The organism is Phytohabitans sp. LJ34 (genome assembly GCF_052068095.1).
Classification (GTDB): Bacteria; Actinomycetota; Actinomycetes; order Mycobacteriales; family Micromonosporaceae; genus Phytohabitans.
Genome location: NZ_JBQHDG010000019.1, coordinates 169348 through 224743, shown reverse-complemented (window position 1 = coordinate 224743; position 55396 = coordinate 169348). Strand labels below are relative to the sequence as shown.

General features: G+C 70.0%; 57 protein-coding genes (1 of these 57 cut by a window edge). 21 read left to right on the top strand and 36 right to left on the bottom strand.

Translation table 11 applies throughout. The annotated features are described in order from the left end of the window. Positions 1–59 precede the first annotated feature (59 nt). From ACTMTJ_RS31330 to ACTMTJ_RS31305, 6 genes are all read right to left on the bottom strand, one after another. The gene (locus ACTMTJ_RS31330; RefSeq protein WP_441222236.1) at positions 60–695 is read right to left on the bottom strand and encodes a rhomboid family intramembrane serine protease; all 636 of its coding nucleotides are present in this window, start codon (positions 693–695) and stop codon (positions 60–62) included. Between the two features lie 49 nt (positions 696–744). After that, on the bottom strand, positions 745–1551 hold the full coding sequence (locus ACTMTJ_RS31325; RefSeq protein ID WP_441222235.1) for a S1 family peptidase: 807 nt from the start codon (positions 1549–1551) through the stop codon (positions 745–747). 124 nt (positions 1552–1675) lie between these two features. After that, on the bottom strand, positions 1676–2368 hold the full coding sequence (locus ACTMTJ_RS31320) for a lytic transglycosylase domain-containing protein (RefSeq protein WP_441222234.1): 693 nt from the start codon (positions 2366–2368) through the stop codon (positions 1676–1678). Between the two features lie 222 nt (positions 2369–2590). Continuing rightward, positions 2591–3997 carry a PhoH family protein gene (locus ACTMTJ_RS31315; RefSeq protein ID WP_441222233.1) on the bottom strand — a complete coding sequence of 469 codons (1407 nt, stop codon included), beginning with the start codon at positions 3995–3997 and terminating at the stop codon, positions 2591–2593. 441 nt (positions 3998–4438) lie between these two features. After that, complete coding sequence (locus ACTMTJ_RS31310; RefSeq protein WP_441222232.1) at positions 4439–4744, bottom strand: hypothetical protein; 306 nt, start codon at positions 4742–4744, stop codon at positions 4439–4441. After that, positions 4741–5067, bottom strand: coding sequence for a hypothetical protein (locus ACTMTJ_RS31305; RefSeq protein ID WP_441222231.1), 327 nt, complete (start codon positions 5065–5067; stop codon positions 4741–4743). Before ACTMTJ_RS31305 ends, ACTMTJ_RS31310 begins: the two co-directional genes overlap by 4 nt. Before the next feature lie 280 nt (positions 5068–5347). On the opposite strand from ACTMTJ_RS31305, the gene ACTMTJ_RS31300 reads away from it, so the two are divergent. The 3 genes from ACTMTJ_RS31300 (at position 5348) to otsB (ending at position 7230) form a co-directional block, all read left to right on the top strand. Continuing rightward, a complete protein-coding gene (locus ACTMTJ_RS31300; RefSeq protein ID WP_441222230.1) occupies positions 5348–5788 on the top strand; it encodes a helix-turn-helix domain-containing protein in 441 nt (146 codons plus the stop codon). 169 nt (positions 5789–5957) lie between these two features. Further along, positions 5958–6350, top strand: a complete 393-nt coding sequence (locus ACTMTJ_RS31295; protein ID WP_441222229.1) for a hypothetical protein — start codon at positions 5958–5960, stop codon at positions 6348–6350. A 52-nt stretch (positions 6351–6402) separates the two neighbouring features. Next, complete coding sequence (gene otsB / locus ACTMTJ_RS31290; RefSeq protein WP_441222228.1) at positions 6403–7230, top strand: trehalose-phosphatase; 828 nt, start codon at positions 6403–6405, stop codon at positions 7228–7230. 36 nt (positions 7231–7266) lie between these two features. On the opposite strand, the gene ACTMTJ_RS31285 is transcribed toward otsB, so the two are convergent. The 4 genes from ACTMTJ_RS31285 to ACTMTJ_RS31270 form a co-directional block, all read right to left on the bottom strand. Beyond that, positions 7267–8037: an isoprenyl transferase gene (locus tag ACTMTJ_RS31285; RefSeq protein WP_441222227.1), complete on the bottom strand. Its 771-nt coding sequence runs from the start codon at positions 8035–8037 to the stop codon at positions 7267–7269. A 33-nt stretch (positions 8038–8070) separates the two neighbouring features. Beyond that, on the bottom strand, positions 8071–9180 hold the full coding sequence (locus ACTMTJ_RS31280) for a geranylgeranyl reductase family protein (RefSeq protein WP_441222226.1): 1110 nt from the start codon (positions 9178–9180) through the stop codon (positions 8071–8073). A gap of 76 nt (positions 9181–9256) precedes the next feature. Next, the gene (locus tag ACTMTJ_RS31275; RefSeq protein ID WP_441222225.1) at positions 9257–10096 is read right to left on the bottom strand and encodes a hypothetical protein; all 840 of its coding nucleotides are present in this window, start codon (positions 10094–10096) and stop codon (positions 9257–9259) included. Between the two features lie 19 nt (positions 10097–10115). Next, positions 10116–11963 carry a phosphoenolpyruvate carboxykinase (GTP) gene (locus ACTMTJ_RS31270; RefSeq protein ID WP_441222224.1) on the bottom strand — a complete coding sequence of 616 codons (1848 nt, stop codon included), beginning with the start codon at positions 11961–11963 and terminating at the stop codon, positions 10116–10118. 332 nt (positions 11964–12295) lie between these two features. On the opposite strand from ACTMTJ_RS31270, the gene ACTMTJ_RS31265 reads away from it, so the two are divergent. From ACTMTJ_RS31265 to ACTMTJ_RS31255, 3 genes are all read left to right on the top strand, one after another. After that, positions 12296–12838 (top strand): RNA polymerase sigma factor, encoded by a 543-nt coding sequence (locus ACTMTJ_RS31265; protein ID WP_441222223.1) that lies wholly within the window; start codon positions 12296–12298, stop codon positions 12836–12838. 23 nt (positions 12839–12861) lie between these two features. Further along, a complete protein-coding gene (locus tag ACTMTJ_RS31260) occupies positions 12862–13398 on the top strand; it encodes a GtrA family protein (protein ID WP_441222222.1) in 537 nt (178 codons plus the stop codon). A gap of 71 nt (positions 13399–13469) precedes the next feature. Continuing rightward, positions 13470–14132: a GtrA family protein gene (locus ACTMTJ_RS31255; protein ID WP_441222221.1), complete on the top strand. Its 663-nt coding sequence runs from the start codon at positions 13470–13472 to the stop codon at positions 14130–14132. A gap of 45 nt (positions 14133–14177) precedes the next feature. Here ACTMTJ_RS31255 and ACTMTJ_RS31250 read toward each other — a convergent pair whose 3' ends face one another. From ACTMTJ_RS31250 to ACTMTJ_RS31240, 3 genes are read right to left on the bottom strand one after another with little or no spacing between them, the layout of a single operon-like run. Beyond that, the gene (locus ACTMTJ_RS31250) at positions 14178–14747 is read right to left on the bottom strand and encodes a PH domain-containing protein (RefSeq protein WP_441222220.1); all 570 of its coding nucleotides are present in this window, start codon (positions 14745–14747) and stop codon (positions 14178–14180) included. Between the two features lie 44 nt (positions 14748–14791). Next, positions 14792–15652, bottom strand: a complete 861-nt coding sequence (locus ACTMTJ_RS31245; protein WP_441222219.1) for a biotin--[acetyl-CoA-carboxylase] ligase — start codon at positions 15650–15652, stop codon at positions 14792–14794. Positions 15653–15661: 9 nt separating this feature from the next. Next, on the bottom strand, positions 15662–15916 hold the full coding sequence (locus ACTMTJ_RS31240; protein WP_441222218.1) for a hypothetical protein: 255 nt from the start codon (positions 15914–15916) through the stop codon (positions 15662–15664). Positions 15917–15997: 81 nt separating this feature from the next. Between ACTMTJ_RS31240 and ACTMTJ_RS31235 the strand changes: the two genes are divergently transcribed. Next, entirely contained in the window at positions 15998–17590 is a 1593-nt protein-coding gene (locus ACTMTJ_RS31235) for an acyl-CoA carboxylase subunit beta (RefSeq protein ID WP_441222217.1), read from the top strand. Positions 17591–18245: 655 nt separating this feature from the next. Here ACTMTJ_RS31235 and ACTMTJ_RS31230 read toward each other — a convergent pair. From ACTMTJ_RS31230 to ACTMTJ_RS31205, 6 genes are all read right to left on the bottom strand, one after another. Next, positions 18246–18980, bottom strand: coding sequence for a M50 family metallopeptidase (locus tag ACTMTJ_RS31230; protein WP_441222216.1), 735 nt, complete (start codon positions 18978–18980; stop codon positions 18246–18248). Between the two features lie 68 nt (positions 18981–19048). Continuing rightward, positions 19049–19801 (bottom strand): GH25 family lysozyme, encoded by a 753-nt coding sequence (locus tag ACTMTJ_RS31225; protein WP_441222215.1) that lies wholly within the window; start codon positions 19799–19801, stop codon positions 19049–19051. Positions 19802–19932: 131 nt separating this feature from the next. Beyond that, the gene (locus ACTMTJ_RS31220; protein WP_441222214.1) at positions 19933–20571 is read right to left on the bottom strand and encodes a peptidoglycan recognition protein family protein; all 639 of its coding nucleotides are present in this window, start codon (positions 20569–20571) and stop codon (positions 19933–19935) included. Between the two features lie 132 nt (positions 20572–20703). Next, positions 20704–21615, bottom strand: a complete 912-nt coding sequence (locus tag ACTMTJ_RS31215; RefSeq protein ID WP_441222213.1) for a tetratricopeptide repeat protein — start codon at positions 21613–21615, stop codon at positions 20704–20706. Positions 21616–21686: 71 nt separating this feature from the next. Beyond that, entirely contained in the window at positions 21687–21905 is a 219-nt protein-coding gene (locus ACTMTJ_RS31210; protein ID WP_441222212.1) for a hypothetical protein, read from the bottom strand. A 40-nt stretch (positions 21906–21945) separates the two neighbouring features. Further along, complete coding sequence (locus ACTMTJ_RS31205) at positions 21946–23892, bottom strand: serine/threonine-protein kinase (protein ID WP_441222211.1); 1947 nt, start codon at positions 23890–23892, stop codon at positions 21946–21948. Between the two features lie 84 nt (positions 23893–23976). Here ACTMTJ_RS31205 and ACTMTJ_RS31200 point away from each other — a divergent pair, with 84 nt between their 5' ends. The 4 genes from ACTMTJ_RS31200 (at position 23977) to mycP (ending at position 27224) form a co-directional block, all read left to right on the top strand. Further along, a complete protein-coding gene (locus tag ACTMTJ_RS31200) occupies positions 23977–24177 on the top strand; it encodes an acyl-CoA carboxylase subunit epsilon (RefSeq protein ID WP_441222210.1) in 201 nt (66 codons plus the stop codon). Between the two features lie 343 nt (positions 24178–24520). Beyond that, complete coding sequence (locus tag ACTMTJ_RS31195) at positions 24521–24934, top strand: hypothetical protein (protein ID WP_441222209.1); 414 nt, start codon at positions 24521–24523, stop codon at positions 24932–24934. Positions 24935–24936: 2 nt separating this feature from the next. Then, positions 24937–26130, top strand: a complete 1194-nt coding sequence (locus ACTMTJ_RS31190; protein ID WP_441222208.1) for a hypothetical protein — start codon at positions 24937–24939, stop codon at positions 26128–26130. A 50-nt stretch (positions 26131–26180) separates the two neighbouring features. Then, positions 26181–27224, top strand: a complete 1044-nt coding sequence (mycP, locus tag ACTMTJ_RS31185; RefSeq protein ID WP_441222207.1) for a type VII secretion-associated serine protease mycosin — start codon at positions 26181–26183, stop codon at positions 27222–27224. Positions 27225–27246: 22 nt separating this feature from the next. On the opposite strand, the gene ACTMTJ_RS31180 is transcribed toward mycP, so the two are convergent. Both ACTMTJ_RS31180 and ACTMTJ_RS31175 read right to left on the bottom strand, forming a co-directional pair. Continuing rightward, positions 27247–28032, bottom strand: a complete 786-nt coding sequence (locus ACTMTJ_RS31180; protein ID WP_441222206.1) for a hypothetical protein — start codon at positions 28030–28032, stop codon at positions 27247–27249. Further along, complete coding sequence (locus ACTMTJ_RS31175) at positions 28025–28522, bottom strand: SigE family RNA polymerase sigma factor (protein ID WP_441222205.1); 498 nt, start codon at positions 28520–28522, stop codon at positions 28025–28027. Before ACTMTJ_RS31175 ends, ACTMTJ_RS31180 begins: the two co-directional genes overlap by 8 nt. A 107-nt stretch (positions 28523–28629) precedes the next feature. On the opposite strand from ACTMTJ_RS31175, the gene ACTMTJ_RS31170 reads away from it, so the two are divergent. Together ACTMTJ_RS31170 and ACTMTJ_RS31165 are read left to right on the top strand one after the other, a co-directional pair. Continuing rightward, positions 28630–29295, top strand: coding sequence for a Maf family protein (locus ACTMTJ_RS31170; RefSeq protein ID WP_441222204.1), 666 nt, complete (start codon positions 28630–28632; stop codon positions 29293–29295). A gap of 42 nt (positions 29296–29337) precedes the next feature. Then, positions 29338–29991, top strand: a complete 654-nt coding sequence (locus ACTMTJ_RS31165) for an O-methyltransferase (protein WP_441222203.1) — start codon at positions 29338–29340, stop codon at positions 29989–29991. Here ACTMTJ_RS31165 and ACTMTJ_RS31160 read toward each other — a convergent pair. From ACTMTJ_RS31160 to ACTMTJ_RS31145, 4 genes are all read right to left on the bottom strand, one after another. Next, positions 29969–31123: an MFS transporter gene (locus ACTMTJ_RS31160; RefSeq protein ID WP_441222202.1), complete on the bottom strand. Its 1155-nt coding sequence runs from the start codon at positions 31121–31123 to the stop codon at positions 29969–29971. The genes ACTMTJ_RS31165 and ACTMTJ_RS31160 overlap by 23 nt on opposite strands. Before the next feature lie 83 nt (positions 31124–31206). Then, positions 31207–31953, bottom strand: coding sequence for an ABC transporter permease (locus tag ACTMTJ_RS31155; RefSeq protein ID WP_441222201.1), 747 nt, complete (start codon positions 31951–31953; stop codon positions 31207–31209). A 3-nt stretch (positions 31954–31956) separates the two neighbouring features. Beyond that, positions 31957–32910: an ATP-binding cassette domain-containing protein gene (locus ACTMTJ_RS31150; RefSeq protein WP_441222200.1), complete on the bottom strand. Its 954-nt coding sequence runs from the start codon at positions 32908–32910 to the stop codon at positions 31957–31959. 78 nt (positions 32911–32988) lie between these two features. After that, positions 32989–33594 (bottom strand): PadR family transcriptional regulator, encoded by a 606-nt coding sequence (locus ACTMTJ_RS31145; RefSeq protein ID WP_441222199.1) that lies wholly within the window; start codon positions 33592–33594, stop codon positions 32989–32991. A 75-nt stretch (positions 33595–33669) separates the two neighbouring features. Between ACTMTJ_RS31145 and ACTMTJ_RS31140 the strand changes: the two genes are divergently transcribed. Then, positions 33670–35400 (top strand): acetyl/propionyl/methylcrotonyl-CoA carboxylase subunit alpha, encoded by a 1731-nt coding sequence (locus tag ACTMTJ_RS31140; RefSeq protein WP_441222198.1) that lies wholly within the window; start codon positions 33670–33672, stop codon positions 35398–35400. 10 nt (positions 35401–35410) lie between these two features. Continuing rightward, positions 35411–36850, top strand: coding sequence for a GuaB1 family IMP dehydrogenase-related protein (locus ACTMTJ_RS31135; RefSeq protein WP_441222197.1), 1440 nt, complete (start codon positions 35411–35413; stop codon positions 36848–36850). A gap of 62 nt (positions 36851–36912) precedes the next feature. On the opposite strand, the gene ACTMTJ_RS31130 is transcribed toward ACTMTJ_RS31135, so the two are convergent. Then, positions 36913–37482: a TetR/AcrR family transcriptional regulator gene (locus ACTMTJ_RS31130; protein WP_441222196.1), complete on the bottom strand. Its 570-nt coding sequence runs from the start codon at positions 37480–37482 to the stop codon at positions 36913–36915. Between the two features lie 86 nt (positions 37483–37568). Between ACTMTJ_RS31130 and ACTMTJ_RS31125 the strand changes: the two genes are divergently transcribed. From ACTMTJ_RS31125 to ACTMTJ_RS31115, 3 genes are read left to right on the top strand one after another with little or no spacing between them, the layout of a single operon-like run. Continuing rightward, positions 37569–38051, top strand: coding sequence for a MarR family winged helix-turn-helix transcriptional regulator (locus ACTMTJ_RS31125; RefSeq protein WP_441222195.1), 483 nt, complete (start codon positions 37569–37571; stop codon positions 38049–38051). Further along, positions 38048–39007, top strand: coding sequence for an ABC transporter ATP-binding protein (locus ACTMTJ_RS31120; protein WP_441222194.1), 960 nt, complete (start codon positions 38048–38050; stop codon positions 39005–39007). The genes ACTMTJ_RS31125 and ACTMTJ_RS31120 overlap by 4 nt, the downstream gene beginning before the upstream one ends. Beyond that, positions 39004–39801 carry an ABC transporter permease gene (locus ACTMTJ_RS31115; protein ID WP_441222193.1) on the top strand — a complete coding sequence of 266 codons (798 nt, stop codon included), beginning with the start codon at positions 39004–39006 and terminating at the stop codon, positions 39799–39801. Before ACTMTJ_RS31120 ends, ACTMTJ_RS31115 begins: the two co-directional genes overlap by 4 nt. A 345-nt stretch (positions 39802–40146) precedes the next feature. On the opposite strand, the gene thrS is transcribed toward ACTMTJ_RS31115, so the two are convergent. From thrS to ACTMTJ_RS31095, 4 genes are all read right to left on the bottom strand, one after another. Continuing rightward, positions 40147–41364, bottom strand: coding sequence for a threonine--tRNA ligase (gene thrS, locus ACTMTJ_RS31110; protein WP_441222192.1), 1218 nt, complete (start codon positions 41362–41364; stop codon positions 40147–40149). 127 nt (positions 41365–41491) lie between these two features. Next, positions 41492–42355 carry a transglutaminase family protein gene (locus tag ACTMTJ_RS31105; protein WP_441222191.1) on the bottom strand — a complete coding sequence of 288 codons (864 nt, stop codon included), beginning with the start codon at positions 42353–42355 and terminating at the stop codon, positions 41492–41494. Beyond that, complete coding sequence (locus ACTMTJ_RS31100) at positions 42352–43380, bottom strand: alpha-E domain-containing protein (RefSeq protein ID WP_441222190.1); 1029 nt, start codon at positions 43378–43380, stop codon at positions 42352–42354. Before ACTMTJ_RS31100 ends, ACTMTJ_RS31105 begins: the two co-directional genes overlap by 4 nt. Continuing rightward, positions 43374–44954 carry a circularly permuted type 2 ATP-grasp protein gene (locus ACTMTJ_RS31095; protein ID WP_441222189.1) on the bottom strand — a complete coding sequence of 527 codons (1581 nt, stop codon included), beginning with the start codon at positions 44952–44954 and terminating at the stop codon, positions 43374–43376. The genes ACTMTJ_RS31100 and ACTMTJ_RS31095 overlap by 7 nt, the downstream gene beginning before the upstream one ends. Positions 44955–45252: 298 nt before the next feature. On the opposite strand from ACTMTJ_RS31095, the gene ACTMTJ_RS31090 reads away from it, so the two are divergent. After that, on the top strand, positions 45253–45873 hold the full coding sequence (locus tag ACTMTJ_RS31090) for a DedA family protein (protein ID WP_441222188.1): 621 nt from the start codon (positions 45253–45255) through the stop codon (positions 45871–45873). 241 nt (positions 45874–46114) lie between these two features. Here the strand turns inward: ACTMTJ_RS31090 and ACTMTJ_RS31085 are convergent, their stop codons facing one another. Then, the gene (locus tag ACTMTJ_RS31085) at positions 46115–47518 is read right to left on the bottom strand and encodes an NAD(P)H-quinone dehydrogenase (protein ID WP_441222187.1); all 1404 of its coding nucleotides are present in this window, start codon (positions 47516–47518) and stop codon (positions 46115–46117) included. A gap of 72 nt (positions 47519–47590) precedes the next feature. On the opposite strand from ACTMTJ_RS31085, the gene ACTMTJ_RS31080 reads away from it, so the two are divergent. Beyond that, positions 47591–48046 (top strand): gamma-glutamylcyclotransferase, encoded by a 456-nt coding sequence (locus tag ACTMTJ_RS31080; protein ID WP_441222186.1) that lies wholly within the window; start codon positions 47591–47593, stop codon positions 48044–48046. Between the two features lie 93 nt (positions 48047–48139). On the opposite strand, the gene ACTMTJ_RS31075 is transcribed toward ACTMTJ_RS31080, so the two are convergent. Genes ACTMTJ_RS31075 through ACTMTJ_RS31065 form a run of 3 tightly spaced genes read right to left on the bottom strand, consistent with a single transcriptional unit; the run spans position 48140 to position 50393 of the window. Then, positions 48140–48907, bottom strand: a complete 768-nt coding sequence (locus ACTMTJ_RS31075) for an SCO6745 family protein (RefSeq protein ID WP_441222185.1) — start codon at positions 48905–48907, stop codon at positions 48140–48142. Continuing rightward, on the bottom strand, positions 48904–49764 hold the full coding sequence (locus tag ACTMTJ_RS31070) for a hypothetical protein (protein WP_441222184.1): 861 nt from the start codon (positions 49762–49764) through the stop codon (positions 48904–48906). Before ACTMTJ_RS31070 ends, ACTMTJ_RS31075 begins: the two co-directional genes overlap by 4 nt. After that, positions 49764–50393: an MBL fold metallo-hydrolase gene (locus ACTMTJ_RS31065; protein WP_441222183.1), complete on the bottom strand. Its 630-nt coding sequence runs from the start codon at positions 50391–50393 to the stop codon at positions 49764–49766. Before ACTMTJ_RS31065 ends, ACTMTJ_RS31070 begins: the two co-directional genes overlap by 1 nt. A 322-nt stretch (positions 50394–50715) precedes the next feature. Between ACTMTJ_RS31065 and ACTMTJ_RS31060 the strand changes: the two genes are divergently transcribed. After that, positions 50716–51450 (top strand): DUF4349 domain-containing protein, encoded by a 735-nt coding sequence (locus tag ACTMTJ_RS31060; RefSeq protein ID WP_441222182.1) that lies wholly within the window; start codon positions 50716–50718, stop codon positions 51448–51450. A 1205-nt stretch (positions 51451–52655) separates the two neighbouring features. On the opposite strand, the gene ACTMTJ_RS31055 is transcribed toward ACTMTJ_RS31060, so the two are convergent. Continuing rightward, positions 52656–53921, bottom strand: a complete 1266-nt coding sequence (locus ACTMTJ_RS31055) for an amidohydrolase (RefSeq protein ID WP_441222180.1) — start codon at positions 53919–53921, stop codon at positions 52656–52658. 418 nt (positions 53922–54339) lie between these two features. Beyond that, positions 54340–55396, bottom strand: partial view of an acyl-CoA mutase large subunit family protein gene (locus ACTMTJ_RS31050; RefSeq protein ID WP_441222178.1) — the 3' portion only. Its footprint extends 512 nt past the window's final position; the window shows 1057 of its 1569 coding nt (coding positions 513–1569); the start codon falls outside the window, past its right edge; the stop codon is at positions 54340–54342.

Here is a 55396-nt window from a genome sequence, read left to right as displayed (position 1 = left end):
CTTCCGTAGGCACCCAACTGGTCCAGACGGTAGGCACACCCGCCAGCGCCCGGCAAGGACTACATCAGCGGGTAGGACGAGTCGGCCCGCTTTCGCCGGAAGAGGATCGCCGCGACGAGGCCGCCGATGAAGCCGAAGAGGTGCCCTTGCCAGGAGACCTGGGGGTCGGAGGGCAGGATGCCGCCGATCAGCTGCCAGCCGTAGAGCAGGCCGACGAGGAAGACCACCCCGAGGTTCCACCAGCTGCGCTCGACGAGGCCGCGCATGAGCAGCAGGCCGAGGTATCCGAAGATGACCCCGCTCGCGCCCACGACGATCGTGTTGGGGTTGCCGGTGAACCACACGCCGAGGCCGCTGGCGAAGACGATGAACAGGGTCGAGAACAGGAACCGCCTGGCACCCGCGGCCAGCACGAACGTGCCGAGCAGGATCAGCGGCACGCTGTTGCTGTAGAGGTGGTCGAAGCCGTGGTGCAGAAACGGTCCGAAGAAGACGCCGTCGAGACCCTCGATGCGGTGCGGCACGATGCCGACACTGGAGTCGAACGGGTTGCCGAGCCACCCGTCCAGCGCCTCGATCGCGAAAAGCACCGGGATGACCGCGCACATCGCCACGAACGCGCGCCCCAGCGAGGCGTAGAACGCCTCCGTGCCGAAGCGGTTTGGATCGCCGCTTGAGGTGCCGCCGTAAGCCACGCTCCCGTTGCTACCAGGCCGCGGCGGCCACCGCCAAATGAGCGAGCGGTCAGCTCAATTCACGCGTCTTGCGCTCGATCACTTCGGCGAACTTGGAGACCTGCGTGTAGACGCCGGGGTAGTCGCGGCGGGCGCAGCCGATGCCCCAGCTCACGATGCCTACGTGGACCCACTCGCCGGCCGCGTCGCGGCGCACCATCGGCCCGCCCGAGTCGCCCTGGCACGCGTCGACGCCGCCGCGCCGGGTGTCGCCCGCGCAGATCATCTCGCTGGAGACGTACGGGTAGCCGGCGTCCCGGTACGCCCGGCCGCACTGGCGGTCGCTGACGAACGGGACCTCGGCCGTGCGCAGGTAACGCTGCTGGGTCGTCGAGCCCTCCCGGGTCGCGCCCCACCCCATGATCGTGAACATGCCGTGGTCGGACGACCCGTCGGCGGCGCGCGGGAGCAGCGGCAGGTCGATCTCCTGGGCGAGCTGGATCAGCGCCCAGTCGTCGCCCCGGGTGGCGTCCCGGAAGCCGGGCGCGCGGACCACGTACCGCGACTTGACCCGGATCGCGTCCGGCGAGTGCTGGTCGACCGAGCCGGCGATGATCGTGAGGCCGCTGTAGAAGCCGGTGCGCTCGACGCAGTGCGCGGCGGTGAGCACCACCCGCGGGGCGGTCAGTGCGCCGGCGCAGCCGACCGAGAGGCGCACCACCCAGGGAAACTGCCCGTCGTCGGCGAGCTCGCCGCCGACGATCTCGGTATGTGGCGTGGGCGGGGGTACGGGCGCCGCCGCGGCCGCACCGGCCGCCGCGATCGAGCCAACCATCGCGCCGGCGACCAGCGCGCCGAGCCACCCGGCACCACGCATGCGAAACCCTCCGATATAGGCAGTTCGCCCAGTATGGACGGTTGGTCCGCACAATCCTTGTCACGAAACGCCAGAAAGGGTACGCACCGGCGAGGTGCGCACCCTTTCCGCGATCGTCAGCGGGTCAGTACCAGCCCACGTCCTGCGAGTGCGCCCACGCGCCGCAGGGATCGCCGTACCGGCCCTTGATGTAGCCCAGGCCCCACTTGATCTGGGTCGCCGGGTTGGTCTCCCAGTCGTCGCCGGCCGACGACATCTTGCCGGCGGGTAGCGCCTGCGCGATGCCGTACGCCCCGGAGGAGGGGTTGCGGGCCTTGTGGTTCCAGCCGCTTTCCTTCGTCCACAGCTTGTCCAGGCAGGGGAACTGGTCGAGCTTGAAGCCGCTCTGGAGCATGATCGCGCAACCGATCTTGCGGTTGCCGCTGTACTGGTTGCAGGAGGTCGGGATCGGGCCCGTGTACGGCTTCGTCGCCGTGTTGTTCTCCTGCTCCTTCTCTTCCTGCTCCTCGCGCTTTTTGCGGCTCGCCGCCTCGGCGGCCTTCTTGGCCCGCTCGGCCTCGGCCTTCGCCGCGGCGGCCGCCTTCTCGGCGGCGATCCGCTGGGCCTCACGCTGGTGCGCCGTCGCGATCATGTGTTCGCGGTGGCGCTCCTTGACGTACTCGATCTCGTCCTGATCGGCATCGGCGGCCAGCTGAGCGCTGATCCCTTGCTGCTGGGTTTCCTGGTCCTGCGCCAGGTAGTAGCCACCGCCGATGCCCGATGCGAGCAGTGCGAGGGCCAACGCCCGGATGCCGAACCGGCTCCACAGCCGACTCACGAAGTGTCCCTTCGTCGGGGGCAAGGACACGGTGCGGACAGCGGTAAGGGGGACGGCTGTCCGCGCCGTGGGCACCTGCCCCTCGACCGACGAAAGGTGCCGGTGTGGCGCGGGTGCCCGCAGGACACCATTGCGCACAGTGAGACGGTTGGGGAAGCGCGTCAGCTCTTTGTGACTTGCGCCACGCCGTTTACCAGGGCAAATATGGACAGAATCCGAGCCCTACCGCGGGATGTCCTCCAGCAGATCGGTGACCACCTCGGCGATGGGTGACCGCTCCGACCGGTTGAGTGTGACATGCGCGAAGATCGGGTGTCCTTTCAGGGCCTCGATCACGGCGGTGACACCGTCGTGGCGGCCGACCCGCAGGTTGTCGCGCTGGGCCACGTCGTGGGTGAGCACCACCCGCGAGCCCTGGCCGATCCGGGACAGGACGGTCAGCAACACGCCCCGCTCCAGTGACTGCGCCTCGTCGACGATCACGAACGCGTCGTGCAGGCTGCGGCCCCGGATATGGGTCAGCGGCAGCACCTCGAGCATGCCGCGGCCCATGACCTCGTCCATCACGTTTTCGTGGACCACGGCGCCCAGGGTGTCGAACACCGCCTGGGCCCACGGCGACATCTTCTCCGACTCCGAGCCGGGCAGGTAGCCGAGCTCCTGGCCACCCACGGCGTACAGCGGGCGGAAGACGATGACCTTCTTGTGCTTGCGCCGCTCCATCACGGCCTCGAGGCCGGCGCAGAGCGCGAGCGCGGACTTGCCGGTGCCGGCCCGCCCGCCGAGCGACACGATGCCGATCGACTCGTCGAGCAACAGGTCGAGCGCGACCCGCTGCTCGGCCGAACGCCCCCGCAGGCCGAACGCCTCGCGGTCGCCGCGCACCAGGCGCACGGTCTTGTCGGGCAGCACCCGGCCCAGCGCGGAGCCGCGCGAGGAGTGCAGTACGAGGCCGGTGTGGCACGGCAGCCCGGCGGCTTCGTCGACGTCGAGTGCCTCGCCCGCGTACAGCCGGTTGACCTGATCCTCGGTCAGCTCCAGGTCGGCCATGCCGGTCCAGGTCGGATCGCTGGCCTGGCCGTGCCGGTACTCGTCGGCGTCGAGGCCGACCGACGCGGCCTTGACCCGCAGCGGCATGTCTTTGCTCACCAGCGTGACGTCGCGCCCCTCGGCCGCGAGTCCAAGGGCGACGGAGAGGATCCGCGCGTCGTTGGACTCGTTGCGAAAGCCCTGCGGCAGCACGGACGGGTCGGCGTGGTTGAGCTCCACCCGCAGCGTGCCGCCGAGGTCGTTGACCGGCAGCGGTGCGTCCAGGCGGCCGTGCTTGATGCGCAGCTCGTCGAGCATCCGCAGGCACTGCCGGGCGAACCAGCCGAGCTCCGGGTGGTGTCGCTTGCCCTCCAGCTCGGAGATGACGACCAGGGGGAGAACCACCTCGTGCTCGTTGAACCGGTAGAAGGCCGCCGGGTCGGACAGCAGCACCGAGGTGTCCAGCACGTACGACTTTGTGGCCGGCTCCGTAGGAGCGGGCTCGGCCGTAGCGGCGCGGGTGGACTTCGGGCGGCGGTTGGGGGGCGTGGCGGCTGGGTCCTGGTTGGTGGCCCGGGGGTTGGTACGGCGAGTCGTCACAGGCCTGCTCCGGCGAGCGTGCACCCGGAACGCCCGCGATCCGCCTCGTCCGGTGCCCGGAGTCACGGGGTCGGATGCGAGGTCCCGTGGCGCTAAAACGCAAGGTCCCGGGCCGGCCGGATGGCTTGGGATGACCCCGCGCCATGGGTAGAAGCTAACCGGCCAAGGCCAACTTGGGCTAGTACACGCCGGGCGGCGCGCCGTGATGAAACCCCTACAGTGCGCTGGAACCGGGACCACCGGCCCGCCGGTGGTCCCGGGGCTGAGTGCGACCAGCGCCACGTTTTTGGCGCCGGCCCGCCCGACCCGAGGGCGGCTGCAAACCCAGGGTCGGACGGGCCGGCTGGGAGGGGCCGACCAGGATGCGTGCCCCCTGCGCGCATCCCGGTCGGCGAGTCGTACGACCACCGGTCTGGCCGTACGACCCCCTGAGGGAGCCGTTCACCCCACGCGAGTGGAGTGCCTTCCGCCGTTGGACACGGCTCCCACGAATGAGGCGCTGGTGTACGTGGTTCCCTGCCGCACCACCACCGGCCTGTTCAGCGGCTTGCCGTCCGCTGGTGGGGGTTTGGCCGCCTGCGCCTCACGGCGTCGCCGGTTCCAGGCCCCGCGATCGCCGTCCAAATAGCCTTGTCGGTACCCGAACCGGTAGCCGATGCGATAGCTCAGCTGGCCGTGCAGCCGGCCGGCCGCGTAGCTCGAAGATCCCAGAAGCAGCACGAAGAACAGGGCGAAGAAGGGGCTCATGGATCGACCTCGGCATCCAGCAGCCGACTGATGTCCGTCATGCTCACCTCCTCGACGAGCTCCACGCTTATCCGGCACCCGCCGAGTACCACCTCCGCCACCGACGACCGGCGGATGTCGCCTCCCGCGTCGTACACGCGCACGCTCAACTCGGGGCAGCCAAGGTGGGTCCGCCAGGAATCCCACTCCGACCGGTTGCCGACGTTGAGCGACACGTAACGCGAGCCACGGGCCAGGTACAGCCGCCAGGGGGCACTCAGCCCGGCCGCAACGCCTTCGGCGATCAGCCCGAAGGCATCCGCTCGCGTCTCAACCTCGGTCATCCGTCGCCTCCTGCCCCTTGCCTCCCTGTCACGCATACGTGACACCATTGACTACTATTCGTCCCAAGCACGTGACAGAGCGTACGGCGTCTCATACGCGTGACAGCATCATCTTTTCGGCCGATATGTGCGAGACATACAGACGACCTACCCTAACGGCGTGGCACCCCTCAAGAGAAGGAAATACCGGGTACGCGATGTTGATGATGACCCGTCACGCGCACGGGACAGTGCCGGTTCACGAGAAAGTGGGCCGGCGAACTGGCCGTACCGTCACCCGGTGCCGGACAGCACGCCTGGGCGAAAGATCGCTTTCGCCGCATTCGTACGTAAAGCGCTGGCAGACGCGCGCGCGACCCGAGCCTGGACCGGTTCCGAGGTGGCCCGCCGCACCGGCGTGTCCCGCCAGACCATCAACAGATGGGTCCGCGGCGAGTGGGCCAGCGACCCCGAGGCGGAGCGGGTGGTGGCCTTCTGCGAAGGCCTCGGCATCAACCCGACCGTCGCCTTCGGCGTGCTCGGCTGGGCCGACGCCGCCCCCACCCGACCGGCACCGACGGCACCGCCGATGGACCCCGACGTGGAGGCGTTGCTGCGCCGCCTCGTCGACCCCAACGTCTCCGATGCCGAGAAGTTCCACATTAGGGAGACCGTCCGGTACCTCGCCTACCGGCCGCCAGTCCCCTCCGACTCCCGCAAAGGCCGCAAAAGGGCCAGCTAGGCACGCCAAGTCTCCAAATGGCGAAAGAAGGCTGGCCTTGCTGTCGCAAACTGCTGTGCCTGGACGCACGGCGGGTTACCGTCCACTTCGTACTGCTTGGGCTCGTCGTCGGCGGGGGGACGGGACAAGGCCGGACACAGCCCTGCGGGACAAGAGGAGGGGGTCTTCCATGCCCCTGAAATGGAGCGCGGTCGTCGTCGCCACCGTCGCGGTCACCCTGTGCGTGACCGCCAACATTTTGGTCGGAGTGCTGAGCTCGCGACAGGTGCCAATCGTGGTCAACCTGTTCGCTGTCGCCGTTGCCGCAGTGACGACGCTCGTCGCCGTGATGGCCGAGTTCTACCAGCGGGTCAACGACCGGCTGAGCGCGATTAGCGAGTTTCTGGTCGTCCGCTTGGCGGAGCTCGACGACCGCACCGGCGACCGCAACACCGGCTTCGTCGAGGGGTACCTGCTGGGCCAGGGCCACGACAGCGGCCCCATGGGCGCGGGCGGCGAGGGCAGCGTCGTCCAGCTGGGATTCCGCTCCGGCCGGCGGGCCATGACCGGAAGCGACGACTGATCCGTTACTCGACCGTCGAACGCCAGGTCATTCATTCGGTACGCTGACGCCCGTGCGGCCGAACGATGCGGGTAACCAGCGCCCGTCCCGTCCCCTGACCGCGGACCAGGCGTGGCAGATCACCAGCGCCCGGGCCGCGGAGTGCGTGCTCTTCTTCGACTTCGACGGTGTGGTGGCACCGGTTGGCGACGACCCCAACGCGGTCCAGCCGGTGCCTGAGGTCATGGCCGCCATCGCCGGCCTCGCCGAGTCGGTGCAGCGCGTCGCGGTGGTTTCCGCGCGCCCGGTCGACTTCCTGCGCGAGCGCTTCGGCCACCTGACCGACGTAGACCTGTATGGCTTGTACGGCCTCGAGCACAGCCACGGCTCGGGCGAGACGGTCACCGAGCCGGCCGCCCTGCCGTGGGTGCCGATGATGGCCGAGCTCGCCGAGCGGGCCGGGGTCGAGCTGCCCGAGGGCACCCTGGTCGAATACAAGCGGCTGTCCGTCGCCCTGCACTACCGCACCAATCCCCACCTGGCCAAGCAGGTCGACGCGTGGGGCCGGGCGGAGGCCGAGCGGCTGGGGCTGCGCGTGCAGACCGGCCGCATGGTGATCGAGATCAAGCCCCCGGTCGACCGCGACAAGGGCATGGTCATCCGCGACGTCGCGTCCACGGCCGGCTGCGCGTGGTACTTCGGGGACGACGTGTCGGACATCAAGGCGTTCGACGCGCTGCGCGAGCTGGAGGCGGCCGACGACCGCTTCTTCGGCATCCGCGTGGCGGTGGCCAACCCGGAGACCGGGCAAGAGGTGGCCCGCGCCGCCGACCTGACCATCGACTCGCCACAGGCGCTGGGCAAGTTTCTCGCCGAGGCGCTGGAGACGCTGCGCGCCTGACTCACCGGTCAGTCAGGCCGCGCCCTGAGCGACGGCTCAGGCGCCGTAACGGCGCTGGCGCTGCCCGTACGCGCGCAGGGCGCGGAGGAAGTCGATGTGGCGAAAGTCGGGCCAGTTCATGTCGCAGAAGTAGAACTCCGACTGCGCCGACTGCCACAGCAGGAAGCCGGACAGCCGCTGCTCGCCGCTGGTCCGGATGATCAGGTCGGGGTCGGGCTGGCCGCGCGTGTACAGGTGCTCGGCGATGTGCTCCACGTCGAGCACCTCGACCAGCTCTTCGATCGTGCCGCCGGCCTGGGCGTGCTCGGTCAGCAGCGACCGCACCGCGTCGGCGATCTCGCGCCGGCCACCGTATCCGACCGCGAGGTTGACCTGGGCGCCGCCGGTGCGACCAACGGTGCGCTCCTGTGCCGCCTTGAGCACGGTGGCGGTCTCGCCGGGCAACACGTCGAGCGCGCCCACGACCCGCAGCTGCCACGGGTTGCCGTCTTCGGCGAGCTCGGTCACCAGGTCTTCGATGATCCGCAGGAGGGGCTCCAGCTCGCCCGCCGGCCGGCGCAGGTTGTCCGTCGCCAGCAGGTAGAGCGTGATGTGACCGACATTGGCCCGGTCGCACCAGTCGAGCAGATGCTTGATCTTCACGGCGCCCATGCGGTGGCCGTCGTTGGGGTCGATGAACCCCATCTCCTTGGCCCAGCGCCTGTTGCCGTCGCACATCACGCCGACGTGACTGGGCACCGGCTTGCCGATCAGCTTCCGGGTCAGCCGCCGCTCGTACACCGAGTAGACAAGGCTCCGCAGATTCACCTTATGCAGAGTAGGGCTTACCGGACCGATCCACTACCGTGCGGCGAACCCGATCCGTACCAATGTGCGGGCATCCAGCAGTCCCTCGCCGAGCCCCAACTCGGCCAGCGTGCCGAAGACACGGGCGTCCTGGGCGGCCGCGCGCACCGCGGCGTCGACCATCCGCTGGCGGCCGCCGAGCCACGCCGCGGCGCGGCTGTGACGGAAATGACGGCCGAGCCGGCGGCGCAGCGCCGCGGTGTACCGCCCGGCCACGCCCTCGCCCCGCGCGGCGGCCGCACCGGCCAGCGCGCCGGACAGCACCGCGTAGAAGATGCCTTCGCCGGTGAACGGATTTATCAGCGAGAGCGCGTCGCCGGCAAGCACCATCCGGCCCCGCCCCGCCGGTGGCCGCCGCGTGGAGAGCGGCAGGTGGTGTGCGCGCAGCCCGGTCACCCCGGCGGGGTCGAGGCCGGGCAGCAGCGCGGCCATCCGGTCGAGCAGGTGGGCGCGGGTGAGCGGCCGGCCGCGCAGCACCTCGCCGTATCCGATGTTGGCCCGCCCGTCGCCGATCGGAAACGACCACGCGTACGCCGGCCAGCCCGCGCTCGACGTCACGATCAGCTGCTCGACCACCGGCCGGGCCGGCGCGTAGCCGCGCATCGCGATCGCGAGGTGGCCGTCGGGGTTGGGCGCGAACCCCAGCGCCCGCCGCACCACCGACCCGGCGCCGTCCGCGCCGACCAGGGCGCGGGCGGTGAAGGCGCCGTCGACCACCACCTGGCCGTCGCGCTCCGCCAACTCGCGGACGGTATGCCGGCGCAGCTCCGCACCGGCGGCCACCGCGGCCTCCACCAGCCGCGCGTCGAAGACCTTCCGGGGCACCGTGTACGCCGGCCGGGGCAGTGTCCGGGCGACCTCCGCGCCACTCGGACTGACGAGCCGCAGCACGGGCACCGGCGGGTAGCCGTCGACCGGGTCGGGCACGCCGAGCCCGGCGAGCACGTCGACCGCGTGCGGCGCGATCCCGTCACCGCACGGCTTGTCGCGGGGGAAGTCAGCGCGGTCGAGCAGCAGCACACTCGCACCGGCCCGGCGCGCGGCGAGGGCGGCGCTCGCCCCGGCCGGCCCGGCACCCACGACGGCCACGTCATAATCGCTCATGGCCGTCCTCGCTTCGCTGCGGGCTGCCACGAGGCTCCAAGCGCACCGCGCCCGATGATTCGCTCGCTGCGCTCGCTCATCGCGCCCGCCAGATGCCGTAGTGGGTGAGGCCGGCGGCCACGACCAGCGGCGCGCCGTCCCGGATCAGGCCGTCCGCGCCCAGCAGCCACCAGCACAGCGGCAGGTCTACGAGTAACACGAGGGCGGTGATACCCCACATCAGGCCGCGTGCCCATCGGCGGCCGCGCAGCATGAAGAAGGTGGTGGGCAGTACCACGTTGCTCACCCCGAGCGCGACAAGAAACCACAGCACCACGGCCGACAGCGCGAACGGGCCGTGGTCCGGGATCGCGCCGATCGACACGAGGCACGGCACCAGCATCAGCGGCGCGTACGTGAACGCGGCCACCCGCGCGGTCAGCAGCCACCCGGTCGCCTGCGGCCGCCGGGGCGCCGCCTCCTGCCAGGAGACGCCCTTGCGGTCGATCACCAGGCGGCTCGGGTGGCGGACGAGGTAGCCGCCCACCGAAGGCGATCGGTAGAGCAGCAGCACCACGGCCGCGCAGAGGAGGGCGAGGCCGGCGAAGCCCGCGACGCCGGGCAGTGCCGGCAGCCCGTCGCGCGGCACGAGCAGGCGTCCGACCGCGAAGACCGTGGTGACCGCGAGGATCAGGCCGAACGGCTTGGCACCGGCCCGCCCCCGCCGCACGTGCCAGATCAGGATCAGGAAACCGAGCGCGCGGAGCATCGCCCAGCCGGTGCGCACGGCGAGCCCGAAGCCCTGCTCGTCGGTGTACCACCAGTTGAGGGCCTCGGTCGCGACGGTGGCCGCCGCCGTCGCGACGAGCAGGACCACGAGGGCCCGGACCGCCGGCGGCCGCCGGACCGGGGTCACGGCGGCACGCGTGGCGGTCACCCGCCCAGCTTCCCTGGGATCAGGGAGCGGCGTCCAGCCTTGCCTTCAGGGCGTCGAGCTCCGCCCAGAGCACGCCCGGCAGCTTGTCGCCGAACTTCTCGAACCACTCGGTGACCTGCGGAATCTCCGCCTTCCACTCGGCCGGGTCGACGCGCAGCGCGGCCTCGATGTCGGCCCGGCTCACGTCGAGGCCGCTGAGGTCGAGCGCGTCCGGCGCCGGCACGTGGCCGATCGGCGTCTCGACCGCGGCACCCCGGCCCTCCAGCCGCTCGACGATCCACTTGAGCACGCGGGAGTTTTCCCCGAAACCGGGCCAGAGGAAGCGGCCGTCGTCACCCCGGCGGAACCAGTTGACGTAGAAGATCTTTGGAAGTTTTTCGGGGTCGCCGGCTCCGTCTCCAGCGCCCTTGCCCATCTCGATCCAGTGCCGGAAGTAATCGCCGGCGTTGTACCCGATGAAGGGCAGCATGGCCATCGGGTCGCGACGCACGACGCCCACCTTGCCCGTCGCGGCGGCCGTGGTCTCCGAGGAGAGCGTGGCGCCGAGGTAGACGCCGTGCACCCAGTCGCGCGCCTCGGTGACGAGCGGGATCGTGGTCTTGCGCCGCCCGCCGAAGAGGATCGCGTCGATCGGCACGCCGCGCGGGTCGTTGTACTCCGGCGCGAGGATCGGGCACTGCGTGATCGGTGTGCAGAAACGCGAGTTGGGATGCGACGACAGCTCGCCGGAGTCCGGCGTCCAGTCGCCGCCGCGCCAGTCGGTGAGGTGCGCGGGTGGCTCGCCCATGCCCTCCCACCAGATGTCGCCGTCGTCGGTGAGCGCGACGTTGGTGAAGACCGAGTTGCCCACGTCGAGGGTGCGCATGGCGTTCGGGTTGGTCTTCCAGTCGGTGCCGGGCGCGACACCGAAGAGCCCGTACTCCGGGTTGGTGGCGTACAGCCGGCCGTCGTCGCCGAACCGCATCCAGGCGATGTCGTCGCCGATCGTCTCGACCTTCCAGCCCGGGATCGTGGGCTGGAGCATGGCCAGGTTGGTCTTCCCGCAGGCGGACGGGAAGGCGCCGGCCACATACCGCACGGTGCCCTCGGGCGAGGTGAGCTTGAGGATCAGCATGTGCTCGGCGAGCCACCCCTCGTCGCGCGCCATGACGCTCGCGATCCGCAGGGAGTAGCACTTCTTGCCGAGCAGCGAGTTGCCGCCGTAGCCGGAGCCGTACGACCAGATCTCCCGGGTCTCCGGGAAGTGCGAGATGAACTTGGTCTCGTTGCACGGCCAGGACACGTCGTCCTGGCCCGGCTCGAGCGGCGCGCCCACCGAGTGCAGCGCGGGGACGAACCAGGCGTCGTCGCCCATCGCCGCGAGCACCTCGGTGCCCATGCGGGTCATGACGCGCATCGAGGTCACCACGTACGGGCTGTCGGTCAGCTCGACGCCGAACATCGGCTCCGGCACGTCGAGCGAGCCCATGCAGAACGGGATGACGTACATCGTGCGGCCGCGCATGGATCCCCGGTAGAGCGCGGTCATCGTGCGCTTCATCTCGTCCGGCGCCACCCAGTTGTTGGTGGGGCCAGCGTCGGCCTCGTCGACCGAGCAGATGAACGTGCGCTCCTCGACCCGTGCCACGTCGGTCGGGTCGGTGCGCGCCCAGAACGAGTTGGGCTTGCGGTCGTCGGCCAGCCGCACGAACGTGCCCGCCTCGACGAGCTCGTCGGTGAGCCGGCGCCACTCCTCGGCTGAGCCGTCGCACCAGACGACCTCGTCCGGTGTCGTCAGCTCGGCCACCTCGCGGACCCAGGAGAGCAGTTTCCGGTGGTTGGTGGGGGCGTGATCGAGCCCTCGAACGGTCGCCGGTGGGGCCGTCATAACTGTCTCCTTTGGTCGACGTTGACCGGAAATCGGGATGCGCGGAGCGGGCGTGTCGGACGGTCCGACGCGCCGGTTCGAGTCATCGGGATTTCAACTCAGCGTAAGCCGAGGAGCGGGTCGGGGCAGCGTGGACGGTTGTGAAAATCTGCACAAGGTACGGCGTTTGTGACTTCTCACGACGTTTTCCGCGCTCCCACGCGCAGTTTCACGCAAACCTTCCTGCGGGCCCCTCACCCCTTCCGGGTACGACCGAATTGCCCTAAGGTGCTGGTTAGCTCCTGTTACGCCTGATTAATCCCCCGGAGGCGACAGTGACTACCCATGTCGAGTTGAGTGACGCACACCTTCTGGCGGCCGTACGCGACGGCGACAGCACCGCGTACGGCGCGCTCTACGCCCGCCACGCCGACGCCGCCAGACGCCTGGCGTACACGTTGGTGCGATGTCCGGCGGACGCCGACGACCTCGTGGCTGAGACGTTCGCGAAGGTGCTCGCGGTGCTCCGCGCCGGGCGCGGCCCGGACGTGGCGTTCCGCGCGTACCTGCACACCACGCTCCGCCACGTGCGCTACGACCGCGTGCGGCGGGACCAGCGGATCGAGTTCACCGACGACCTCACCCGGTACGAACGGGGCGAGCCGTTTCAGGACACGGCCGTGGTGCAGCTCGAGCGGGCCCAGGCGGCGCGCGCCTTCGCCCAGCTGCCCGAGCGGTGGCGCACGGTGCTGTGGCACACCGAGATCGAGGGTGAGCCGCACGCGCAGGTCGCGCCGAGGTTGGGCCTCACCCCCGGCGGGGTGGCGGCGCTGGCGTACCGGGCGCGCGAGCGGCTGCGTCAGATATATGCACGGGAGGCGTCCCATACGGGATGACCGGAGCCGGTACCCTCGACTGCGTGTCCGCAACCGTGACGGGTGAGCCTCCGGCGTCTTCCGACTCCAGACCGGGGCTCTTGCGCCGGCTCTGGGACCGTTTCGGGCACCTTGTCCATGAGCTGGGTAAGTTCGGCACCGTCGGCATCATCGCGTTCGGCGTCGACCTGGTGCTGTTCAACATCGCGCTGACCGTGCTCGACATGGAGTCGCTGACCGCCAAGGTCTTCTCCACGGCGATCGCCGCGAGCGTCGCCTTCGTCGGCAACCGGTTCTGGACCTGGCGCCACCGCGCGCGGTCCAACCTCGCCCGGGAGTACATCCTCTACTTCGTGCTGAACGCGATCGGCCTGTGCTTCAGCCTGCTCACTCTGGCCATTTCCCACTACGGCCTGGGCAGCGTGTGGCCGGTATTCCAAAACCCGATCGTGGATAACATTTCCGCAAACATCGTCGGCACTGCGATGGGCACCACATTCCGCTTTTGGTCCTACCGGCGCTGGGTATTCCTTAATCCCGATACACAGCCCGTGCCCGCGACAGTTACGGAGAGCAAGTAGCGGGCGTGACCTTCAGCAAACCTCCAGCCGGTCGTGGGGACGCGGCCGCCAGACTGCCGTAAGGTGGCCGAATGCGTCTTGTCCGCCTGCTACCGGAGCGTTGGCAGAAGTTTCTCAAGGAGGCGCTGAAGTTTGGCGCGGTCGGTGGCGCCAACACCGTCCTCAACTACGCACTGTTCAACGCTCTGGTGCTGACCGTTCTCGCGGACGGGCAGCTGAAGGCGACGGTCATAGCGACCGTTGTCGCGACCACGTCGTCCTACTTCATGAACCGGCATTGGACGTTCCGTGACCGGTCCAAGTCGGCGATGCGGCGCGAATACTCGCTCTTCTTCCTCTTCAACGCGGCCGGCCTGGTGATCGAGCTGGGCGTGCTGGCCGTCGCCAAGTACGGGCTGGACATCAACGGCCTGCTGGCGCTCAACCTCGTCAAGACCGTCGGCCTCGTGCTCGGCATGGCGTTCCGGTTCTGGTCCTACCGCACGTTCGTGTTCCGGCCGCAGCCGGCGGGCGTCGCGCACCAGCCCCACCTCGACCCGGTCGCCGAGATCGTCGACGCGCTGGAAGAGCCCACCCCGTCGTCGGCCGCCGTGCCGGCGCAGGCCCGCACCGCGGAGTTCGACGAGCTGACCGAGCCGCTGGAGGCCGAGCTCGCCTCGCCGATCGACGACGTGGCGCTCGACGCCGAGCTCGCGGTCGAGCTCGACGCGGCCCGGAGATCCACGGCCCACTGACACATTGAGGGCGCCCTCGCGGGCGCCCTCAAACTTTGCCCCGGCTTACGGCTGCTGGGCTTCCCGGGCCTCCCGGTTGGACTCCCGCATGATGTCGCGCATCTCCTCGTCGCCGAGGCTGTGCTTGTCGTGGTTGGCCTCGATCAGCTCGTAGAGCGTCGTCTGGACCTTTTCCACGGCGGGCATGTCGCGGAGCAGCGACTGGCCGCGCTCACCGGCGGACTCGATCGTGAGCGTGCCGCAGCCGAGCAGGCGCTCGATGAACGTCTGGCTCATCGAGTGGTCGTTGACCCGGCCGAGCGGGATGTCCCGCCGGTCGCGGGAGAAGACCCCGTGTTGCAGGATCACACGCTCGTTGGTGAAGACGTGGTGTGTCGTCCGCCAGACCAGGATCGGCCAGAGCGTCAGCCACAGCACGGCGACGAGCGCCGCAGCGGCGATGACGTAGAGCGTGATGGTGCCACCACCGCCGTCGGGGAGAAAGATCCAGGCGGCAACCAGGCCGACGAGTGCCAACACCAGCACCAGTACCGGCCGGATCGCCTCCTTCCAGTGGGGGTGCATGTGCAGCACGACGTGCTCGTCCTTGGTGAGCACGTCTTCCGGAAAGGCCACGCCAACCTCCTCATTCACATTCGTGACGGGCTGACGGTAGCGCTTCAACGCACGTGGAGCACGTCCCCCGCGGCAACGGATTGGCTGCCGCCGCCTGTCGTGCGGACGACGAGCTGCCCGTCGGCGTCGATGGTGGTGACCTCGCCGGCCAGCTCCGCGCCGGAGGGTAGCCGCACCCGCACGCTCCGGCCGATCGTGCCGCAGTGGTGCCGGTACGCCTCCAGCAGCCCGCACTCGGCGGCGTCACCAGCGGCGAGGCGCCATCGGGCGTACCAGCCGCCGAGCCCGCGCAGCAGCGCCCGCAGCAGCGGGTCACGGTCGGTCATCGCGGCACCGGCCAGCTGGAGCGAGGTGGCCGGCCGGTCCGCGGGCAGCTCGTTCGCGCGCAGCGTCACGTTGAGGCCGATGCCCACCACGACCGCCGGCGCGCCGCCGCTGTCGGGCACGCCCTCGGCGAGGATGCCGGCGCATTTGAGGTCGCCGACCATCAGGTCGTTGGGCCACTTGAGCACCGCGGGCACCTCGGCCAGCCGGGTCGCGGTCTCGACCAGCGCCACCCCGGCCAGCAGGGGCAGCCACCCGTAGGCCGACGGCGGCGCGGCCGGCCACTCCCGCTCGGGCACGGCGACTCCGGGGCGGAGCAGCACGCTGGTGGTGAGGCCCGCGCGTGGCGGCGAGGTCCAGGTGCGCCCCCGACGGCCGCGTCCCGCGGTCTGCGCCTCGGCGACGACCACCAGGCCCTCCGGCTCACCCGCACGCGCGGCCGCCACCGCGTCCGCGTTGGTGGAGCCGGTCTCCGCACGCAGGTCGAGGCGGGTCCACGGCCCGGTCTCGGTGACCAGCGCCGCCTCCAGCCGCCGGGCGTTGAGCGGTGGCCGGTCCAGGTTTGTGTACGGCGAGGTCACCCGCCGAGCCTAATCGCGGTCGACACCCCGCGACACGTACACCGTGCCGCGCTCCGGTGGCACGTAGATGGGACGCGAGCCGTACTCGCCGACGCCGTCGTCCAGGGGGGTGTCGATCGCGTCGTCCTCGGGGCCGACGTAGTGCACCCGCTCGACCGGCGGCGCCTCCGGTTCCCCGTCTTCTTCCAGCCGCCGCCAGAGCGCACGGCGCAGCGCGTAGAGCACGATCGCCCCGCTCACGATGAGCGCGAGACCAATGACCATCACGTCGACTACAACGAACAGGGCATTTGCCGCGAAACGACTCCGGCGACCTGCCGATCCGCCGATCGTTACCATCCAGTAGTGACCGTTCAGGAGAGCGCCGCCCAGATCGACGTACACACCACCGCGGGCAAGCTCGCGGACCTTTCGCGCCGGGTCGACGAGGCGACGCACGCCGGCTCCGCCCGCGCCGTGGAAAAGCAGCACTCCCGTGGCAAGAAGACCGCCCGCGAGCGGATCGCGATGCTGCTGGACGAGGGCTCGTTCGTCGAGATGGACGAGCTGGCCCGCCACCGCTCGACCAACTTCGGCCTGGACAAGACCCGGCCGTACGGCGACGGCGTGGTAACCGGCTACGGCACGGTCGACGGCCGGCAGGTGTGCGTGTTCGCCCAGGACTTCACGGTCTTCGGCGGCTCGCTGGGCGAGGTCTTCGGCGAGAAGATCGTCAAGGTCATGGACCTGGCGATGAAGACGGGTTGCCCCGTGATCGGCATCAACGACTCCGGCGGCGCCCGCATCCAGGAGGGCGTGGTCAGCCTCGGCCTGTACGGCGAGATCTTCTTCCGCAACGTGCGGGCCAGCGGCGTGATCCCGCAGATCTCGCTGGTGATGGGCCCGTGCGCGGGCGGCGCGGTGTACTCCCCCGCGGTCACCGACTTCACCGTGATGGTCGACCAGACGTCCCACATGTTCATCACCGGCCCCGACGTGATCAAGACGGTCACCGGCGAGGACGTCGGCTTCGAGGAGCTGGGCGGCGCCCGCACGCACAACACCCGCTCCGGCAACGCGCACTACCTCGGCACCGACGAGGAGGACGCGATCGACTACGTCAAGGCGCTGCTGTCCTACCTACCGTCGAACAACATGGACGACGCGCCGACGTTCCCGAATTCGTCCTCTTTGGACGTCAGCGAGGACGACCTCGCCCTCGACACGCTGATCCCCGACTCAGCCAACCAGCCGTACGACATCCACCGCGTCATCGAGCACGTGCTGGACGACGGCGAGTTCCTCGAAGTGCACGCGCTGTTCGCGCAGAACATCGTGGTCGGCTTCGGCCGCGTCGAGGGACACCCGGTCGGCGTGGTGGCCAACCAGCCCATGCACTTCGCCGGGTGCCTCGACATCGCCGCGTCGGAGAAGGCCGCCCGCTTCGTACGCACCTGCGACGCGTTCAACATCCCGGTACTGACCTTTGTGGACGTTCCCGGTTTCCTGCCCGGCACGGGCCAGGAGTGGGAAGGCATCATCCGGCGCGGCGCCAAGCTCATCTACGCGTACGCCGAAGCCACCGTCCCGAAGGTCACTGTCATCACGCGCAAGGCGTACGGCGGTGCGTACGACGTCATGGGCTCCAAGCACCTCGGCGCCGACCTCAACTTCGCATGGCCCACCGCGCAGATCGCGGTGATGGGCGCGCAGGGCGCGGTAAACATCCTGCATCGCGCCGCACTGTCCAATGCGGACGACCCGGCGGCGCTACGGGCGGAGCTCGTCACCGAGTACGAGGACACGCTCGCCAACCCGTACGTCGCCGCCGAGCGAGGCTACGTCGACGCGGTCATCCAACCCTCGCATACGCGCGTCCAGATCGTCCGCGCCCTGCGCGCGCTCCGCACGAAGCGAGAGACCTTGCCGCCGAAGAAACACGGCAACATCCCCCTCTAGCGACCTTTCGGAGTCGGGGTGGCTTCGCCCCTGAACCCCTACTTAGACAGAGATTTGAGCTACCGCGATGTGCGTCGTGGTCCAGACCGTTGCGCCCGCGGCGTCACCCGTCCGCCGCTGGTCGCGCTAACCCTGCGCGCAACCGGCGGGGAGCGGATTGAGCTCGCGCCACGCGGTGGTCGACGTTTGTCCACAATGCCCGTTGCCGGATCGGCGATCCGGGAAAGCGGCGGGGTTTCGTCGCCGCGAGTAACCGCTGCGGCGGTGTGAGCGGCGCGAGATTCCAGATCTAGGAGAGTTAGGGCGCCATTTCAGCCCTAACTCTCCTAGATCTCGACGTCCCAACCCCGGGTTGGTCACGCTGCGTCGACTGCCCGCGAAGACCGCCCAGGTGGGCTTGTCCCGCGGACCCGTGGAGGCGTGGGGGTGGCCACTCTGGGGAAGCAGAGCAAATGCATCCCGCGCGCACCTACCCAGCCGGGGCCGTAAAGGCCCGGCGCAGCCGCCGGGGTGAGCGTGACCAGCGGCGGATGGGTAAGGCCGCGGGAGCAGCGGTCTGGACCACGACGGGCATCGCGGTAGCTCACATCTCTGTCTACGTAGGAAGCTACCCCCGGCTCCGGAAGCTCTCGAGTGCGGTGGGCGGGACGGTGACCTACATCAGGTCATCCACGAAGGGCTTGACGAGGAGGTAGCCGCCGAGGGCGAGCGCGCCCAGGTTGACAAGGCCGAAGAAGCCCACCCAGACGAGCCCGGGCACGTGGGTGATGCCGGCCAGTTGGTCGGCGTCGGAGTCGGGCAGCTGGCCGCGGCCGCGGAGGGTTTGCAGCTCGCCGATCGGGCGGACGCCGCCGAGGAGGAGGAACCACACGCCCGCGTACGCGAAGACCGACTGCACGTCCGGCGACGCGAACCACGACACTCCGAAGACGGCGCCGGTGGTGACCACAATGGACACTATGCCGAACGCGTTGCGGATCATCACGAGCATCGCGAGCAGCAGCACCACGGCCACCCACAGCAGGAGGCGGATGCGGTTGCCGGCCAGCAGCCACGCGCCGGCCAGGCCGATCAGCGACGGGGCTATGTAGCCGGCCAGCAGGGTGAACGCCATGCCCGGCCCGGTCGGGCGGCCCGCGGAGAGAGTTAGGCCCGAGGTGTCCGAGTGCAGCCGGATGCCGCGTAGCTTGCGCCCGGTCAGCAGCGCTATCAGTGCGTGCCCGCCCTCGTGCGCGATGGTGATCGCGTTGCGTGCGATGCGCCATGCCATCCGGGTCAGCACAACGGCGAGCGCCGCCACGCCGGTGAGGATCACCAGCAGCAGCGGCGGGTCGGGCTGGCCGCCGAAGAGCCAGTCCCATGCGTCTGTCAAACCGTCTACCGAAGCCACAGCCGGCGAGCCTAGCCGACGACGCTATGAGTGGGGCGGCGCCGACGGCACCGCCCCAGGAAGGACCACTACGTGTTGTTAGCCAGTGCGATCAGACGGTCACGGGCGCCGTTGAAGTGGTTGCGGTCCACGTTGCCGGAGATGCCGGCGACCGAGCCGGTGCTCGTGTACTGCCAGAAGGTCCAGAACGGTGCGCCCGGGGGGAGCGCGCCCACGGTGCTGGCCCAGCGGGCGACCCACAGTGGACTGGTCGCCCACGGGCCGCTCCAGCTGCCGGTGCAGGTGTTCCAGAAGCTGGTGGTCGTGTAGATGACCGCGTGCCGGCCGGTGCGGGCGCGGTACTGGTCGAGGAAGCTCTGCACCCAGCTGCGCATGCCGGCCGTGCTGAGGCCGTAGCAGTAGGCGCCGTAGGGGTTTGCCTCCAGGTCGAGGGCGGCCGGGAGGGTGCGGCTGTCGGCGGACCAGGCGCCGCCATTGCTGGCCAGGAAGTTGGCCTGCACCGCGCCGCTGCTGCGGTCCGGCAGGGCGAAGTGGTAGGCCCCGCGGATCACGCCGGCGTTGTACGCAGCGACGTAGTTGGTGTCGAAGCGGGGGTCTTGGTACGAGACGCCCTCGGTCGCCTTGATGAACGCGAACTGGATGCCGGCGTTGCGCACGCTCGTCCAGTTGATCGCGCCCTGGTGGTTGGAGACGTCGATGCCGGGGGTCGTCGCGGCCATGGCCGGCGTGGCGGAGACACCCACCACCGTCGCGGTCGCGGCCACCATCGCCAGCGCGGCGCCGGCGAGCCGCCGAAGGCCCGTGCGCGTGCGTCTAGCCATGCCATCTGTGCTGGTGCTGGTCATAGTGCCTCCCCAGGACTAGGGACCAACAAGGATGGATATTTCTTGACATCTTTGAAGGAAACTAACCATGATCGCAATAGATCCTGTGGAAATTTTTCGCGGCCGGTTCATGCACCCAGCTCGGCCGCCACGCGCTGGCGCAGCTCGGGCAGGCGGGCGTAGAAGACGTCACCCGGGCACTGAGTCGCCACGTAGTCGCGGTGGCCGACGATCGCACCGAACGGGTCGAGCGAGTACACGTCACAGAGCCACGCGCAGGTGCGTACCAAGGAGTTGAAGAGCGCGGCCGGCGGCGTGGCCGAGACGTAGATGCCCTCGTTTTCGATGCCGATGGTGTGGTCGTTGTGGTTGGCGGTCTGCGCGCCGCTCACGTGCTGGCGCTCGTTGATGGCGCGGAGGCTGAGCTGCCGCCCCTCCATGACGTAGCCGCCGCGGCTGATGGTGAGCTGCTGGCCCGAGTCGATCCACCCGTTCTGGTCCATGTGCAGGTCCTGGATCCACTTCGAGTGGCGGAACGCGGCCGCCAGCGAGTAGTCCGTGGTGTTGGCGCCGGCGGTGTGGTGCACCACGATGTGGTCCGGCTGGCGGTCGAGGTAGCGGATCGACCCGGTGGCCGGCCGGGCGCCCCACTCCGCCCGGGTGTAGACGCGCGGCGGGGTGGCTGCCGCCTCGGCGCGGCCGGCCACGAATACACCGCCGAGCAAGGCACCGGCGGCGCCCGCGAGCAACGTTCGTCGTTCTGGCACGAGAGACCTCCTTCGATGGATGGCAAAAGTTACCGTAGCCATCCATCGATGTGGAGGAAAGTGCCAGCTTCAACGTGATCAAAGCTCCTCTCAAGCGGTTGGAACTGCTTGAGAGGAGCTTTGATCACGAGCTCAGCCTTCGAGGGTGGCCACCACCGCGGCCAGCCGCGTGAAGGCGGTCATGTAGGTGTCGGGCTGGCGCTCGTCCAGCGAACGGACCAGGTGGAGCATGTCGCGCGCCTGGTCGAGGCCCTCCTCGGGCCGGCCCGCCGCGGACATGTGCGCGGCGCGCTCGCCGACCGCGGCGGCCAGCGGCTCGCCCCACTCGGGCGACACCTGCTCCAGCAGCAGCCGGTACACCGTCACGGCGATCGCGCTCGCGCTCGCCGCCTCTTCGTATTCGGCGCGCCGGGCATGTAGGCGGGCGAGCGTGCGGGCGGTCAGCGCGTAGAAGCCGGCCGCGTCGAGCGGCAGCTGGTCGCGCGCGTCGAGGTCGGCGTACCGGCGAAGCGCGTCGTCCGCCGCCGCCATCGCCTCGTCGGGCCGGTCGTCAGCCTCCAAGGCGGACGCCAGCAGGCTCATCGCCCGCGCGATGCCCCGCTCCACGGCCACGTCAGGCGGGAGCGAGAGGTATGTGCTGACCGCGCGCCGGTGGCAGGCGACGGCCTCCTCGGTGCGGCCCAACCCGGTGTACGTGGCGCCCACCCGGGTCTGCGCGTCGGCGTACAGCGGCTCGAACGCCGGGTCGAGCGCGACGAGCTCCTCGTAGATGCGCGAAGCCTCCTGGACCGCGGCCAGCGCGGCCGCCCGCCGGTCCATGCGGTTGAGGACGACCGCGTGGTTGTAGAGGAGCGAGGCCAGCACCCGCTGATGCTGCGGATCGTCCGGCTCGACGGCCGCCAGGTCCCGGCACAGGGTGATGGCTTCCTCACCCTTGCGCCGGGCCCGGTCGAGGTTACCGCTCCGGTAGAGCTCCAGCGCCTCTCCCATCAGCTGGGAGATCTCGTCCTCCTGTGCGGAGTAGCCACGCTGGAACTGCGTCATCCCGTACCCGCCAATCGTCGGTAGGTCGGGCTCCATGGTTCCCGACTGGAGGCGCGGTCAGCAACTGCCAGTTATCGATTGATGACGTTCGGTTGCCGGCGCGGCCGGGCCCTGCCGACCGCCACGGGATGGGGATGGTGCTGCCGCATTGCCCACCAGGCACCGAAGCCGATCACGACTGCGGAGAGGGTGAGCAGCACGACCACGATGCCAAGGCTGTAGAGCAGCAGCACTCCGGTCATCGCCCAGAGCGCCACGCTCGGCTTCAGTACATGCTGTCGGTAGCTCACGCCGTAAGCAGTACCCCTGTACGGCGGCGGTCATGCCGGTTTAGTCGCTCGCGGGGCGAAAACTCTCCACTACCAGGGAGAAGTACTTCAGGTTGGCCTTCCACGTGGAGTCGAGCGTGGACCAGTAGATCCCGTATGCCTGGTTTGGTGAGGTGATGAAGCCGCGGTTGACGACGTGCAGGCGGTTGTTGTTACGGCTCGTGTACGTCCACTCCCAGTCGGCCGCCTTGTCGAAGTAGTCGACCGGCGCGATCTTCACCCGCTTGTAGCCGTTGTAGCCGTCGCGCCGGTCCGCCTCCTGCGAGGTCCAGTCGGCGACCGGGTCGGGCTTGGGCTGGTCGGTCTGGTCGACGCCGAGCACGCGCCCCTCGCCGCCCTGCTCCCGGAAGAACACCATCGTGCCCTCCCGGCTCACCCTCCACCCCGCGGGCGCCGCGACGGAGAAGCCCGTGCTGTCCTTGTAGATGCGCCAGCCGGCCGGCAGCACCACACCGCTCGGGCTCGGCGGAGAGGCACTCGGCGTGGATGGCGCGCCGGTGGTCGGCTCCGCGGCCGCCGTCGTCGGCGGCGCGGCGCTCGTCGCGGCCGGCGTCGGCTTCGTCGTGGCGCCGCCACCGCCGGCCGGTTCACGGTCACCGTTGTTGAGAGCAAGAATCAAAATCAGCGATAGTACGAGCAGGATGGCGGCCCCCGAGACCACTGCGACTCGGGCCAGGCGGGGAGCCGATGGCGGTATCAGCGCCGGAGCGGCCTCCGCCGCCTTCTCGACCGCCTCGTCGTCCTTGCCCGGCACCACCGGCAGCATGGCGTCACCCGGCGTGCGGGGCGCCGGCACGGCGACCTTGGTCTCCCCCTCGTCCCGCTTCGGCGCCTCCGCCGTCTTGGTAGCCCCCTCGGCCGGCTGTGCGGCCGCGTCGGCTTGTTTCGTGGCCGCGTCGGCTCGTTTCGTGGCTGCGTCGGCTGGGTTGGTGGCTGCGTCGGCTGGGTTGGTGGCGATCTCGGCTTTCGCGGCCGGTGCCGCCGCCGCGGGCGGCTTGGCGAGCGCCTTGGTCGGCGGCTCGGCGGCGGCCACCACCGTCGTCGGCTTCACGTCGGGCAACGGATCCCGGCGCTCGATGGCGGACGGCCGGCGTACCCCATCCAGGAGAGAAAGCGTCGCGCGGGGCCGGCGGCCGGCCGCGCGGCGCAACAGGCGCTCCGCTTCGTCCGCGTTGATCCGTGCGGTGGGATCCTTGCGCAGCAGGCCGTTGAGCACGGGCTTGAGCGCGCCACCATGGCGCGGCGTCGGCACCGGCTCCGTCGCGAGCGCGGCCAGCGTGCCGATCGCCGACGGCCGCGCGAACGGCGACTGCCCCTCCACCGCCGCGTAGAGCGTCGCGCCGAGCGACCAGAGGTCGGCCTCCGGCCCGGCCGTGCCATCGCGCGCCCGCTCCGGCGCGATGTACGCCGGCGAGCCGAGCACCAGCCCGGTACGCGTCACGTTCGGGTCGCCCGGCACGGTCGCCAGCCCGAAGTCGGTGAGCACCACACGCCCGTCTTCGGCGAGCAACACGTTGGCCGGCTTGACATCCCGGTGCACCACGCCCGAGCGGTGGGCCGCCCGCAGCGCCCCGAGCATCCCGATGCCGATCTCCGCCGCCCGCGCCGGCGACACCGGCCCGTCGTGTGCGAGCACATCCTGCAACGAACGCGACGCCACGTACTCCATCACGATCCACGGATCGCCGTCGGTGCGCAGGACGTCGAAGATGCGCACGACGTTGACATTGTTGAGCCGCGCGATCGCCCGCGCCTCCCGCAACGACCGCTCGCGCATCTCCTGCCGCTCTTCGGTCGTCAACCCCGGCGGCGGCACCAGCTCCTTGATCGCGACCTCGCGGTGCAACACCTCGTCGCTAGCCTTCCACACCCGGCCCATACCACCCTGACCGAGCGGCTCGAGCAGCCGGTAGCGGTCAGCGACAAGCTGGGTGGGAGTGGGAGACACCCGAAGAACTTACCCGCCCGAGGTGTGACGCACACCGGCGGATGTGAGGGTTTGTGACTGTGTTCTCTCTTGTACGCTGCCTTCATGTCGGAGGCGGAGCCGTTCTTTCGGGTGGTCAAGGGCACTCCAACAGCCGATGAGCTGGCCGCCCTGGTCGGCGCCGTGCTGCTCCGCCGCCGCGCGGCCGCCACCCCCACAGCGCCGGCCACCCCCAGGTCCGCGTGGGCCCGCAGCGCCCGCCCCAACAGCGGCGGCCGGGTGGGCTGGAGATCGTCACTTCGCTAGGGCTCCTCACGCCCGTCTTCCTTGATCCGCGTGAAGGTCTTTCCTTGATCGGCGTGGGCGTCTTTTCTTGATGGGTGTGGGGGTCGTTCCTTGATCGGCGTGGGGGTCGTTCCTTGATCGGTGTGCGTTGCGGCCGCGCGCGAACAGATCGTGGACGCCTACTGCCCCTATGGGGGCAGCTAAATACCACGATCACGAGGCGGAGCCGTCCCCGTCACGCCGATCAAGGGAACAGCCACGCGGGCACCACATTAGGATGCTTGGCGGGCCGCCGTAACTCGTCGACGTCGACTAACCTCATCGGGTAGGACATAAGCCGTTTCGACAGTTTGTCGGAGGCCCGATGGCACGACCAGCGGATGATTCCGGTCCAGCATGGCTCGGCGGCTACGCACAAATCGACGCCGACATCACCCGGATGGAAGAGCTCGCCGCACAGCTACGCGCCGAGGTGGTCGACAACTATGCTGCCCACCTCCCGTACGTCACCGACGACATGGCAATAGATCTTCCCGAGCCGCCAGAATCGTTCGACGAGCTGACCAGCTTCTTGCACGCCCACCGCACGTCACAGTTCAACACTTCTGATCTCGTCTACTTCTACCAAGAAGCCACCTGGGGCCTTGCCACAGCGGCCGCCGAGGTCAGCAAGATGTACGGCGAGACGGACGCCTTCGCGGCGGCAAAGGCCACCGAAGTCGAGTCCGCCCTGGACCGCACCGCCGCCGCCGCGCCGCCTCCCCCTCCGGAAGCCTGACCATGGCCTGGGACCGCAGCGGCGTGCCAGGCGCGCCAGCCCGCACAAGCTGGTACGACCGTGATCTGCCGGCGATGTGGCGCGTGCTGGAAAACCAACAGAGCGACGACCACTGGCGCCTGGTGATCGGCTGGCGCAAAGCCGCGGAGCTGACCGCGACACATCTGCGTCGCCTGGAGCAATACCGCGCCAACCTCGCCGAAGTCTGGCCCCCAGACCGCAACACGGCTGCCGCCGCGTACGTGGCCCGCCTCGACTTCCTGATCCAAAACGTCCGCACCACCCACGAGGTAGCCGCCGCCAACTACTCGACACTGGCAGCAACGGTGGGAGCTCTGGCGTCCGCGCGACGCGACCTGAAGCCGTTACACGACGAGTATGTGGCGAAGTCGCGCGCCCTCCAGGAGTACACAGACCTGGCCGCCCTGAACGCGGCCGCCGAAGCCCCAACGGTGATCGGCGCGGCGCCAGCCAGCAGCCAAGACCTGGAGCGGTTGAACAGCCGGGGACGCGCGATCATGTACACCCTGAGCCACACCCTGGTCGAGGCCGAAGCAGCCATCCGCCAACCCCCTACGTACGAAGCAGTGACGAACAAGAACGGAGGAGACCCCAACGTTTACGGCACCACCGCGAAAGAACCTAGGCTCGGTCGACATTTAGGAGAAACTGGGAACCTCGCACAAGAAACGGTCGGAGGAGCCCGATCCTCCGCCGCCGCCTCGCCTTCGAAATCAGGCGTTGAGGTCTCCGGCTATTCCGTAGTCGCATCGCGCCAGAATCTTGGCGAAACTCCACGACCACTGAGGACGCTGAGGCCGCCGGACCGCGTGACTCCAGAAGGTAGGACGGAGACTAGGAGAGGGCCACTCATCTCAACGGAAGGAACAATTGGTCCGCGCGCTATGCACACCACACCCGAAGCGCAAATCCGACGAGACGACAGGCGAGTAAATCCCGCTGGAGGTCTGATTAGCGGATCACAAAGAAACAACCTTAATGCTAGTCACATTGGATCCACTCCGCCAATCTTCGGCGCAACCAGCAGCCGCCCGGACCGACAAGGCAAGCACACCTCTCCTCATGGACAAGCGGACACCCATTGGGAGCTCAAGGAGGGCGTTCCACCCGTAATCGAACCCATTCGATGGGAAAGAGAAATAGATACCGGACCAGTAATCGGAATAGATCAGTGATATGGAGTAGGTTTAAGGCTATCATCGTTGCCTCCGCCGCAACAACAGTAATGAGCTCTCACGTCATCGACCTTGACAAGATCCGCGATGACCAGTGGCACCTGCAATACCTAAACGCGGTACAGGCCCACGCACACAGTCGCGGCGAAGGGATAACCGTCGCCGTAATCGACACTGGCGTCGATCCCCATCCAGATCTGCGCAACAACCTTCTACCTGGTACCGATGTACTTTCAGGAAAAAGCAACGGTCAGATAGATTCCGATTCTCACGGCACCGGGATAGCTGGACTCATCGCCGCTCACGGTCAAGCATCGAGCAGCGGAGCATTGGGGATCGCGCCTCGGAGCAACATCCTGCCAGTACGGATCGAAAGCCTGGAAAAGCAAGGAAGCAGCGAGGACCTGGCTTCGGGCGTTGAGTGGGCAACCCAACGCACTGCAGATGTAATCAACGTATCTTCTGGCGGGAGCCCGTCGGTGCGTCTTCGTCAAGCAATTGACGCCGCGATTCGCGCAGATATTGTGGTCGTTGCGTCAGCCGGTAACAAGCCGGGTGACCTTGGTGTCAGTTTTCCCGCGGCTTATGACGGGGTGCTTGCCGTGGGGGCTACTGATCGCGAGGGCAACCACGCCGATATATCCGTTACCGGTAAGCAGGTGGCGATCTCCGCGCCCGGCGTGGAAATCTACAGCACCAGCTATAAAGGCCTCTACCGCAAAGGCACTGGGACCTCCGACGCGGCCGCCATTGTATCCGGAGCTGTCGCGCTCGTGCGGAGTAAATATCCGGACCTCTCGGCGCGCGAGGTCGTCCACCGGCTTACCGCGACGGCCACTGACAAAGGGGCGCCTGGGCGGGATGAGCAGTACGGCTATGGTGTCCTCAATCTCGTCGCTGCCCTTACCGCCGACGTGCCGCCCCTAACCTCGGCCACCAACGATCCGAGCACAACTGCCGCCGCCGCGCCGCCAGACGAACATGGTGGGAGCGACCGTGCCGGGATATGGGCCGCGGTCGTGGTGGCGGCATTGGCCGTTGGGGCGACCGCGACGCTCCTCGCGCTACGAAGGCGCCGTCCGCCCACCAGCTAGGGCCCAAGCGAGCGGACGGCGGTCAGCGCAGCCGCGCCGCCATCGCGTCCGCAATGGCTTTTGCGTCGTCTTCCGGCCCAGTCGGATACATCAGCGTTGCGACCAGATTGCCCACTCGCACTACCACCATGTAGTCGACGCTGGCGCGCTCCACCCGGACCAGCAGCGAATCGTCGCCGGCGAAACGTTCTGCGACCACCGTCTGCCGGATCTCGACGCCGCCCGGGTACTGGAATGCCGGGCACGTCGCGATCGCCCGGCGTACGTCGGTCAGGTTGGCCACGGCATCGGGGTAGCTTTCGACGGCCTCCCAGGCGTTCCACATGCCTTTGGAATAGGCGAGGTGGCGCGCGTCATGGCGCTTAGCGATCGTAGGGTAGTCCTCGGCTCTATAGTCGGGGCATCCGCTTACTACCGTCAGCCATGGCCAGTCGGGGCCGTTCGAGCCGCCGTCGTCGATCTCCCCAGAGCTGACACCGCTGATGGCGGTGAAGGCGTCGGGCTTCAGTAGCCGTGAGTCCGTTATGACCGCGGGTGGTCCCAGAGTGGGTGTTGGGGATGCGGACGGTGACTGCCGCGACGTGGGTGGCACGAGCGAGACCGTCGGGGGTTTTGGGTCCTCGCCGGCTGTGCCCAAGGTCCAGCCCGTACCCAGCCCAGCCACCGCGAGCACGGCCGAGCCCGCGGCCAACGCCTGGCGGTGGCTGCGCTGCCGGCCGCGGCGGCGTACCTGTTCGGGCGGGGCGAAGGGTGCCGGGGGCCGGCTGCCGCGCAGTTGCTCGAAGAGGACGGTGAGTTGCTCAGACATGGGTGTCCTCCGTCGGGTCCAGGGATAGGAGGTCGGCCAGCGTGCGGCGGCCGCGGGCCAGGCGGGCCTTGACGGTGCCGGTGGGTACGCCGGTTTCGCGGGCCACTTCCGCCACTGGTAGGCCGACCAGGTGGTGGAGGACGATCGCGACGCGTTGGGGGGTGGGTAGGCGGGCCAGCGCGGCGACCAGTGCGACCGCGTCGGGGTTCGGGCCGGGGATTGCGGGTGGGGGGCCGTGGCGGCGGTGGGCGAGGAGGGCGGTGCGGGCGCGGCGCCAGCGGCTGATGGCGATGCGTCTGGCTACTGTGCGTACCCATGCTTCGGGGTCGCCGTACTCGCGGACGGTCGACCACCGCTGCCATGCCCGCGCGAAGGCCTCCTGCACCGCGTCCTGTGCCTCGGCCGCGTTGCCGGTGACCGCGTACAGGCAGTCGAAGAGGCGTTGGCGGCTCTCGGCGTAGAACGCGTCGAAGCTGTCGATTTCCGGCACGGGCGGCTCCCAGAGTTGCTCCGCGGCGAGGCCGCGGCATCAGAATCTAGTCACGCCCGACCGTGCCGGGCGGTTGCATCGAAGGAGCGGCAAGTACCGTCATCACCGTGCGTACTCGTTCTCACATCCGGCCGCGGCTCGTCCTCGCCTCGGCCAGCCCGGCCCGGCGCAGGCTGCTTCAGGCCGCTGGCATCGAGCCGGAGGTCCTGGTCAGCGGGGTCGACGAGTCGGGCATCGAGGCCGCCAGCGCCGAGCAGCTCTGCCTCGAGCTTGCGCGCCGCAAGGCGCAGGCCGTGGCCGACCGGGTGCTCGCGGCGATCGTCGCCGGTCATCTGCCGCCCGGAGACACGCTGGTGCTGGGGTGCGACTCGGTGCTGGAGTTCCAGGGCGAGGTCTACGGCAAGCCGGGCGACGCGAGTGAGGCGTTCAAGCGGTGGCAGCGGATGCGGGGGCAGTCGGGCGTGCTGCACACCGGTCATTGCGTGATCAAGGGGGACGCGCGCGCGGCCGCGGTCGCCTCGACCGTCGTGCACTTCGCGGAGGTGACCGACGACGAGATCGCGGCGTACGTGGCGACGGGCGAGCCGCTCAACGTGGCCGGCGCGTTCACGATCGATGGGATCGGTGGGGCGTTCGTGGATCGGATCGAGGGCAACGCGGGGACGGTGATCGGGCTGTCGCTCCCGCTCCTGCGCGCGTTGCTCGCCGACCTCGGCCACTCCATCACCGAGCTCTGGAGTCACCGCGTCGAGGCAGGGCCGGCGATCGGCTGAGCCGTGGCCACGGCCACGCCCGAGAAGCCTAGGCTCAACCCCATGACCGTCAAGACGTTGCCCATGACCGATGAGTTGCACGCGTACGCCGTCGCGCACGGCTCACCGCCCGACCAGATCATGCGGGACCTCATCGAGGAGACCGAGCGGTCGCTGCCTTCCGACGCGCAGATGCAGGTGGCGCCGGAGCAGGCGGCGTTCCTGTCGCTGCTGGCCAAGCTCGTCGGCGCGCGGCACGCGGTGGAGATCGGCACGTTCACCGGGCTGTCGTCGCTGGCGATGGCGCGCGGACTGGCCGATGGCGGCAAGCTTGTGTGCTTCGACATCTCCGACGAGTACACGTCGGTGGCCCGGCGCTACTGGGAGCGGGCCGGCGTGAGCGACCGGATCGACCTGCGCATCGGGCCAGCGGCGGAGCGGCTGCGAGAGCTGCCCGCGGAGCCCCACCTCGACCTGTCCTTCATCGACGCGGACAAGACTGGCTACCCCACTTATTGGGAGGAGCTCGTGCCACGCACCCGGGCGGGCGGGCTGATCGTGGTCGACAACGTGCTGCGTGACGGGCGGGTGCTTGCGCCGGAAAACGAAGGCGACGAGGCGATCGTGCGGTTCAACGACATCGCCGCACGCGACGAGCGGGTCGAGGTCGTCATGCTGCCGATAGCGGATGGACTCACGCTGGCGCGCCGTCGCTGACCGCCTCGCGGACAGCCATGGCGCGACGCAGCCGCACCGCGAGCACCGCGGCCACCGCGATGAAGAGCGGCATCAGCAGGAACGCGCGGTGCGGCCCCACCCCGTCGGACACCCAGCCCAGCGCGACCGGAGCGATGCCGAACCCGATCGCCGACGCGTACATCGCGTAGGCGGACGCGCGGTCGCGCTGCCCGTCGGCCACCGCCAGCGCCATCGACACGCCGAGTGGAAAGTGCATGGCGTTGCCGAGGCCGAGCACCATCAGCCCGGCCGCCGCGACCCACGCCACCGAGGACGCCCAGAAGATGGCGAACCCCACCAGGCTGGTCGCCAGCGCGCCGAGCAGGAGCGGCACCGGGGCTACGCGCCGGGCCAGCGCCGAGCCCACGAGCCGCCCCGCGAACATCCCGCCGACGATCGCCGCCACCGTCGCGGACGCGGCGGCGGGTGACATGCCGGCGTGGGTGCGCAACACGTCCGCCGCCCACAGCGACAGGCAGACCTCCACCGACCCGGTCGCGCTCATCATCGCCCAGGCCAGCCAGTAGGAGCGGGGCAGCGGGCGCCGGCCGGAAACCGTCGACGGCGGGGCCACCACCGCCGGAAGGCGTACCCGGAAAAGGAAACCGGCGGCGAAGAGCAGCGCGATGAGGCCGACCACGACGGCGATCCCGGGACGCCACCCGAAGCCGGCGCTGGCCGACAGGCCGATCACGATGGGCGCCAACACGCCCGCGCCGGCGGCGACCGCGTTCGCCTCGCTGATCGCGGCGGTGGCGCCGGGGCCGTGGTGGTCGGCGAGCGCCGCGTTGACGCCGATGACGATCATCGTCCCGAACGTCGAGGCGAGCACCGCCGCGCCGAGCGTCGCCGGCAGCGGCTCGAACGCGCACAGCACGACGACCGAGCCGGCCACCCCGGCGAGCGCCAGCCACAGCACTCCTCCGCGCCCCAGCCGCCCGACCAGCCACGGAAACGCCGACGCCCCGATCAGGCCGCCCGCCGCGAGGCCGGTGCTGTGCAGGCTGGCGACCGCGGCGGTCGTGCCCTGCTCGTCGCGGAGGAGCGGGACGACGGGGCCGAAGCCGTACAGGAAGAAGCCCCACAACCCCAGCTGGGCATAGACAAGCACCGTTACGCGGTCATGTACTAAATGGGGCACGGTCCTTACGCTAAGCGCGTGGTCCGTGCCCCGGGACAGATGAGACGCAGGTCTCAGCGGACGCTGCGGGCAAACGATCGGGCCGACCAGAGGATCGCCAGCAGGGTGAGCGTGCCCAGGATGAGCAACGCCTGCCAGACGGTGCTGTCACCGGGATCCCCGGCGAAGAGCGCCCGGCTCGCGTCGACCGCCCAGGAGAACGGGTTGAAGTTGGCCACCGTCGCCACCCATCCGGACAGCGGCAGCAGGATGCCGGAAAGCAGCAAGAGCGGCTGAGCCAGCCCGTTCATCAGCGGGGCCAGGGCGTCTTCGGTGCGCAGTTTGAGCGCGAGCGCGTTGGAGAGCGCGGACATCATCACGCCGATAAGGCCGAGCATGAGGTACGCCAGCAGCACGTCGCCGATCCGCACCGTCAACCCGAAGGGGATCGCCAAAACCGTGATGAGCACGGCCTGGAAGAGCAGCGTGGCGACGTCGCGCAGCGCCCGGCCGAGCATCAACGCGACCCGGCTCACCGGCGTGACCCGGCTGCGCTCGATGACACCGGCACGAAGCTCGGCGATGAGCCCGAACCCGGTGAACATCGCACCGAACATCGCCAGCATCACCAGCAGGCCCGGAACGAAGATGCGGTACGCGTCGGCGGCGCTGTCGACCTGGAGCGCGTCCTGGAGCAGCGGGCCGAAGAGCAGCAGGAAGTACAGCGGCTGGAGGACGCCGATGATCAGCCACACCGGGTTGCGCAGCACGAGCAGCATCTGCCGCTGGAAGATCAGCCAGGTGTCACGAAGCAGTTTCATCGGTCAGCTCTCCCGGAGGCTACGGCCGGTCTTCTCCAGGAAGACGTCGTCAAGGCTGGGTCGGTGGAGCTCGATCGTGCCGAGGTGGAGGCCGGCGCCGTCGAGCTTGCGGAGGATCTGCGGGATCGCGGTGGCGCCGTGGTCCACATACAGCCGGAGGCCACCCTCGACGGTCTCCAGCTTGTTGACGAAGCTCTCGGCGTCGAGCAGCTGGGCCGCCTCGGGAGTCGAGCCATTGAGCCCCACGGTCACGACGTCGCCGGCCACCTCGCGCTTGAGCTCGTCGGGCGTGCCCTCGGTGACGATCTCTCCGTGGTCCATGATGGCCAGCCGGTCGCAGAGCGCGTCGGCCTCTTCGAGGTAGTGGGTGGTCACGAAGATCGTCATGCCCTCGGCGCGCAGGCGGCGGATCTCGTCCCACATGTGGGCCCGGCTCTGCGGGTCGAGGCCGGTGGTCGGCTCGTCGAGGAAGACCACCTTGGGGTCGTGGATGACGCCGAGCGCGACGTCGACCCGGCGGCGCTGGCCGCCCGAGTAGGTCTTGCACTTGCGGTCGGCGAACTCGGCCAGCTGGAACGCGTCGAGCGCGCGGACCGCCCGCCGCTGCGCCTCGGCCTTGCCAATCCCGTACATCCTCGCGTGCAGCACCAGCTCCTCGCGGGCGCTCACCTCATCCCACGTGCTGCCGCCCTGGGCGACGTAGCCGATCCGGCGGCGCACCTCGCCCGGGGCGCGGCGCAGGTCGGCGCCGGCGATGGTGGCCTCACCGCCATCGGGCTCGATCAGCGTGGCGAGCATGCGGAGAGTGGTCGTCTTACCCGCCCCGTTGGGGCCCAGGAAGCCGAAGATCTCGCCCTCGGCGACATAGAGGTCGACGCCACGCACGGCCTCGACGATCTTGGCCTCCCGCCCTTGGCGGGAGCGGAACGATTTCCGCAAGCCCTTGGTCTCGATCATGAACGTCGCTCCCCGTCGGACGTGGTTGACTGCCGCCACACGCTAACGCGATATGTCGTCTCTAGTCAAGGTTGATTATTACTCGACGTGCTCCTGCCAGCGCTCCCAGCCGGCCGCCATCGGCGTCGTCTTCTCGGGCAGGTAGGACACGCCGGACTCGACCAGCCCGGCCACCCGCTCACACCACGCGATCTCGCCGTCGTTGCGGGCGGCCATCAGCTCCCACATCCAGGTCACGTTGGCCGGCTTCTCGCGGAGCCAGCCCTTCTCGGCCGCCAGCCCCATGCTTTCGTTGGCCGCGCGCAGCTGGGCCGCCCGATTGCGCAGCGCCGCCGCGGCTTCCTCCCGGGGCAGCGCCGGCAGGAACGCCAGTGCCGCGAAGAACGGATCGGTGGCCGGCTTGATCTCCCACCAGTAGCCACGCAGCAGGTGGTCCAGCTCGTCCAGGCCCTTTTCAGTGATCTCGTACGTGGTGCGGGCCGGCCGCATCCCCACCTGCTCGGTGGTGACCTCGCGCAGCAGCCCTTCCTCGGTCAGCTTGCGGAGTGCATGGTAGATGGAACCGGGCTGCACGTTCGCCCATTTATCGGCGCTCCAGCTGAGCAGCTCGCGCCGCACGTCATAGCCATGGACGGGCTGCATCCAGTTGACCAGGCCGAGGATCATCATGCGGGTTGTCGACACGCGACAAGCGTAATAGACAAGTTTGACTAACCTGCTAGTAACTTCTCGGCTCCTCGGGGTCGTACACTCCCGTTCATGCGCAGGGTCCTCATCGCCAACCGGGGCGAGATCGCCGTACGGGTCATCCGCGCCTGCCGCGACGCCGGCCTGGCCAGCGTCGCCGTGTACGCGGACTCCGACCGGAACGCCCTCCACGTCACGCTCGCCGACGAGGCGTACGCGCTCGGTGGTGACACCGCACCCGAGACCTACCTGCGCATCGACAAGCTCATCGACGTCGCGCGCAAGGCCGAGGCCGACGCCGTCCACCCCGGCTACGGCTTCCTGGCCGAAAACGCCGACTTCGCGGAAGCCGTGATCCAAAGCGGCCTGACCTGGATCGGCCCCACCCCGCAGGCGATCCGCGACCTCGGCGACAAGGTGACCGCGCGGCACATCGCCCAGCGGGCCGGCGCGCCGCTCGTGCCCGGCACCTCCGACCCGGTGTCCGGGCCGGAGGAGGTCGTGGCGTTCGCGCGGGAGCACGGCCTGCCGGTCGCGATCAAGGCGGCGTTCGGCGGCGGTGGGCGCGGGCTCAAGGTCGCCCGCGAGATGGACGAGATTCCGGCGCTGTTCGAGTCGGCGACGCGCGAGGCGGTGGCGGCGTTCGGGCGGGGCGAGTGCTTCGTCGAGCGCTACCTCGACCAGCCCCGCCACGTCGAGGCCCAGGTGCTCGCCGACCAGCACGGCAACGTGATCGTCGTGGGCACCCGCGACTGCTCGCTCCAGCGCCGCCACCAGAAGCTCGTCGAGGAGGCACCGGCGCCCTTCCTCACCGACGACCAGCGCAAGCAGATCCACGAGTCGGCGAAGGCGATCTGCCGCGAGGCCGGCTACCACGGCGCCGGCACCGTCGAATACCTGGTCGGGCGCGACGGCACCATCTCGTTCCTGGAGGTCAACACCCGCCTCCAGGTCGAGCACCCGGTCACCGAGGAGACCGCGGGCATCGACCTGGTACGCGAGCAGTTCCGGGTCGCGGACGGCGAGCGGCTGCGGCTACAAGCTGACCCGGTGCCGCGCGGCCACTCGATCGAGTTCCGGATCAACGGCGAAGACCCCGGCCGCAACTTCCTGCCCGCGCCCGGCGCGGTCACCCGCCTGCGCCTGCCTGAAGGGCCGGGCGTGCGGGTCGACACCGGGATCGAGAGCGGCAGTGTGATCGGCGGCAACTTCGACTCGCTGCTGGCCAAAGTGATCATCACGGGTGAGACCCGCACCGAGGCGCTCGAACGTGCCCGCCGCGCTCTCGACGAGATGGTCGTGGAGGGCATGGCCACCGCGCTGCCGTTTCACCGCCTGATCGTCCGCGACGCCGCGTTCACCGCCGAGCCGTTCACCGTGCACACCCGGTGGATCGAGACGGAGTGGCAAAACACCGTGCCGCCCTTCGCCGGCGGCGCCGCGGCCAGCGAGGCGGCAGAACGCGAGACCATCGTGGTCGAGGTGGGTGGCAAGCGCCTCGAGGTCACCCTCCCCACCACCGCCACTCCTGTCCGGGCAGCTCCGGCTCCGCGGCGGGCCAGGGGCAGCACGGCGGCCGCGACCGCCGGCGGAGACGCGCTCACCTCGCCCATGCAGGGCACGATCGTCAAAATCGCGGTGGCCGACGGGGACACCGTGGCCGAGGGCGACACGGTCGTGGTCCTGGAGGCGATGAAGATGGAACAGCCGCTCAACGCCCACAAGGCCGGCACTGTGACCGGCCTCACCGCCCAGGTGGGCGATGTCGTTACTGCCGGTGCGGCGATATGCGAGCTCAAATAAGCTGCTCAGAGTGCGGTTTCTCAACGGCGCGGCGCCCGCGCACGACTTGACCTACAGCGACGTCTTCATGGCACCGGTCCGCTCGGAGGTCGGTTCACGGCTCGACGTCGACCTGGCGACCACCGACGGCACGGGCACGACCATCCCGCTCGTCGTCTCCAACATGACGGCCGTGGCCGGCCGCCGGATGGCCGAGACCGTGGCCCGCCGCGGCGCGATCGCGGTGATCCCGCAGGACATCCCGTTCGACGTGGTCGCGGATGTCATCTCCTGGGTCAAGCAGCGGCACCTGGTGCACGACACGGCGATCACGCTCGGCCCCACCGACACCGTCGGCGACGCGATCCACCTGCTGCCCAAGCGGGCACACGGCGCGGTCGTGGTGGTCGACGACGACGGTCGCCCGGTCGGCGTGGTCACCGAGGCCGACTGCGAGGGCGTCGACCGGTTCGCGCAGGTGCGGCACGTGATGTCCACGGAGCTGCTGACGGTCCGCGCGGAGGCCGACCCCCGCGAGGGCTTCGACCGGCTCGCGGCCGGGCGGCGCCGGTTCGCGCCCGTGGTCGACATCGACGGGCGGCTGGTCGGCGTGCTGACCCGCCAGGGCGCGCTGCGCGCAACCCTCTACCAGCCGGCGCTCGACGACAAGGGGCGCCTGCGGGTCGCGGCCGCGGTCGGCATCAACGGCGACGTCCGCGGCAAGGCCGCCGCGCTGCTGGAGGCGGGCGTCGACACGCTGGTCGTGGACACGGCGCACGGCCACCAGGAGCGGATGCTCGCCGCGCTGCGGGCGGTGCGCTCGCTCGACCCGGGCGTGCCGATCGCGGCCGGCAACGTGGTTACCGCCGAGGGCGTGCGCGACCTCGTCGACGCGGGTGCCGACATCATCAAGGTCGGCGTCGGGCCGGGTGCGATGTGCACCACCCGCATGATGACCGGCGTGGGGCGGCCGCAGTTCTCCGCCGTGCTCGACTGCTCCGCCGCCGCCCGCGACCTCGGCCGCCACGTGTGGGCCGACGGCGGCGTGCGGCACCCCCGCGACGTGGCTCTCGCGCTCGCCGCCGGCGCCTCCAACGTGATGATCGGGTCGTGGTTCGCCGGCACGTACGAGTCACCCGGCGACCTCTACACCGACGTGGACGGCCGGCGGTACAAGGAGAACTTCGGCATGGCGTCGGCCCGCGCGGTCAGCGCCCGCACCGCCGACGACACCCCGTTCGACCGGGCCCGCAAGGCGGTCTTCGAGGAGGGCATCTCCACCGCCCGGATGTACCTCGACCCGGCCCGCCCCGGCGTCGAAGACGTGATCGACGAGATCGTGGCCGGCGTGCGGAGCGCGTGCACGTACGCCGGCGCCTCGACCCTCCCCGAGCTGGCCGAGCGGGCGCTGGTGGGCGTGCAGAGCGCGGCCGGATACACGGAGGGCATGCCGCTGCCGACAAGCTGGTGATGATCCAAGCTCCTCTCGAGCAGTGAGAACTGCTTGAGAGGAGCTTTGATCACGAGCGCGGGTCAGTCGAAAAGCCTGCGGATTACCGGTCGGGCGGCCTCGCCGGCATCGTCGCCGAGCGGGTCGCGAAGCGCGCCGGCCAGCCACAGCGTGGCGAAGCCGTGCACGATCGCCCAAGCCGCCAGCTCGGTCTCGCGGGCGTCCTCGGGCGACGGCGGCTCGTCCAGTGTGGACACGCCGGCGCTCAGGGCCGCCCCCGCCCGCTGCCCCGCGGCGACGACCTCGGGATCGTCGCGGTCGTAGAGGCTGGGCTGGAACATCACCTCGAAGTGCGCCCGGTTTTCGGTCGCGAAGCGCACGTACGCCACGCCGGACTCGAGCAGGCTGCCGGTCTGCTCGCGACTTTTGTCGAGCGCGTCGGCCAGCCGGTTGAAACCCTCGATGGCGAGCGCGGTGAGCAGCCCGGCCTTGTCGCCGAAGTGGTGTGCCGGCGCCGCGTGTGAGACGCCCGCCCGCCGGGCCAGGTCGCGCAGGCTGAGCGCGGCCGGGCCGGACTCGGCGATCGCGTCCGCCGCCGCCGCGAGCAGCGCGCGCCGCAGGTCGCCGTGGTGGTACGAGCGCTTCTCCGTCATCCCGCCACCTTAACTTGCCACCGACAAGTTAAGCCGGTGGCGAAAATACTTTGGCGCCTAATAATCAGGGGGCTAACATATCGCCCGTGGAACTCGTGACCCTGCACGACGTGCCGATCGGGCGGCTGCTGCTCCTCGCCGGGCAGCGCGTCTCCCAGCGGTGGAACAGGCTGCTCGCGGAGAGATACGGGCTCACCAACTCCGGGATGTCGGTGCTGCTGGCCCTGCACGGGCGCGGCGAGCTGAGCCACGGCGAGCTCGCGGTGCTCTGCTTCGTCAAGCCCCCCACGCTCACCGGCATCGTCGACACGCTGGAAAAGGCCGGCCTGGTCGAGCGGCGGCGCGACGGCACCGACCGGCGCGCGGTGCGGCTCGCGCTGACGCTGGACGGCGCCGTCGCGGCCCAGTCGCTGATCAGCATGATCCGCAATCCCAGGCCGCTCACGTCGATCGACGCCGACCCGGCAAAGGCGCAGGTGATCCGCGAGTTCCTGCTGGAAGTCATCGCCAACATGACCGACACGGAGGCAGCAGAAGTGCCCATCCTGCACGGGGAGGAGAGCTCATGACGCACGCGGTTGAGGTCCGCGACCTCGTCAAGCGATACCCGAAACGCGATGTGAACGCCGTCGACGGGCTGTCGTTCTCGGTGGAGCCCGGCGAGATCTTCGGCCTGCTCGGGCCCAACGGCGCCGGCAAGTCGACGACGATCGGTGTGCTCACCACCCGGGTCAAGGCCACGAGCGGCGAGGCGAGGGTGGCCGGCGTCGACGTGATCCGCGACGCGGTGGCGGCGCGCAAGCTCTTCGCGGTCGTACCACAGCAGACCAACCTCGACCGATCCCTCACGCCGCGGCAAAATCTCGCCTTCCACGCGGCGTACCACGGGATGGGCCGCGCCGAACGCAACGCGAAGGCCGCGGCCATGCTCGACGAATTCGGCCTGGCCGACCAGGCCGACGACAAGGTCGACTGGTATTCGGGCGGCATGGCCCAGCGCCTCATGATCGCGCGGGCGATGATGCACGAGCCGAAGGTGCTCTTCCTGGACGAGCCGACCACCGGCCTCGACCCGCAGTCCCGGCTGTTCATGTGGGAGCGGGTGCGCGACCTGCGATCCCGCGGCGTGACCGTGGTGCTCACCACCCACGACATGGACGAGGCGGCCGAGATGGCCGACCGGGTGGGCATCGTCGACCACGGCAAGCTGCTCGCGCTCGACACGCCCGCGGGGCTGACCCGCAGCCTCGCCGGGCACTCGGTGCTGGAGGTGTCCGTGACGCCGGGCGACGGCGACGACCCCGACAAGCTGGTCGCGGCACTCACCGACGTGCAGGGTGTCGAGCGCGGCGAAGCGGTGGCCAGCGGCCCGATCCGCCTCTACCTGACCACCGATCCCGCCACCGTCCTCGCGCCGGTCATCGCCGTCCTGAATGGACGGTCGGCGACCCTCACCAACGTCCACATGGGAGCGGCGAGCCTCGAGGACGTCTTCATCGAACTCACCGGAAGGGGCCTGCGATGACCACGCTGGACACCGAGGCGCGCCCTTCGGCCGCGAAGGCCTTCCGCGCCATCCTCTGGCGCGACGTCTTCGTGACCGGCAAGGAGTTCTGGGTGTTCCTCGCCCAGGTGGCGCTCCAGCCCCTGTTCATGCTGTTCGTCTTCGCCAAGGTGCTCAACGCCGGCGGATACGTCACCGACAGCTACGCCCACCTGCTGCTGCCCGGCATCGTGGCGCTGACCGCGTTTCTCACCGCGCTCCAGACCGTCTCGTTCCCCCTGATCATGGAGTTCAGCTTCACCCGGGAGATCGAAGACCGGCTGCTCGCGCCGCTGCCCACCTACCTCGTTGCGGTGGAAAAGCTGCTGCTCGCCATCATCCGCGCACTCGCCTCGGCGGTGGTGATGTTTCCGATCGGCGCGCTCGTACTCGGCTCGGCACCATGGCACTCCGACGGCGTACCGCTGCTGATCGCCAGCCTCGTGCTGGGCAGCTGGGTCGGTGCCGGCATCGGCCTCGCCCTGGGCACGATGGTGCCGCCCTCGAAGATCAGCGTCATCTTCGCGGTGATCCTCACGCCGCTGATGTTCACCGGCGCCACGCAGTATCCATGGCAGTCGCTGGACTCGATGCGATGGTTCCAGGTCGTGACCGCGTTGAACCCGCTGACCTACCTGTCCGAGGGCGTGCGGGCCGCGGTGGTCCCCGAGGTCCCGCACATCCCCGCCTGGATCTGCCTGCTGGTGCTCGTCGCGTCGGGAGCCATCTTCACGGCGATCGGGGTGCGTGGCTTCATGCGTCGCGCCATCAACTAAGGGTCGCCGGCTTGGGGGCATTTCAAATATTGGGCTACCGCGATGTCCGCTGTGGTCCGGACCGTCGCTCCCGCGGCCTCACCCGTCCGCTGTTGGTCGCGCTCGCCAGTTGCTGTCGAGCTGCCCCGTTCGTGCGCCCAGGCAGCGGCCGCGTGCGTGGTTGCGGTTGGTTCGGCGCCTCCGGCGGAGCCTCGGGCTTCGCACGCTGGCTGCGGCTTCGGGGGTTGACCGGGCCGCGAAACACAAGGACCCGGCGGATCGCCGGGCGGCGCCATGATCGTTTGCCCCCGGCGGGGGCAAACGATCTACCGCTGACGCGGACGCGGGCCAAGCGCAGACCCCCCTCTAAGGGGTGGCGGCCGCCGCGATCCGGGCCAGCGCCTCGGCCTCGGGCAGGACGGCTTGGTCGCCGCCCTCGCCGCGGGCGCGGAGTGACACCGCGCCGGCGGACGCCTCGCGCTCGCCGATGACCGCTACGTACGGCACCTTGCGGCGGGCGGCGTCGCGGATCCGGGCTCCCAGGGTGCCTTCCGCGGCCACTTCCGCGCGGAGGCCCGCGGCGATGGCGGCGTTGCGGAAGCGCGCGACCGGTACGTCGCCGACCGGCATGATCTCCACCTGTACCGGCGCGTACCAGATCGGGAACGCGCCTTCGTGCACCTCGATGAGGTACGCGAACAGCCGTTCCATGCTCCCCACCACGCTGCGGTGCACGATGACCGGGCGTCGCCGCGCCCCGTCGCGATCTACATAGGACAGCTCGAAGCGGGCCGCTTGGTGGAAGTCGAGCTGTACGGTCGACAGGGTCATCTCGCGGCCGCCCGCGTCGACCACCTGCACGTCGATTTTCGGGCCGTAGAACGCCGCCTCGTCCGCCGCCTCCACATAGGACACGTCCAGGTCCTTGAGCACGCCGCGGAGCAGATCCTCGGTGCGCTCCCACATCGGCGGGTTGTCGACGTACTTGTCACCCGCACCGTGCAGGGAAAGGCGGAAGCCGGCCGGCCGCACGCCGAGCGCGGCATGCGCTCGCTTGATCATCTCTAGGGCCGCGGCGACCTCCTCGCCGGCCTGTTCGAGCGGGCAGAAGTTGTGCCCGTCGTTGAGCCAGATCGAGCGGACCCGGCTCAGGCCGCCGAGCACTCCGGAGCGCTCGGCCCGGTACTGGCCACCCAGCTCGGCTATCCGAAGTGGAAGGTCGCGATAGGACCGTCCGCGCGAGCGGTAGACCAGCGCGTGGTGCGGGCAGAGCGCCGGCCGCAGCGCGAACTCGTCGTCCGCCGACATCCGCATGAGCGGAAACATGTCCTCGGCGAAGTGTGGCAGGTGTCCGGAAAGCTCGTACAGCTGCCGTTTGGCGATCGGCGGCGAGTACACGTGCTGGTAACCCGCACGCCGTTCCTCCTCGCGGATGTACTCCTCGACAGCGTGGCGTGCCGCGGCGCCGGCGGGCAGCCAGATCGGCAGGCCCGCGCCGGCCAGCGGGTCGGAGTGGAAGAGCTCCAGTTCGCGGCCGAGCTTGCGATGGTCGATCATTGTCGTCTCCTTTCGTGGGCGACCCACCGCGGAGACGAGAAAGGCCCCTGGGCGGTCTCGCCCGGGGCCTCAGGATTAGCGCATCACGAGGTCACGCCGGGACGTCCCGGCGTCGTCGTGACTACTGCGCTACGCATGCGGCCCAGGATAGCGGCTAGCGGAGCCTCGTGACAGTGACTTCCACACCCTGCCCGCTGTTTACCGGCCCGGAGTAGACACCCTTGAGCGGTGGCACGTCGCCGTACTCGCGGCCGCGCCCCACCACGACGTGTCGCTCGCCGATCGGGATGCCGTTGGTGGGGTCGAAGGCCGTCCACCGGCCGACCCACCACTCCACCCAGGCGTGGCTCTGGCCGACGACCGCCTCGCCGATGGCGGCGGCCGGCGAGGGGTGCAGGTAGCCGGAGACGTAGCGGGCCGGCATGCCCATGGCCTGCAACAGCCCCACGACAAGGTGGCTGATGTCTTGGCAGACGCCCTTGCGCTGCCGCCACGCCTGCACCGCGTCGGTCTGCACGCCGGTGGCGCCGGGCACGTACTCGACCTCTTCGCGCACCAGCGTGCAGGTGGCCAGCGCGGCGGCGTGCGGGTTGGGATGCTCGCCGCGCACCCGCTCGGCGAGCTTGGTCAGGTCTTCGTCGAGCGCCGTGCGCGGGGTCGGCAACAGCAGCTCGTGCCACCGGTCGACGGTCTCCGGCACGGCGAGCTCGGCCCAACTCGCCCCGCCGTCCGCCGGGATCAGGTCGCCGGCCGGGAGGGTCTCCACCGTCGCGGTCGCGGTCACCTGGAGCGTCTCGTGTGCCGCGTGCACGTCGAAGGCGGTGACCACCGTGCCCCAGTAGTCTTCGTAGCGGTAGGTGCGCGCCGGCGGCCACACCTCGACCCGCGCGTCGAGCACCGCCTGGCGGGCCTCGTTGCGCGGCGACATGCGGGCCTCGTTGTACGAGGCGGCCACCGTCCCCGCGTACGTGAAACCGGTCTTGTGCTGCACGCGCAGCCGCCAGCTCGACGCGCTCATGCCACCGCCCCCGACACCCAGAGCACCGCCGACGTCTGGCGGAAGTAGCGGCGTGACACCGCGTCGTTGACCTGCGAACAGGTGCGCTCAAGCGAGGCGAGCACCGAGCCGAGGTCGGCCATCAGCTCGTCGGCGCCGCGAAACTCCAGGTTGGTGCGGGCACGCCCGACGATCCGCTGCGCGTCGGTGGCGACCCCGGCGCGGCCGTGGTCGGGCTCCAGCTCGCTCAGGCACGCCTCGGCGCTGGAGAGCGCGGCGAAGACCGAGCGCGGGAAGAGGCGGTCGAGCAGCAAGAACTCGGCCGCGTGCCGGTCGGCGAGCGAGCCGCGGTAGGTACGCAGATAGGTCTCCCACGCCCCGCACGACCGGAGCAGCGTCAGCCACGAGGGGATGCTGCCACCGGCCCGCACGTGGGTGGAGAGCAGCCGCGCGGTCATGTCGACGCGCTCCACGCTCCGGCCCAGCACCAGGAAGAGCCACCCCTCGTCGCGGCTCATCGTCGCGTCGGTCAGGCCGGCGAGCACGGAACACCGCTCGCGCACCCACCGGAAGAACGCGTGCACGCCCTGCTGCTCGACCCTCCGCCGGGCGTCGGGCAGGCCGTGCCAGGTCGCGTTGAGCGTCTCCCACATCTCCGAGGAGACGGTCTCGCGCGCGCCGCGGGCGTTTTCCCGGGCGGCGGCCAGCGCGCCGACGACCGAGCTGGGGTTGTGCTCGTCGAGCCCCAGCAGGCCCACCACCCGGGCCGCGGAGACCTGCGCCTCGATCGGAGCTCCACCTGCTTGGGCGCCACTGGCCCCGGCAACGTCCGTCCTCGTCGCTCCGCTCGTCGGACCGGACGTTGCCGGCGCATCCACAGTGGCGACGCCCATGACACCCAGCAGCGAACGGCACGCTGTCTGCTCGTCGACCCACGGGTCGGCCAGCATCCGGTGCAGGTGTACGTCGAGGATGCGGGCGGTGTCTTCGGCGCGCTCGACGTAGCGGCCGATCCAGTAGAGCGACTCGGCGATGCGGCTCAGCACGAGGCGTCCCGGGTGGACTGTTGCTGTTGCTGCTGCTGCACCGCCACCGGACCGGCCCCCGGGCCTGGATCGGGGCTGCGCGGGCTGGGCACGACCACCACCGGCTCCGCCTCCACCGCCTCGGGCTCGACCGGGCTCGCCGCCCCGGTCAGCACCCACGTGTCTTTGGAACCGCCGCCCTGGCTGGAGTTGACCACCAGGGCGCCCTCGGGCAGCGCCACCCGGGTCAGCCCGCCGGGCAGCACCCACACCTTCTCGCCGTCGTTGACCGCGAACGGCCGCAGGTCGACGTGGCGGGCGCGCAACCTGTTGCCCACCAGCGTCGGCACCATCGACAGGGCCACCTCGCGCTGCGCGATCCACCCGCGCGGGTCCTGCTCGATGAGCGAGCGCACCGCGGCCAGCTGCTCGTCGGTGGCCTGCGAGCCGATCACGATGCCCGCGCCGCCGGAGCCGTCGACCGGCTTGAGCACCAGCTCGTCGAGGCGGTCGAGCACGTGCGCGCGGACGTCCGGGTCGTCGTCGAGCCGGTATGTCTCCACATTGGGCAGGATCGGCTCTTCGTCGAGGTAGTAGCGGATGAGGTCGGGCACGTACGTATACAGCAGCTTGTCGTCGGCCACCCCGTTGCCCACCGCGTTGGCGATCGTGACCCGGCCGGCGCGGGCGGCGTTGAGCAGGCCCGCGCATCCGATCACCGAGTCGGCCCGAAAGTGCACAGGGTCGAGGAACTCGTCGTCGATCCGCCGGTAGATGACGTCGACCCGCTGCTCGCCGGCCGTCGTGCGCATGGCCACCTCGTTGCCGACGCAGACCAGGTCGCGCCCCTCGACAAGCTCGACGCCCATCTCGCGGGCCAGCAACGCGTGCTCGAAATAGGCCGAATTGTGCACGCCGGGCGTCAGGACCACCACCGTGGGCTCGCTGACCCCGACCGGCGCGGCCGCGCGCAGGGCCCGCAAGAGCTGACCGGGGTACGACTCGACGGGCTGGATCCGGGTCGCGGCGAACACCTCGGGCAGCACGTGCGCCATCGCCCGCCGGTTTTCCATCACGTAGCTGACCCCGGAGGGCACCCGCACGTTGTCTTCCAGCACCCGGAACGTGCCCTGCTCGTCGCGGATCAGGTCGACACCGGCGACGTGGATACGCACGCCGTTGTGCGGGTTGATCCCGGCCGCCTCGCGGTGGAAGTGTGCGCTGGTGACCACGATCCGCCGGGGCACGACGCCGTCGGCGAGCACCTGACACGCGCCGTACACGTCGTCGAGAAAGGCCTCCAGCGCCCGGATCCGCTGCGCCACACCAACCTCGACCGTGCGCCACTCCTCGGCGGCGATGATCCGCGGCACGATATCGAGCGGAAAGGGGCGCTCCACCCCTTTGAGGGCGAAAGTGATGCCCTGATCGAGGAACGCCCGCGCCAGCACCTCCGCACGGATGCCCAGCTCGGCGCTGGACAGCGGCTGGAGGGTGGCATGCAAGGCCTCGTACGTGGAGCGGGGCATGCCTGGCTCGCCGAACATCTCGTCCCACCCCGGGCCGAGGCGGTAATCCTCGAACAAGTCCGCCATGGCCTGACGCTACGCCGATCTCGTTGCGCCCGGGTAACAGGATCTTACGAGGACCCATCCATGCAGGTCACGCCGTGTTCCTTGGGCCGGTCCGGCGGCACGGGACCTGCCGCCGGACCGATGAGCGCGGCACGCCAGGAACGGGGGACCCGGCGGGGGCTCTGCGCTCATCCGCAACGGTACGCCTACCGGACGCCGGTATCCGGTAAGCCGAGCTGAGATCTCGCTGAGAGCAAATCGCGCCCGGGACGGGCATGCCGGAAACTATCCTGGCGCGGGGGCGCGTAGGGAGGTGGCCGTGGCAGACCTGCTCACCAGCGTCGCCTCGCCCCTGACCGCCTATTTACTGCTGATGGCGCTGCTGGCCATGGACGCCTTCATCCCGGTTGTGCCCACCCAGGCCCTGATGATCACGGGCGGCGCCCTGACCGTCTACGGCGACCTCAGCCTCCCGGTCACGATCGGCGTCGGCGCGCTCGGCGTCTTCGGCGGCGACCTGGTCTGCTACCTGCTGGGCCGCTCGGCCCGCCAGGTGGACGCGACCCGCGCGGTGCCGGCCCGCGGCCGAGCCCGCAAGGCCGTCATCCGCTTCACCCGGGGCCTGCGCCGCCCAGGGCCGATGGTGATCCTGCTGTGCCGCTTCGTGCCCGGCGGGCGGATGGCCGCCTGCTTCCAGGCCGGGCGCGTGCGCTACCCCGCCCGCCTGTTCCTGATCTACGAGGGCGCGGCGGCGCTGCTCTGGGCGACATACGGGGGCGTGGTCGGCCACCTCGGCGGCACCGCGCTCACCCAGTCGGCCTGGCGACTCGTCGCGGTCGCCGCCCTCGCGGCGGGGGTCTTCGCCGCCGCCGGCTGGATCCTCGCCCTGAGCCGCCCCGCACCCACCCCCACCGAGCAGCCAGACCCCGCCAAGGCCTAGTCCGCGCGCCAAGCCCACCGGCCCTGCCCCAAGAGGGCAGCCCTGTCACCGTCTGGGCGGGTACACGGGACCCCTGCCGGGAATTCACGCCCAAGAGGGCTGCCCTCTTGGGGGTGGGTGGGGTGGGCTTGGCGCGCGGACATGGCAGCGGAGGTCGGGGATCTCGGCTCGCCCCGCGAGCCGCCGACCGCCGCGGTCTCCGGCGGGAGCGGCGGCCGCAACCCACGCGGACCCGGGCAAATCAATCGATCTCGTGGAGCATGAGCTGCCGCCCGGCTTCCGCGATCGAGCCGGACAGTGACGGGTAGATGGTGATCGTGTGGGCCAGCTGGTCGACGGTGAGGCGGTTTTCCACCGCCAGCGTGATCGGCAGGATCAGCTCGCTGGCCTTGGGCGCGACCACCACGCCGCCGACCACCTGGCCGGTCGCCGGCCGGCAGAAGAGCTTGACGAAGCCGTCGCGAAGGTCCTGCATCTTGGCGCGGGCGTTGCCGGACAGCGGCAGCATCACCGAGCGGGCCGGCACCTTGCCGGAGTCGACCTCGCCCTGGGAGACGCCGACCGACGCGAGCTCGGGGTCGGTGAAGACGTTGGCGGAGACGGTGCGCAGCCGCAGCGGCTGGACGGCCTCGCCGAGCGCGTGCCACATCGCGATGCGTCCCTGCATCGCGGCGACGCTGGCCAGTGGCAGCACGCCGGTGCAGTCGCCGGCCGCGTAGATGCCGGGCACGTTGGTGCGGGAGACGCGGTCGACCGTGAGGTAGCCGCCCTTGGCCACGGTCACGCCGTAGTCGGCGAGGCCCAGCTCGGCGGTGTTGGGCACCGAGCCGACGGCCATCAGGGCGTGCGAGCCGGCGACCACCCGGCCGTCGGCGAGCTCTACGCGCACGCCGTCGCCGTCGCGGCGGACCGCGTTGGCGCGGGAGTTGCCGAGCACGCTCATGCCGCGTGAGCGGAAGACCTCCTCGATCACCGCGGCGGCGTCGGCGTCTTCGTGGGGCATGACCCGGTCGCGGCTGGAGACGAGCGTGACCTTGACGCCCATGGCCAGGTAGGCGCTGGCGAACTCGGCGCCGGTCACGCCGGAGCCGATCACGATGAGGTGGTCGGGCAGCTCGGGCAGGTCGTACACCTGGCGCCAGGTCAGGATCCGCTCGCCGTCGGGCACCGCGTCGGGCAGCACGCGCGGGGTGGCGCCGGTCGCGACGAGCACGGTGGAGGCGTCGACCGAATACTCCGAGTCACGGCCGTCCGGCGTGATCCTCACCTGGTGGGTGTGACCGAGCGTGTCGTCACCGAGACGCGCCCGACCGTGTACGAAGGTGACGCCCGCCTTGATCAGCTTGGCGTGGATGTCGCCGGACTGGGCCAGGGCGAGCCGCTTGACCCGCGAGTGCACCGCCTCGGCGTCGACCGTCACCGCCTCCAGGCCATCCGAGTGGACGCCGAACTCATCCGTGTCGCGGTAGCCGGTCACCACGTCTGAGCTGGCAATAAAGGTCTTCGATGGCACGCAGTCGGACAGGACGCACGCCCCGCCCGCCCCATCGGCCTCGACGACGGTGACATCGGCGTCGAGCTGGGCGGCGACGAGTGCGGCCTCGTACCCCGCCGGTCCGCCCCCGATGATCACGATGCGACTCATTTTCCCCCCAGAAGGATCCGACACGCTCTGTCGTATTCTCCCCCACCGGTCCGCCGGGCTATCGTCATCGCCGTGCGTCATTACGCCGCGTATGGCTCAAACCTCGATCCCGCACGGATGCGTGCTTACTGTCCGCATTCGCCCATGGTGGGCACCGGCTGGCTGGAAGGCTGGCGCCTCACCTTCGCCGGCGAGGGGGTGCTGGGTTGGGAAGGAGCCGTCACCACGATTGTCGAGTCACCGGGTGATCGGGTCTTCGTCGCGCTCTACGACGTGCACCCCTGGGACGCGTCCCAGCTCGACGAGGTCGAGGGCGTCGTGGCGGGGACATACCGCAAGCTGACCGTCCGAGTGGTCACCCTGGACGGTGAGATGACCGCGTGGGTCTACGTCTTCGACGGGTACGAGGGCGGCATGCCGACGGCGTGGTACCTCTCCGAGATCGCCAACGCGGCGGAGAAGGCGGGCGCGCCCGACGACTACGTGGCCGAGCTGCGCAGCCGCCCCACGAACACCGCGTCCCCCTAGTGCGGTGGCCACAAACCTTCACCGGGTGAGCGGCCGCCTTCGGCCGCGGCTCACCCGGGCCGGCGAAGCCGGCCAACGTTTGTGGCCACCGCACTAGGCCTGGCCGTTGGGTGGCGTGGGCGGCTCGTCGCGAAACAGGCGGAGCGCGCTGTCGAGCAGGCCCACCAGCTCGACCCGCTCGGCCGACTCCAGCACCGAAAACGCGTCCGCGGTGATCCGGTCGGTGACCGCCTCCGCCCACATGCGACGGCGCACGAGCGGGCCGATCGGCGGGTAGGGCGGCTGCCAGCCGAAGGCCACCGCGCCCGCCTCGCCATCCGGCCCGGCGATGATCGCCTCAAGTGGAGTGAGCCCGCTCGCCCGCACCGCGAGCAGGTGGCCGCCGCCCCGAAACTCCCGCAGGAGGTGGAGGAGGACGGCCGCGCGCGCCCCGGGTGCGTCTTCGGGCACGGGCATCGCGCGCCATGCCGCGAACAGGGGCATCCCAGCGGGGTCGGCGGACACCACGATGCGCTGGACCAGCTCTACGATGCGCCCCACGCGCGGGAAGCCCTCCAGGTGCTCGATGCCCCACCGGCAGCACTCGGCCAGCCGCTTGGCGGCCACCTCCATGGGCGGCACGACCCGGCGGGCGGCCTCCCACCCGTCGACCACCGCGTCGGGCGCGATGAAGCCGAGCGCCGCGGCCACGGTGTCGGTGCGCACGTCGCCCAGCGCACCGCCCCGTCCGGCGACGTAGAACGCCCAGCCGGACAGGCCCATCATGCGGGCGCGCCGCAGCGTACGCGGGTCTTCGCTGAATGCCCCACCCAGCTCCAGGACGCCCGCCTTCGCGGCGGCTGCGGCCTGTTCGGGGGTCACTCGCCAGATTGTGCCCTTCCGATGCGGTCCGGGTCGAGAGCCTCCAGTGCGCCCTCCACGTCGCCGGTGTGCCGCCGGGCCGTCGCCACCGCCCGCTCGGCCGCCTTGCGGGCCAGCTTGCGGCGGCTCAGCTCCTCTTCGGCGGCGGCGCGACGGCGCTCCACTTCGGCCAGTTCGGCCTCGATGTCGGCCAGGTCGTCGACGCCCCGCTGCTCGGCCTTGACGGCCCGCTCCAGGTCGGACTCGGCCTTTTTCTGCGCGGTGCGGGCGGCGGCCAGCTCCCTCTCAAGTGGACCGGTCTGGTCTTCGGCGCGCTGGGCCGGCCGCTCCGGCGCCACCGCCTCCTCTCCCGCCGTCACCAGCCGCAGCTGTGGTCGCGGCACCTCGCCGAAACCCGCGTACGCGGCGGCGCGCACCAGCCGGCCGGAGCGCACTTGGGTGGCGACGTCCTCATCGGACAGCGCGGCCGTGAGGGTGTTTTCCACCTCGCCCAGCGGCAGCTTGGCCCGGGACAGCGCCGGATCCGCTTTGAGGGCGAGCTTGCGGGCCTCGTTGACGAGGCTGGTGACCGCCTGCCGCCGCTGCGCCGACAGCTCACGCAGCTGCGGACCCTTGAGGTCGCGCTGGGCGGCGCGGAGCGCGCGGGACAGCTCGACGAGCTCACCCATCAGGTCGGGCCGCTGGATCGCGAGCAGGTTGACGATCCAGGCGGCGACGGTGGGCTTGCGCAGCTTGGCGATCTCGCGCGCGGCATCGAGGTCGCCCGCCTCCTTGGCCGCCGCCACCGCCTCGTCCCGGGCGGCGACGAAGCCCTCCGGAGGTGCGCTGTACAGGCGCTCGCCGACGTCGCCGCGCATCAGTTGATCGTAGTCCCGGGCGGCAGCCAAGCGTAGTCCGTGCCGGAGAGGCGCCCCAGGTGCGTGTTGACGATCTTCAGGCCGCGCTCGTTGAGGACGCCGTCGTGCAGCGCGTACGCCCGGCGGGGTCGCACCGCGCGGGCGAACTCGATCGCCTCGGCCAGCTTGAGCCAGGGCGCGGACACCGGCACGAACAGCGTGCCGACCTCGGCACCGAACGGCGGGTCGAACGAGTCACCCGGGTGGTAGATCTCACCCTCGACGAGGTAGCCGAGGTTGGATACGCGCGGGATCTCCGGGTGGTTGACCGCGTGCAGCCCGCCCCACGCGCTCACCTCGAAGCCGGCCGCCTGAAACGAGTCGCCCGACTCCACAGTGGTCACGGCGGCGCCCAGCCGGTCCAGAGTGGACGCGGTGCCCGCGTGCGCGTAGACCCGGAGGGACGGGTTCTTCTCGCACGCCTCGGCCACCGCCTCCACGTCGACGTGGTCGGGGTGCTCGTGCGTGACCAGCACGGCGTCCGCCCCGTCGAGCGGCTCCCGCCCGCTGAACTCGCCGGGGTCGATGACCAGGACCGCACCGTCGCGCTCGATCCGTACGCAGGAGTGACCGTACTTCGTCAACCGCATCGTGACCTCCTCGTCCTCCAACCGTGACTACCCGCAAGGCAGTCTGCCGGAACCGGCGGACGGTCGGGGCTCGTCCCAGGAAACACCAGTGGCAGACACGGATCCGTCAGGGGGCAGATAGATGTCGCACAGGAAGAAGTTGTGGAGGGTCGCGCTCGCGGCCGGCGTGGTGGCTTTCGTCGCGGCAGGCTGTGGCGGTGAGGGTGGCTCGGATTCGGCCAGTTCGTCCGTCGACGAGGCGGCTCCGGCACCCGCCCAAGGGGCGGATGCGGCTCCGAATGCGGCGGAGAAGCCGGGCGCGGATGCCGACGCGGGCGCTCCGGTGAAGTACCGCCTGGACGACCGGGCGATCATCTACACCGGCTCGATCACGGTGCGGGTGAAGGACGTGGGCGCCGCCGCCGCGCAGGCCACGTCGATCGCCACCGGCTCGGGCGGCTTCGTCGGCGGCGACAAACGGTCGAGCAACGACTCGTACGCCGAGGCCACGATCGTGCTGCGGGTGCCGGCCCCCAAGTTCGGCGCGGTGGTCGACCAGCTCGCCAAGCTCGGCGACCAGCAGCAACGCGACATCACCACCGAAGACGTCACCGAGGAGGCGCTCGATCTGGACGCCCGGATCAGCAGCCAGCGAGCCCGGGTGGACAGCGGCCGGCGGCTGCTCGCACAGGCCAAGTCGCTCAGCGACCTCGTGATGCTGGAGGGCGAGCTGGCCAAGCGGGAGGCCGACCTTGCCTCGCTGGAGGCCAAGAAGCGCCGGATGGACGACCTCACCGCCCTCTCCACGATCACCGTGACGCTGCTGGCCCCACAGGCCGAGGTCGTCACGGAAGACGACGACGAGATCGGCTTCATGACCGGCCTCAAGGCCGGCTGGACCGGCCTGGTGGGAGCGCTGGTCCTGCTGCTGACGATCGTGGGCCTGCTGCTCCCCTGGCTGATCGTGATCGTCCCGGTCGTGCTGGGGACGGTGTGGCTCGCCCGGCGCCACCACCGCCAGCGGCTCCGCGCGATGCCCGCTCCACAAACACCAGCACCGACGCCGCCATCTCCCTAGCCCGCCGACCGAGGGAGCCGGCCAAGCCGCCGGCTCCCGGGCCGTGAAGCCATTTCAAACACTTGAGCGTGGCCACGTGAGTACTGCTCCCCGTTGGTGACGCAACGTCAAAGACGTTGGGATGGCGGTTCTAGAGACCTTTCGGAGTCAGGGTCCCGCCCGGCCTGGCGTTACTTCCAGGGCAGAATTTTCCCACGCCCGCGTCAGCCGCGGACCGTATGCTCCCGCGGGCACCGCTCCCGGCCGGCGGCTCGCGGGCGAGCCGACATCCCCGGCCGTCCACTGCCGGGTCCGCGGGACAAGCCCGGAGGATCTTCGCGGGCGGTGCAGACCCCTACCCTCCGCCGCGCTGACGCACCGTAGCCAGCCCGAGGGCCGGGACTTCGAGATCTAGCGGACTTAGGGCTGAAATAACGCCCAAACTCTCCTGGATCTCAACTGCGCGCTGTTCGCATACCCCCGTGGCCGTTACTGTCCGCGACGAAGTTCCGCTGTCCGCCCTCGCCGTTAAGAGCAGCGGTCCGGACCACGACGAACATCGCGGTAGCCCAAATCTTCGTCCTAACAGAAATCCATAGCCAGGTCCCCCGACTCCGAAAGATCTCTAAAGACCTTCGGCGTCGGGGTGCCTCGCCCTTCGTGAGATGGATGGAGACATATTTGCCCACATCCGCGTCACCTGTAGGCCGTTTGCTCCAGCGGGCACCGCTCCCGGTCGGCGGCTCGTAGCCCGAGCCGAATCCCCCGGCCTTCCACTGCCGGACCCGCGATGCAAGCCCCGGGCAAGACCATGATCGGCAGCGGTTACCACCGGGCCCGCCAGATCTTGGTACGGATTGGCCCCTCCGGGGGCGCATGCGTACCAAGATCTGGCCGTTCGTGACCAGCGGCGGACGGTGCGGCGGCGGGAGCAGCGGTCCGGACCACGACGGACGCCGTGGTAGCCCGAATCTCCTTATCGCACCAACGCTTTGAGATCACAGCGACGGATCTCCTTGGCCAGACGTGATGGGACCGCGATTCCGGTTTGCGTGAAGGGGCTAACCGGGACCAACAGCGAATGGGTGAGGCCGCGGGAGCAACGGCATCGACCACAGCGGACATCGCGGTAGCCCAATTGATCTTCGGCCCCGCGCACAGACAGCCCGCTCGCACAGACAGGCCGCGCCCGCGGAGAGCGGGCGCGGCCTAGGGTGTGATTTGGGTCAGAGCATCGGGGTCGACAGGGCGGCCAGGGCCGTGTGCACCATCACCCGCACGCCGTAGCCGATGCAGCGCTCGTCGACGTCGAAGCCCGACTGGTGGATGTCGAGCGGGGCGTCGGCGCCCGGGATGCCGGTGCCGAGCCGGATCATCGCGCCCGGGACCTGCTCCACATAGAAGGCGAAATCTTCGCCGCCCATGCTGATCTCGGCCTCGACCACCCGGTCGGGACCGAGCGCCGCGCCGGCCGCGCCCGCGATGATCGCGGAGGCCATGCGGTCGTTGATCACCGGCGGGACGCCGCGGGTGTAGATGACCTCGGCGTTCGCGCCGGTGCCGGCGATCACGTCCTGGACGAGCTTTTTGATCAGCTCGGGCGCCTCGCGCCAGGCCTCGCGGTTGAGCACCCGCACGGTGCCCTTGAGGCTGCCCTCGGACGGGATCGCGTTGTATGCCTCGCCGGCGTGCACGCGGCCCCAGACCATGGAGACGCCGGCGCGCGGGTCGACCCGGCGGTCGAGCAGCGACGGCACGTCGACGATCACGCGGCCGAGTGCGTGCACGAGGTCGGCGGTCAGGTGCGGGCGGGCGGTGTGGCCGCCGCGGCCGCTCAGCCGGACCTCGACCGTGTCGGCCGCCGCGGTGAACGGGCCGGAACGCACCCCCACGAGCCCGGTGGGCAGCTGGGGCGCGCAGTGCAGGGCGTAGATGCCCGCCACGTCTTTGAGGCCGCCAGCGGCGATCACGTCGGGCGCGCCGGACGGGATCTGCTCCTCGGCCGGCTGGAAGAGCAGCCGCACGCGGCCGGGCAGCTCGCCGCGCTCGGCGAGCTGGGCCAGCGCGAGGCCGACGCCCAGCAGGATCGTCGTGTGCACATCGTGACCACACGCGTGCGCCACGTTATCCACAGTGGACCGGTACGGAACGTCCTTTGTGTCCATCAGCGGAAGCGCGTCGAGGTCAGCGCGGAGCGCGATCGCCCGGTCACCCTCGCCGATGTCGCAGATCACGCCGTTGCCCTTGGGCAGGAAGCGCGGTGAGAGCCCCGCCACAGCGAGCTCGCGGGCGACCAGCGCGGCGGTCTCGAACTCCTGGTTGGAAAGCTCCGGATGGGCGTGAATGTGACGTCGTACGGCTACCAGCTCGGCGCCCCGGGAGGCGAGCCATCGGTCTAGCTGGCCTGGCAGCGGGTCGGCCCCGGGTGGTGTCTCGGGCCACGACGATGCCAGCGGGCTGCCACTCGAGGACAGCGTCAACGCACTCGTCACGTCGAATTCTCGATCACTGTGGATGGGATAGGACTCGGACAGCCTAGACCCAGAACGGTGACGCTGCGCAACATCGTTCTGGTAGCGGTGGGCTCGCGGAGCGTTACGTAAGCCCAGGTAGGAGCGTTCGGCAAGCTGCGGAACACGGTTTGTGTCGCCTTCTAACGACCCCAAGTGTCCCACACCTCCTACAACGCGTGACGGTCTCGTCGGTCACGTCGGCCAGTTCGCAAACCAGTAAATCCACTCAAATTTGCCCGCCTGGGCGGGCGCGCCACCCACGCGGACGAACGCGATCGGCGGATGGCCAACAGTGGCACGCCGGCGCCCCACCGCCCGCACATCCCGTCCGTCAATCACGGATACCCCGTGAGTACGGCTCACATTCACGGATCGTTCGGCAATCCCGCCGAAAAGATCAAAATCGATCCGACGGGCGGTAGACGCCCCAGACCTCACGAAGTGCTCCGCTGACTTCTCCCACGGTGGCACGCGCGCGCAACGCCTCACGCATCGGATAAAGCACGTTTTCGGTGCCCTTCGCCGCGGCTCGCAGGTCCTCCAGCGCCCGCTCGACCGTGCCGGTGTCGCGCGAACGGCGCAGCTCGGCCAGCCGTGCCGCCTGCGCCTTTTCGATCGTCGGGTCGACCCGCAGCGGCTCGTACGGCTCCTCTTCGTCGAGCGCGAACCTGTTGACGCCAACGACGATCCGCTCGCCCGCGTCGATTTCCCGCGCCACCTTGTACGCCGAGGTCTCGATCTCCCGCTTTTGGAAGCCGGTCTCGATCGCGTCGACCGAGGAGCCGTGCGCGAACACGCGGTCCATCAGCTCCACCACCGCCGTCTCGATTTCGGCGGTCATCGCTTCGACCACATAGGACCCCGCGAACGGATCCACTGTGGACGTCAGGTCGGTCTCGTACGCCAGCACCTGTTGCGTGCGCAGCGCGAGGCGGGCCGCCTTTTCGGTCGGAAGCGCGATCGCTTCGTCGAAACTGTTGGTGTGCAACGACTGCGTGCCACCGAGCACCGCGGCGAGGCCCTGCACCGCGACCCGTACCAGGTTGACCTCGGGCTGCTGCGCGGTCAGCTGCACGCCCGCGGTCTGGGTGTGGAAGCGGAGCATCCACGACTTCGGGTCGCGCGCGCCGAAGTCGTCGCGCATGAGCCGCGCCCAGATCCGCCGGGCGGCGCGAAACTTCGCCACTTCCTCCAGCAGTGTGGTGCGGGCCACGAAGAAGAACGACAGGCGCGGCGCGAAGTGGTCGACGTCGAGGCCGGCGGCGAGGGCGGTGCGCACGTACTCGACGCCGTTGGCGAGCGTGAAGGCGATCTCCTGCACGGGCGTCGCGCCCGCCTCGGCCATGTGGTAGCCGGAGATCGAGATCGTGTTCCACCGCGGCACCTCCGCGCGGCAGTACGCGAACGTGTCGGCGACAAGACGCAGCGAGGGCTTCGGCGGGAAGATGTACGTC

What these genes read in the sequence shown, in the direction of transcription:
- ACTMTJ_RS31155 (WP_441222201.1), bottom strand. Translation starts at nt 31,953, where the DNA reads ATGAAACTGCTTCGTGACACCTGGCTGATCTTCCAGCGGCAGATGCTG.
- ACTMTJ_RS31215 (WP_441222213.1), bottom strand. Translation starts at nt 21,615, where the DNA reads ATGACGCAGTTCCAGCGTGGCTACTCCGCACAGGAGGACGAGATCTCC.
- ACTMTJ_RS31140 (WP_441222198.1), top strand. Translation starts at nt 33,670, where the DNA reads ATGCGCAGGGTCCTCATCGCCAACCGGGGCGAGATCGCCGTACGGGTC.
- ACTMTJ_RS31085 (WP_441222187.1), bottom strand. Translation starts at nt 47,518, where the DNA reads ATGAGTCGCATCGTGATCATCGGGGGCGGACCGGCGGGGTACGAGGCC.
- mycP (WP_441222207.1), top strand. Translation starts at nt 26,181, where the DNA reads ATGAGCTCTCACGTCATCGACCTTGACAAGATCCGCGATGACCAGTGG.
- ACTMTJ_RS31200 (WP_441222210.1), top strand. Translation starts at nt 23,977, where the DNA reads ATGTCGGAGGCGGAGCCGTTCTTTCGGGTGGTCAAGGGCACTCCAACA.
- ACTMTJ_RS31325 (WP_441222235.1), bottom strand. Translation starts at nt 1,551, where the DNA reads ATGCGTGGTGCCGGGTGGCTCGGCGCGCTGGTCGCCGGCGCGATGGTT.
- ACTMTJ_RS31225 (WP_441222215.1), bottom strand. Translation starts at nt 19,801, where the DNA reads ATGGCTAGACGCACGCGCACGGGCCTTCGGCGGCTCGCCGGCGCCGCG.
- ACTMTJ_RS31240 (WP_441222218.1), bottom strand. Translation starts at nt 15,916, where the DNA reads ATGGTCATTGGTCTCGCGCTCATCGTGAGCGGGGCGATCGTGCTCTAC.
- ACTMTJ_RS31195 (WP_441222209.1), top strand. Translation starts at nt 24,521, where the DNA reads ATGGCACGACCAGCGGATGATTCCGGTCCAGCATGGCTCGGCGGCTAC.
- ACTMTJ_RS31120 (WP_441222194.1), top strand. Translation starts at nt 38,048, where the DNA reads ATGACGCACGCGGTTGAGGTCCGCGACCTCGTCAAGCGATACCCGAAA.
- ACTMTJ_RS31305 (WP_441222231.1), bottom strand. Translation starts at nt 5,067, where the DNA reads ATGACCGAGGTTGAGACGCGAGCGGATGCCTTCGGGCTGATCGCCGAA.
- ACTMTJ_RS31105 (WP_441222191.1), bottom strand. Translation starts at nt 42,355, where the DNA reads ATGAGCGCGTCGAGCTGGCGGCTGCGCGTGCAGCACAAGACCGGTTTC.
- ACTMTJ_RS31280 (WP_441222226.1), bottom strand. Translation starts at nt 9,180, where the DNA reads ATGAGCGATTATGACGTGGCCGTCGTGGGTGCCGGGCCGGCCGGGGCG.
- ACTMTJ_RS31295 (WP_441222229.1), top strand. Translation starts at nt 5,958, where the DNA reads ATGCCCCTGAAATGGAGCGCGGTCGTCGTCGCCACCGTCGCGGTCACC.
- ACTMTJ_RS31115 (WP_441222193.1), top strand. Translation starts at nt 39,004, where the DNA reads ATGACCACGCTGGACACCGAGGCGCGCCCTTCGGCCGCGAAGGCCTTC.
- ACTMTJ_RS31270 (WP_441222224.1), bottom strand. Translation starts at nt 11,963, where the DNA reads ATGACGGCCCCACCGGCGACCGTTCGAGGGCTCGATCACGCCCCCACC.
- ACTMTJ_RS31070 (WP_441222184.1), bottom strand. Translation starts at nt 49,764, where the DNA reads ATGCGCGGCGACGTCGGCGAGCGCCTGTACAGCGCACCTCCGGAGGGC.
- ACTMTJ_RS31190 (WP_441222208.1), top strand. Translation starts at nt 24,937, where the DNA reads ATGGCCTGGGACCGCAGCGGCGTGCCAGGCGCGCCAGCCCGCACAAGC.
- ACTMTJ_RS31095 (WP_441222189.1), bottom strand. Translation starts at nt 44,954, where the DNA reads ATGGCGGACTTGTTCGAGGATTACCGCCTCGGCCCGGGGTGGGACGAG.
- ACTMTJ_RS31130 (WP_441222196.1), bottom strand. Translation starts at nt 37,482, where the DNA reads ATGACGGAGAAGCGCTCGTACCACCACGGCGACCTGCGGCGCGCGCTG.
- ACTMTJ_RS31165 (WP_441222203.1), top strand. Translation starts at nt 29,338, where the DNA reads ATGACCGTCAAGACGTTGCCCATGACCGATGAGTTGCACGCGTACGCC.
- ACTMTJ_RS31150 (WP_441222200.1), bottom strand. Translation starts at nt 32,910, where the DNA reads ATGATCGAGACCAAGGGCTTGCGGAAATCGTTCCGCTCCCGCCAAGGG.
- ACTMTJ_RS31065 (WP_441222183.1), bottom strand. Translation starts at nt 50,393, where the DNA reads ATGCGGTTGACGAAGTACGGTCACTCCTGCGTACGGATCGAGCGCGAC.
- ACTMTJ_RS31310 (WP_441222232.1), bottom strand. Translation starts at nt 4,744, where the DNA reads ATGAGCCCCTTCTTCGCCCTGTTCTTCGTGCTGCTTCTGGGATCTTCG.
- ACTMTJ_RS31255 (WP_441222221.1), top strand. Translation starts at nt 13,470, where the DNA reads ATGCGTCTTGTCCGCCTGCTACCGGAGCGTTGGCAGAAGTTTCTCAAG.
- ACTMTJ_RS31180 (WP_441222206.1), bottom strand. Translation starts at nt 28,032, where the DNA reads ATGTCTGAGCAACTCACCGTCCTCTTCGAGCAACTGCGCGGCAGCCGG.